Origin of the sequence: Pandoraea pnomenusa, assembly GCF_040391475.1 — a bacterium.
Lineage (GTDB): Bacteria > Pseudomonadota > Gammaproteobacteria > Burkholderiales > Burkholderiaceae > Pandoraea > Pandoraea pnomenusa_C.
The window spans coordinates 1-54,067 of record NZ_JBEBXS010000031.1; the positions used below are offsets into that span (position 1 = coordinate 1).

The 54,067-nt window shown below is 63.2% G+C and carries 54 protein-coding genes; 30 read left to right on the forward strand and 24 right to left on the reverse strand.

Annotation, left to right across the window (positions count from 1 at the left end; translation table 11 throughout):
• Positions 1-31: 31 nt before the first annotated feature.
• From ABWO90_RS22385 to ABWO90_RS22400, 4 genes are all read right to left on the reverse strand, one after another.
• Complete coding sequence (locus ABWO90_RS22385) at positions 32-595, reverse strand: hypothetical protein (RefSeq protein ID WP_353193428.1); 564 nt, start codon at positions 593-595, stop codon at positions 32-34.
• Positions 596-973: 378 nt separating this feature from the next.
• Positions 974-2,458 (reverse strand): caspase family protein, encoded by a 1,485-nt coding sequence (locus tag ABWO90_RS22390; protein WP_353193429.1) that lies wholly within the window; start codon positions 2,456-2,458, stop codon positions 974-976.
• A 34-nt stretch (positions 2,459-2,492) separates the two neighbouring features.
• The gene (locus tag ABWO90_RS22395) at positions 2,493-4,289 is read right to left on the reverse strand and encodes a SulP family inorganic anion transporter (protein WP_353193430.1); all 1,797 of its coding nucleotides are present in this window, start codon (positions 4,287-4,289) and stop codon (positions 2,493-2,495) included.
• Positions 4,286-4,660 carry a hypothetical protein gene (locus tag ABWO90_RS22400; protein WP_353193431.1) on the reverse strand — a complete coding sequence of 125 codons (375 nt, stop codon included), beginning with the start codon at positions 4,658-4,660 and terminating at the stop codon, positions 4,286-4,288. The genes ABWO90_RS22395 and ABWO90_RS22400 overlap by 4 nt, the downstream gene beginning before the upstream one ends.
• A gap of 295 nt (positions 4,661-4,955) precedes the next feature.
• Between ABWO90_RS22400 and ABWO90_RS22405 the strand changes: the two genes are divergently transcribed.
• The 9 genes from ABWO90_RS22405 (at position 4,956) to yddG (ending at position 13,277) form a co-directional block, all read left to right on the forward strand.
• Positions 4,956-5,774, forward strand: coding sequence for a hypothetical protein (locus tag ABWO90_RS22405; protein ID WP_353193432.1), 819 nt, complete (start codon positions 4,956-4,958; stop codon positions 5,772-5,774).
• Positions 5,775-5,776: 2 nt separating this feature from the next.
• A complete protein-coding gene (locus tag ABWO90_RS22410; RefSeq protein WP_353193433.1) occupies positions 5,777-7,345 on the forward strand; it encodes a hypothetical protein in 1,569 nt (522 codons plus the stop codon).
• Positions 7,320-8,252, forward strand: coding sequence for a glycerophosphodiester phosphodiesterase (locus ABWO90_RS22415; RefSeq protein ID WP_353193434.1), 933 nt, complete (start codon positions 7,320-7,322; stop codon positions 8,250-8,252). Before ABWO90_RS22410 ends, ABWO90_RS22415 begins: the two co-directional genes overlap by 26 nt.
• A 143-nt stretch (positions 8,253-8,395) precedes the next feature.
• On the forward strand, positions 8,396-8,830 hold the full coding sequence (locus tag ABWO90_RS22420; protein WP_353193435.1) for a T3SS (YopN, CesT) and YbjN peptide-binding chaperone 1: 435 nt from the start codon (positions 8,396-8,398) through the stop codon (positions 8,828-8,830).
• A gap of 62 nt (positions 8,831-8,892) precedes the next feature.
• Complete coding sequence (locus tag ABWO90_RS22425; protein WP_353193436.1) at positions 8,893-9,657, forward strand: RNA polymerase sigma factor; 765 nt, start codon at positions 8,893-8,895, stop codon at positions 9,655-9,657.
• On the forward strand, positions 9,654-10,301 hold the full coding sequence (locus ABWO90_RS22430) for a hypothetical protein (RefSeq protein WP_353193437.1): 648 nt from the start codon (positions 9,654-9,656) through the stop codon (positions 10,299-10,301). Before ABWO90_RS22425 ends, ABWO90_RS22430 begins: the two co-directional genes overlap by 4 nt.
• Positions 10,302-10,577: 276 nt before the next feature.
• Positions 10,578-11,354: a hypothetical protein gene (locus ABWO90_RS22435; protein WP_353193438.1), complete on the forward strand. Its 777-nt coding sequence runs from the start codon at positions 10,578-10,580 to the stop codon at positions 11,352-11,354.
• Between the two features lie 90 nt (positions 11,355-11,444).
• Positions 11,445-12,233 (forward strand): DUF4852 domain-containing protein, encoded by a 789-nt coding sequence (locus ABWO90_RS22440; RefSeq protein WP_353193439.1) that lies wholly within the window; start codon positions 11,445-11,447, stop codon positions 12,231-12,233.
• A gap of 138 nt (positions 12,234-12,371) precedes the next feature.
• Positions 12,372-13,277 carry an aromatic amino acid DMT transporter YddG gene (yddG, locus tag ABWO90_RS22445; RefSeq protein WP_353193440.1) on the forward strand — a complete coding sequence of 302 codons (906 nt, stop codon included), beginning with the start codon at positions 12,372-12,374 and terminating at the stop codon, positions 13,275-13,277.
• Between the two features lie 3 nt (positions 13,278-13,280).
• On the opposite strand, the gene ABWO90_RS22450 is transcribed toward yddG, so the two are convergent.
• Complete coding sequence (locus tag ABWO90_RS22450; RefSeq protein WP_353193441.1) at positions 13,281-13,733, reverse strand: Lrp/AsnC family transcriptional regulator; 453 nt, start codon at positions 13,731-13,733, stop codon at positions 13,281-13,283.
• A gap of 114 nt (positions 13,734-13,847) precedes the next feature.
• On the opposite strand from ABWO90_RS22450, the gene ABWO90_RS22455 reads away from it, so the two are divergent.
• Positions 13,848-14,465: a LysE family translocator gene (locus tag ABWO90_RS22455; protein ID WP_353193442.1), complete on the forward strand. Its 618-nt coding sequence runs from the start codon at positions 13,848-13,850 to the stop codon at positions 14,463-14,465.
• Between the two features lie 129 nt (positions 14,466-14,594).
• On the opposite strand, the gene ABWO90_RS22460 is transcribed toward ABWO90_RS22455, so the two are convergent.
• Both ABWO90_RS22460 and ABWO90_RS22465 read right to left on the reverse strand, forming a co-directional pair.
• Entirely contained in the window at positions 14,595-16,148 is a 1,554-nt protein-coding gene (locus ABWO90_RS22460; protein ID WP_502922680.1) for an amino acid permease, read from the reverse strand.
• A 246-nt stretch (positions 16,149-16,394) separates the two neighbouring features.
• Positions 16,395-17,066: a dihydrofolate reductase family protein gene (locus ABWO90_RS22465; RefSeq protein WP_353193443.1), complete on the reverse strand. Its 672-nt coding sequence runs from the start codon at positions 17,064-17,066 to the stop codon at positions 16,395-16,397.
• A gap of 221 nt (positions 17,067-17,287) precedes the next feature.
• Between ABWO90_RS22465 and ABWO90_RS22470 the strand changes: the two genes are divergently transcribed.
• Entirely contained in the window at positions 17,288-18,532 is a 1,245-nt protein-coding gene (locus ABWO90_RS22470; protein ID WP_353193444.1) for a DUF1835 domain-containing protein, read from the forward strand.
• Between the two features lie 116 nt (positions 18,533-18,648).
• On the opposite strand, the gene ABWO90_RS22475 is transcribed toward ABWO90_RS22470, so the two are convergent.
• Together ABWO90_RS22475 and ABWO90_RS22480 are read right to left on the reverse strand one after the other, a co-directional pair.
• Complete coding sequence (locus ABWO90_RS22475; RefSeq protein ID WP_353193445.1) at positions 18,649-18,999, reverse strand: VOC family protein; 351 nt, start codon at positions 18,997-18,999, stop codon at positions 18,649-18,651.
• Between the two features lie 127 nt (positions 19,000-19,126).
• The gene (locus tag ABWO90_RS22480; protein ID WP_353193446.1) at positions 19,127-19,618 is read right to left on the reverse strand and encodes a GNAT family N-acetyltransferase; all 492 of its coding nucleotides are present in this window, start codon (positions 19,616-19,618) and stop codon (positions 19,127-19,129) included.
• Between the two features lie 234 nt (positions 19,619-19,852).
• On the opposite strand from ABWO90_RS22480, the gene ABWO90_RS22485 reads away from it, so the two are divergent.
• Together ABWO90_RS22485 and ABWO90_RS22490 are read left to right on the forward strand one after the other, a co-directional pair.
• Positions 19,853-20,422 carry a YdeI/OmpD-associated family protein gene (locus tag ABWO90_RS22485; RefSeq protein ID WP_353193447.1) on the forward strand — a complete coding sequence of 190 codons (570 nt, stop codon included), beginning with the start codon at positions 19,853-19,855 and terminating at the stop codon, positions 20,420-20,422.
• A 129-nt stretch (positions 20,423-20,551) separates the two neighbouring features.
• Positions 20,552-21,463: a bifunctional GNAT family N-acetyltransferase/nucleoside diphosphate kinase regulator gene (locus tag ABWO90_RS22490; protein WP_353193448.1), complete on the forward strand. Its 912-nt coding sequence runs from the start codon at positions 20,552-20,554 to the stop codon at positions 21,461-21,463.
• Between the two features lie 32 nt (positions 21,464-21,495).
• Here the strand turns inward: ABWO90_RS22490 and ABWO90_RS22495 are convergent, their stop codons facing one another.
• Positions 21,496-22,056, reverse strand: a complete 561-nt coding sequence (locus ABWO90_RS22495) for a sugar O-acetyltransferase (protein ID WP_353193449.1) — start codon at positions 22,054-22,056, stop codon at positions 21,496-21,498.
• Positions 22,057-22,267: 211 nt separating this feature from the next.
• On the opposite strand from ABWO90_RS22495, the gene ABWO90_RS22500 reads away from it, so the two are divergent.
• The 5 genes from ABWO90_RS22500 to ABWO90_RS22520 all read left to right on the forward strand — a co-directional run bounded on the left by ABWO90_RS22500 (position 22,268) and on the right by ABWO90_RS22520 (position 26,598).
• A complete protein-coding gene (locus ABWO90_RS22500) occupies positions 22,268-23,158 on the forward strand; it encodes a LysR family transcriptional regulator (protein WP_353193450.1) in 891 nt (296 codons plus the stop codon).
• Between the two features lie 136 nt (positions 23,159-23,294).
• Positions 23,295-23,972, forward strand: a complete 678-nt coding sequence (locus ABWO90_RS22505; RefSeq protein WP_353193451.1) for an epoxyqueuosine reductase QueH — start codon at positions 23,295-23,297, stop codon at positions 23,970-23,972.
• 40 nt (positions 23,973-24,012) lie between these two features.
• On the forward strand, positions 24,013-24,996 hold the full coding sequence (locus ABWO90_RS22510; RefSeq protein ID WP_353193452.1) for a DUF1852 domain-containing protein: 984 nt from the start codon (positions 24,013-24,015) through the stop codon (positions 24,994-24,996).
• Between the two features lie 29 nt (positions 24,997-25,025).
• On the forward strand, positions 25,026-26,054 hold the full coding sequence (locus tag ABWO90_RS22515; RefSeq protein ID WP_353193479.1) for a methionine synthase: 1,029 nt from the start codon (positions 25,026-25,028) through the stop codon (positions 26,052-26,054).
• Between the two features lie 34 nt (positions 26,055-26,088).
• On the forward strand, positions 26,089-26,598 hold the full coding sequence (locus ABWO90_RS22520; protein ID WP_353193480.1) for a flavin reductase family protein: 510 nt from the start codon (positions 26,089-26,091) through the stop codon (positions 26,596-26,598).
• A gap of 55 nt (positions 26,599-26,653) precedes the next feature.
• Here the strand turns inward: ABWO90_RS22520 and ABWO90_RS22525 are convergent, their stop codons facing one another.
• The 4 genes from ABWO90_RS22525 to ABWO90_RS22540 all read right to left on the reverse strand — a co-directional run bounded on the left by ABWO90_RS22525 (position 26,654) and on the right by ABWO90_RS22540 (position 30,658).
• Positions 26,654-27,229: a TetR/AcrR family transcriptional regulator gene (locus ABWO90_RS22525; RefSeq protein ID WP_353193453.1), complete on the reverse strand. Its 576-nt coding sequence runs from the start codon at positions 27,227-27,229 to the stop codon at positions 26,654-26,656.
• 140 nt (positions 27,230-27,369) lie between these two features.
• On the reverse strand, positions 27,370-27,972 hold the full coding sequence (locus ABWO90_RS22530; RefSeq protein ID WP_353193454.1) for a VOC family protein: 603 nt from the start codon (positions 27,970-27,972) through the stop codon (positions 27,370-27,372).
• 19 nt (positions 27,973-27,991) lie between these two features.
• Positions 27,992-28,861 (reverse strand): fumarylacetoacetate hydrolase family protein, encoded by an 870-nt coding sequence (locus tag ABWO90_RS22535; protein WP_353193455.1) that lies wholly within the window; start codon positions 28,859-28,861, stop codon positions 27,992-27,994.
• Positions 28,862-28,882: 21 nt separating this feature from the next.
• Positions 28,883-30,658, reverse strand: coding sequence for an FAD-dependent monooxygenase (locus ABWO90_RS22540; protein WP_353193456.1), 1,776 nt, complete (start codon positions 30,656-30,658; stop codon positions 28,883-28,885).
• 217 nt (positions 30,659-30,875) lie between these two features.
• On the opposite strand from ABWO90_RS22540, the gene ABWO90_RS22545 reads away from it, so the two are divergent.
• Positions 30,876-32,048 (forward strand): porin, encoded by a 1,173-nt coding sequence (locus tag ABWO90_RS22545; protein WP_353193457.1) that lies wholly within the window; start codon positions 30,876-30,878, stop codon positions 32,046-32,048.
• Positions 32,049-32,097: 49 nt separating this feature from the next.
• Here the strand turns inward: ABWO90_RS22545 and ABWO90_RS22550 are convergent, their stop codons facing one another.
• On the reverse strand, positions 32,098-33,327 hold the full coding sequence (locus ABWO90_RS22550; protein WP_353193458.1) for an MFS transporter: 1,230 nt from the start codon (positions 33,325-33,327) through the stop codon (positions 32,098-32,100).
• Positions 33,328-33,402: 75 nt separating this feature from the next.
• Between ABWO90_RS22550 and ABWO90_RS22555 the strand changes: the two genes are divergently transcribed.
• Positions 33,403-33,774 carry an ArsR/SmtB family transcription factor gene (locus ABWO90_RS22555; RefSeq protein ID WP_353193459.1) on the forward strand — a complete coding sequence of 124 codons (372 nt, stop codon included), beginning with the start codon at positions 33,403-33,405 and terminating at the stop codon, positions 33,772-33,774.
• A gap of 371 nt (positions 33,775-34,145) precedes the next feature.
• Here ABWO90_RS22555 and ABWO90_RS22560 read toward each other — a convergent pair whose 3' ends face one another.
• Together ABWO90_RS22560 and ABWO90_RS22565 are read right to left on the reverse strand one after the other, a co-directional pair.
• Complete coding sequence (locus ABWO90_RS22560) at positions 34,146-34,667, reverse strand: hypothetical protein (RefSeq protein WP_353193460.1); 522 nt, start codon at positions 34,665-34,667, stop codon at positions 34,146-34,148.
• A gap of 131 nt (positions 34,668-34,798) precedes the next feature.
• On the reverse strand, positions 34,799-35,719 hold the full coding sequence (locus tag ABWO90_RS22565; protein WP_353193461.1) for a hypothetical protein: 921 nt from the start codon (positions 35,717-35,719) through the stop codon (positions 34,799-34,801).
• A 318-nt stretch (positions 35,720-36,037) separates the two neighbouring features.
• On the opposite strand from ABWO90_RS22565, the gene ABWO90_RS22570 reads away from it, so the two are divergent.
• The 3 genes from ABWO90_RS22570 to ABWO90_RS22580 all read left to right on the forward strand — a co-directional run bounded on the left by ABWO90_RS22570 (position 36,038) and on the right by ABWO90_RS22580 (position 39,090).
• Positions 36,038-36,793, forward strand: coding sequence for a hypothetical protein (locus tag ABWO90_RS22570; protein WP_353193462.1), 756 nt, complete (start codon positions 36,038-36,040; stop codon positions 36,791-36,793).
• A gap of 151 nt (positions 36,794-36,944) precedes the next feature.
• The gene (locus ABWO90_RS22575; RefSeq protein WP_353193463.1) at positions 36,945-38,537 is read left to right on the forward strand and encodes a DHA2 family efflux MFS transporter permease subunit; all 1,593 of its coding nucleotides are present in this window, start codon (positions 36,945-36,947) and stop codon (positions 38,535-38,537) included.
• A 4-nt stretch (positions 38,538-38,541) separates the two neighbouring features.
• Positions 38,542-39,090 (forward strand): MarR family winged helix-turn-helix transcriptional regulator, encoded by a 549-nt coding sequence (locus ABWO90_RS22580; protein ID WP_353193464.1) that lies wholly within the window; start codon positions 38,542-38,544, stop codon positions 39,088-39,090.
• A gap of 76 nt (positions 39,091-39,166) precedes the next feature.
• Here the strand turns inward: ABWO90_RS22580 and ABWO90_RS22585 are convergent, their stop codons facing one another.
• A complete protein-coding gene (locus ABWO90_RS22585; RefSeq protein ID WP_353193465.1) occupies positions 39,167-40,438 on the reverse strand; it encodes an amino acid deaminase in 1,272 nt (423 codons plus the stop codon).
• Between the two features lie 164 nt (positions 40,439-40,602).
• Between ABWO90_RS22585 and ABWO90_RS22590 the strand changes: the two genes are divergently transcribed.
• The 5 genes from ABWO90_RS22590 (at position 40,603) to ABWO90_RS22610 (ending at position 44,629) form a co-directional block, all read left to right on the forward strand.
• Positions 40,603-41,484, forward strand: a complete 882-nt coding sequence (locus ABWO90_RS22590) for a MurR/RpiR family transcriptional regulator (RefSeq protein WP_353193466.1) — start codon at positions 40,603-40,605, stop codon at positions 41,482-41,484.
• A 1-nt stretch (position 41,485) separates the two neighbouring features.
• Positions 41,486-42,976 carry an N-acyl-D-amino-acid deacylase family protein gene (locus tag ABWO90_RS22595; protein ID WP_353193467.1) on the forward strand — a complete coding sequence of 497 codons (1,491 nt, stop codon included), beginning with the start codon at positions 41,486-41,488 and terminating at the stop codon, positions 42,974-42,976.
• 49 nt (positions 42,977-43,025) lie between these two features.
• A complete protein-coding gene (locus tag ABWO90_RS22600) occupies positions 43,026-43,412 on the forward strand; it encodes a RidA family protein (RefSeq protein WP_353193481.1) in 387 nt (128 codons plus the stop codon).
• 208 nt (positions 43,413-43,620) lie between these two features.
• On the forward strand, positions 43,621-44,124 hold the full coding sequence (locus ABWO90_RS22605) for a hypothetical protein (protein WP_353193468.1): 504 nt from the start codon (positions 43,621-43,623) through the stop codon (positions 44,122-44,124).
• A 22-nt stretch (positions 44,125-44,146) separates the two neighbouring features.
• Positions 44,147-44,629: a hypothetical protein gene (locus tag ABWO90_RS22610; protein WP_353193469.1), complete on the forward strand. Its 483-nt coding sequence runs from the start codon at positions 44,147-44,149 to the stop codon at positions 44,627-44,629.
• Between the two features lie 119 nt (positions 44,630-44,748).
• Here the strand turns inward: ABWO90_RS22610 and queF are convergent, their stop codons facing one another.
• The 4 genes from queF to ABWO90_RS22630 all read right to left on the reverse strand — a co-directional run bounded on the left by queF (position 44,749) and on the right by ABWO90_RS22630 (position 48,824).
• Positions 44,749-45,576: an NADPH-dependent 7-cyano-7-deazaguanine reductase QueF gene (gene queF, locus ABWO90_RS22615; protein ID WP_353193470.1), complete on the reverse strand. Its 828-nt coding sequence runs from the start codon at positions 45,574-45,576 to the stop codon at positions 44,749-44,751.
• The gene (locus tag ABWO90_RS22620) at positions 45,563-46,492 is read right to left on the reverse strand and encodes a 5'-nucleotidase (RefSeq protein WP_353193471.1); all 930 of its coding nucleotides are present in this window, start codon (positions 46,490-46,492) and stop codon (positions 45,563-45,565) included. The genes queF and ABWO90_RS22620 overlap by 14 nt, the downstream gene beginning before the upstream one ends.
• Positions 46,493-46,554: 62 nt before the next feature.
• Positions 46,555-48,084 carry a threonine ammonia-lyase, biosynthetic gene (ilvA, locus tag ABWO90_RS22625; protein WP_353193472.1) on the reverse strand — a complete coding sequence of 510 codons (1,530 nt, stop codon included), beginning with the start codon at positions 48,082-48,084 and terminating at the stop codon, positions 46,555-46,557.
• A gap of 119 nt (positions 48,085-48,203) precedes the next feature.
• Complete coding sequence (locus ABWO90_RS22630; RefSeq protein ID WP_353193473.1) at positions 48,204-48,824, reverse strand: nucleotidyltransferase family protein; 621 nt, start codon at positions 48,822-48,824, stop codon at positions 48,204-48,206.
• 144 nt (positions 48,825-48,968) lie between these two features.
• Between ABWO90_RS22630 and ABWO90_RS22635 the strand changes: the two genes are divergently transcribed.
• Complete coding sequence (locus ABWO90_RS22635; protein WP_353193474.1) at positions 48,969-49,589, forward strand: YqaA family protein; 621 nt, start codon at positions 48,969-48,971, stop codon at positions 49,587-49,589.
• A gap of 177 nt (positions 49,590-49,766) precedes the next feature.
• Here ABWO90_RS22635 and ABWO90_RS22640 read toward each other — a convergent pair whose 3' ends face one another.
• Both ABWO90_RS22640 and ABWO90_RS22645 read right to left on the reverse strand, forming a co-directional pair.
• Complete coding sequence (locus tag ABWO90_RS22640; protein WP_353193475.1) at positions 49,767-51,989, reverse strand: xanthine dehydrogenase family protein molybdopterin-binding subunit; 2,223 nt, start codon at positions 51,987-51,989, stop codon at positions 49,767-49,769.
• A gap of 17 nt (positions 51,990-52,006) precedes the next feature.
• Positions 52,007-52,465: a (2Fe-2S)-binding protein gene (locus tag ABWO90_RS22645; RefSeq protein WP_353193476.1), complete on the reverse strand. Its 459-nt coding sequence runs from the start codon at positions 52,463-52,465 to the stop codon at positions 52,007-52,009.
• Between the two features lie 602 nt (positions 52,466-53,067).
• On the opposite strand from ABWO90_RS22645, the gene ABWO90_RS22650 reads away from it, so the two are divergent.
• The coding region (locus ABWO90_RS22650; protein ID WP_353193477.1) for a DUF3683 domain-containing protein at positions 53,068-54,067 on the forward strand (1,000 nt) is incomplete at its 3' end.

Genomic DNA, 54,067 nt, shown 5'->3' on the forward strand with positions numbered 1-54,067 from the left:
GCGCCTCATCTGACGGATTGCTGGTGACGGATTACGCGTCGGACGTCAGCACGTTGTACAGGGCCTGCGCACGCACTTCGCGCAGGCTCTTCGCCAGGTAATACTTTTTCGTGCCGTAGACAATGCGTACGTAGTAACCCTTCTTCGCACCGGAGCGCGCCGAAGCGTTCGCCATACCTGCGGCGAGATTCTGCATCGTGGCGCCGACGGCCGCGCCCGCCATGCCCACTGCGCCCGACCCGACGTAGACCGAATTGCTCGTGACGATCGGCGTATTCGCGAATGAGTTGCCGAGTTCGATCGACGAGACCTGTGCGGTGTCATACGATTTGTCGCCCACGATCAGCTTGCCGTTGATCAGTTTGACGACCTGCGTCTTGCGGTTCGATTTGAAGGCGTAGACGACCAGACCGACCATGCCTGCTGCGACGAGCAGGAAGAAGTGCATGCCCAGACCCATCATGAAGAAGATGAAGGCGGAAAGGCATCCCATGAAGATCGGGACCAACGGCGGATTGTCGCCAGGGATGGAAATGACGATGCCGCCGTCGACACGCTCGACGTTGACCGGATTTTCGGCTTGGATTTCTTTCATGATTTATCTGGCGTTGAATTGGTGGTTACCTGCTTGTGCGGCCGTGCCCCGGCACCGCCGTCCCCCGTCATGCAACCGATACCGCCCCGCCACGAGTGCATGCGTCGCGCCGATCGGTTGGCGGCCGATTATAGCGACGGCATAAGTCGGTTTAATTGCCGGATTGCGTGTCGAATCAAAATACAACAGCGCCCCCTATTGTTAATGACAGGGTGCGCCGTTGACTGTTTCGGATAGCGAATCGATCCGATGAATTTCGCCTGTCTTTCAGGTCAACTTTATGTTGCATCTGATAGAACATATTCGCTTTTCGGGTCGCCGCTTCATGCCGAAACTTAAAAAACGAACGGAATTTGGAATTCTTGGCTTCAGGGCGTTTCAACGGCCGTATTGCTGCTGCGTCTGTTGCTGTTGGCGGCGAAGCGAGTCGATCATGATCGATGCAGCGTCGGCCCAGTTTTGCATGCCGTTCGCGTCGCCCTGACCGCGTGTTGCACGCACCTGCGCCAGATCGAGACGTGCGCGCGTGTAGTCTTGGGATGCCGCGCGCGCCAGCCACTTCTCGCTCTCGGCATAGTCGCGTTGCGCGAGCTTGCCTTCGAAGTAGATCTCGCCGAGCAGTGTCTGCGCAATCGGATACCCGGTGTTCGCCGCGCGCTTGTAGAAGTTGACGGCGGCTTTGCCGTCGCGCGACACGCCGTAGCCATTCTCGTAGATCATGCCGAGTGTGGTGAGCGCTGCCGCGTCATTGCCGCGCGCCCGCAGTGCGGCAATGTCGTTGCGGTCGGCGCGCTGCGCCGCCTGCGTGATACGCGCTTCGGCGTCGTCCCAGGCGTTGGCGCGCTGTGTCTGCGGATTTTGCAGCGGGGCTGCCGGTTGCGCATTCGCATTCTCGCGAACCTTCGCCAACTGATCGGCCAGATACGGCGGCACGTGGGGCACGGAGGCAGCGCTGCCCGACGGGGCGACGGGGGCGCTTGCCGACGCGACGCCGCGTGTTGCCCCGCCGCGCGTTGCATCGGAGGTCTTGCCCGAAGGCACGTTGGAAGCGACGAGGAACTGTGCGCCAAGCGGCACGTCGCCGATCAGGCCGCTCGAAATCCACGGACGCTGCTGTCCGCCCGTGAGCTCTGCCACCTGCTGCTGCACGAGGTCGAGCGTATGCTTGATCGTGGCGCCGGGCGTCTTCATGTTCATCGCCAGGTAGTAGGCGAACGGACTGTTGTCCGCAGCGCTACCGAAGTTGCCGAAGTTGCGCATCGAATCGTAAGCGGGCGCCTGATCGGCCGTTGAAAAGGCGATCAACTCGCCCTGTCCCACTTTTTCGGGCTTGAGTCCCGGACCGGCATTGCCGCGCGAGGGTACGCGGCAGGCATCGATCACCGCGATGAACGACGTGGGGGCCGAGGGCATGACCTTGCTGCGCACATAGCCCAGCCGGAGGGCGCGCTCGAGAAGAATAGGGCGCGTCATGGCGCGAATGGGCACTCCGGCATGCACTGGCACGAGGAAGTTGTCGCCACCCGACTCGAAGCCATGACCTGCGAAATAGAAGAGCGACACCTGCGCCCCCTTCGACGCCTGCGCCAGCCAGGCCACCGCTGTCTTGAATTCTTCTTGCGACACATCGGTCGTCACGCGCGTTTCGAAGCCGAGCTGGCGCAGCGTATCGCCAATGAGCTTGACGTCGTTCGCCGGGGCGATGAGTCGGTCGGCACCGTCGTAGCTGCTGTTGCCCACGACGAGCGCGACCTTGCGTGCGGGCTGTGGCGCGGGGGCGGCCTGGCTCAGGGTCGGCGACAAGCACGGCGCACACAGCAGGACAAGGGTCAGGCCGCGAAGCAGCAAGGAGATCATGGACATGGTGACTTGAACACGTTCGGTGGGGACTGCGCCGTCAGGGCGTGAGCGGCTGCGGGGCGACAACCCCATCGGCCACTGCGGGCGTGCCAGGCCACGGCACGACGATCAGACGTGAGTGGCCGACGAAATGGGGCAGTGCCTGCGTCATCGGGTGCGCCGGCGCAAATGGATGCGCGGGATGCGATGTTGCGTCGCGCCCGGCCGGGACGCGGAATCGCACCTCGGCATGACGCGCGGCGCAGAACTGGGCGAATTGGGCGAGCGCGCGGCAGGCCGTGAGATCCGTGCGGACGACGCCCGCGAGGTCGAGTACGACGGGCAGCGGCGGCAACGCGCTCAGCGCAACCCCGGGGTGATCGCGCTCGCGTGCCGCGTTGGCGTCGTCCACCTGCGCGAGCAAGGGTTCGACGACGGCGCTGTCGACGTTGTAGGCGAGCAGGGCACCGCCCAGCGTGGCGACGAGGCCGTCGTCATGTTCGTCGCTCGGGGCCACCGTAATGGTCAGGCGACGCGGCGTGGGCCAGGCGATGAGGGCCCCGAACACCGCGCCCACACCAAAGCCGACCAGCGGCTGGCCCGAGGCGAGCGTGGCGACGAGTTCGAGCGTGAACAGCCACATCGCGGCGCCGAACAGCCGGCGTGGCCGCGCGTCGGAGAAGGCATGACGCGTAATGGTGCGCGCACCCTCGTCGATCATGTCGAGCGACATCACGATCACGACCACCGCGACCGCGAGCTTCGGTAACATGGCCACGAGCCCGACGCCGGCCGTGAGCGCGACGCAGACAAGCGCGGCGTGCATGACGGCTGTCCAGCGGGTTTGTGCGCCGCTGGTAATCGCCATGTTCGAGCGCGTGACCGAGCCGACGTTGGGCAGCAGTGCGAGCGCGCCGAGCAGTGCATTCACCGCGCCGAACGCGAGCAGGTCGCGGTCGACGGTGCCGCGTCGCAGTGTGAGCGACTCGATGGACGACACCGCAATCACGGTGTCGAGCGAGGACACGAAGCCGATCACGAGGCCGTAGCCGATCGTCAGGGCCAGCGCATGCGGGCTGATGCCGTGCAGCAGGTCGAGCCAGACGCCGGTGTCGACGGGACGCCACGCCGCAAAATCGAGACCGGCCACGCCGATCAGGCGACAGGCAGGCGAGGGCGCCGGCAGCGCGCGCAGCGCTAGATAGTACGTGCCGGTCGCGACCAGCATGGCAACGAACAGCGACAGACCGACGGGCAGCGTGAGCCTGCGTCCCGTGCGCGCCATGCGCTGTGCGAACGCACGCCATGCGAAATGGCTGGCGATGCCGAGTCCGGCGATTGCCAGCGTGACGACGCCCCAGTCGAGCGTACAGCGCACGAGGAAGTTGACCTGATCGGCCACGGCGAGCCCGGCTACGCCGAAGATCAGCCCGGAGAGCACCGGCGCGGGCACCTTGCGCACGAACGACCCGCCGTGACGCAGGCCGATGATCATCTGCATCAGCCCGGAGATCAGCACCGCCACCCCGGCCAGCGCGAGGATCGGTCGCATGCCCTGCGCCGCCATCGCCGGATCGGCAACCAGCGCCCCTACCAAATTCGATAGGAAGAGTGTCGACGCGACGCGCGGACCCGATATCATCGGCCGCGTACCGGCGCCCAGCGCGGCAAGGGCGATGCCGATCACAGCCGTCAGGATACCGAGCAAAATGCCGAACGCGGCTGCTTGCGGGCCAGGCAAAGGGGAGGTGGCTTGTGCGCCGAGGGCGATGTATTCGGTGGTGCAGCCGAGCGTAACGACAAGCGCGGCAAGTGCCTCCAGGCCCCAGCGCACGGGACGTTGCGGCGAGCTCATGCGCGGCATTGCGGGTTGGCGGCCACACGGGCAACGCCGTTGGCGCGGGAGGTGGCTTGCAGGGCGTCGTCGAGCGACAGCGCAGGGAAGTGCAACTGCCATGCGCCGTTTTCGTTGGGCCCGTAGGTGACCACGGCGCCGTATTGCGTCAGGAACTCGTTGAGGTTGGCGAGCGAAGCCTGGGGGCCGAACCAGGCCTGGACTTCACCGCAGATGCCGTCGCTGGCACCGCGACGGGCGGCTTCGCCGTGGCTGCCACTCAATGTCGCGGCCGCGTGGCCCAGACCGAGGGTGAGGCCGGCGAGCGCCAGCAGCAGGGCAAGCACGAAAGCGGTCTTGCTGTTGATCCAGTCGGCAATCGCATCGAACACGTTCGCTCTCCCCAGGCAGCGCGGCGGTGGCGCGCATGGCGTGAGAGCACGGTCGGCGCCTTGTTTTGAGTGCGCCGAGCATAGCAGAGAATGCGAGGCCGAAAAATACCGTTGCGTGTACAACACGGGCGTGGCGCCCAGTCCGTATCGTCATCGTTTCGGTAGTTTCGATGTGAGAGAATCGGGCGCCAGATTCAGACATCAAACAACAAGAATGACACGAATTGAACACGGGAAGCGCGGTGCGGGCTGGGGTGCCCGCACGGCAATGCGGCGCGCAGGACTGCTGAGCGTCATGGTCATGACTTTCGCGCTCGGCGGTTGTGCCGTGACGAAGAACAGTCAGGGCACCACGGTCTACGGCATCGATCAGGCGAGCCTTTTCGGCACGGTGGTCGACACCTTCAAGCTGGCCGACGGCTCGGAAGGCAATCTGCGCCGCAGCAATGGTCAGTACTCACTTAAGCTCGAGCGCTACATGCGCGTGCTGCCGTTGCAGAATGCAATCACCGCACGCGTGGTACGCAACGAAGTGGTCGGCGACCGCTCCGTTGTGGTGGTCGAAACGCAGGAGCGCAACTGCCCGTTCAAGTATGTGCTGTACGCCATTCAGGACAGCGATGTACTTGGGTGGACGTTCGGCAACTGCGCGGACCGTCCGCGTGCCGACCTGATCGACCAGGGACGCGCGCTCGTCTTCGACTTCCCGGGCAACGGCCGCCTCGTGCGCCACACCTATACCGACAGCCGTCTGCTGCAATCGGCCATCCCGGTGCCGCCGGGTGTCGACGTTCGTCGCAAGCCGTTCGCCGATGCGTCGCTCAAGGCCGTCGACGACCCGGCAGACGCCAACCGCTTCGTTCCTGCGCCGCCGCAGACGGCCGGAGCGGCGGCGAACAGCAATCCGCAACCCGGGCGTCATGCGCCCGCACGCCGTCAGGCGCGCAACACCGGGACGACCGCACCGGCCAACAATGCGCCGGCACCGAATACGCCCACGACCGTGGCGTCGTCCGGGCGGACCGTGCCGGGGTTGCCGAGTGCCCCCGGCGCCGGCGGGCTGACGTTTGGCGCCGAAGAAGTCAAACCCGTTCGAGTCGACCTCCGGAACTGATCGTGCGCAATACCCTGCTGAAACAGACGGCGTTTCTGATTGCCCTCACGCTGGTCTACCTGACCTTCGAACTCGGCTTCAACGGGCGCCTGCTCGACGTGGTGGGCGGCACCGCCACCATCGACGATGTGCATCACATCGAAGTCTACGGGCGCACGCTCTCGGGCATTGCGGCGGCGCTATTCGTGCTGCAATGGCTCATGGGCAAGCGCACCAGGCGCGGGAAGGATGGCGGCAAGAAGTCGCCAGGTCTGGGGACCATCGGCATTGCGTGCCTGGTGACGATCGTCGTGGTGTACTTCGCCATCAAGACCTTCGTCGATGTGCTGGTGACCACGCGCGACGCCGAGTTCCGTCGCATTGCAGCCAACACGATTCTGTTGCAACGCTCGCTTGTCGAGGGACGTCTGCAACTGGACGGGCTGACGGGCAGCGACATGGTGTTCGCCAGACCGCAGGGCAAGGCGTTTCTGGCGCTGTTCCCGGTGTTGGCCGTGTCGGTCGACCGGCTCGACGAGAAGACCCGCGCGGTCAAGGCGACGCTGGTGCGCGAAGCGGTGCGCCGCGAGATCGGCGGCGCGAAGGGCTACTACGACAACTACCGCGACGCGATGAAGCGGCTGCACGACGACTGGAGCAAGTACGCCGCGATCATCCCCGACAGCGATTCCGGCCTGCTCGCCGAGCAACAGCGCGCGTGGAACGACTATCGCGCCCGCTTGTCGCGCCGTGGCTGGCAGCCGGAGACGGTGCCGTTTTACGCACGCGGCAAGGTGAGCGCGAGCGTTCGCCGCGATCTGCCTGCGCTGCCCGGCAACTGGCATCCCAGCGACATCGTGTCGTTCTATCGTGCGGTTGCGGTGAAGTACCGTCAGGCGGCTGCGCGCAAGGTTCATAGCGTGGAAGTCGGCGGCGAGACGATTCCGCCGGGTCTCTCGTATGACGCCTTCGTGGCCCGTGCGGGCGTGCAGAAGGAGCTGCGCAAATCGCTAGGCCTGCCCGCGAGCGCCACGGTGCAACCGTCGTACGCCAGCACCGAAGCATTCGGCCAGTTGTTCGACGCCTTCTCCGACGAGCAGGCGCGCTTGCAGATGAGCAAATACGATGCGAAGCCCGCCGACTTCGAGAATGGCGGCAAGTACGCGCAGGAAGGCATCGACGCCACGCGGGCGGCCATCGTGCCCGCGGTTGCGCTGTTCTTCTCGCTGCTGGGAGCCATCGCACACTTCTCCAAGCTGCTGTTCCTGAGCGCCAAGTGTCTGATGCTCACGCGCACCGGCCCGGACGGCGAGTTGAGCCGCCGCGCCTCGCGCACGGCGCTCGCCGTGCTCTTCTGCGCGATGATCGGGGTGTGGTCGATCCTGTCGGTGGCGTCGAACGACATTACCCGCAGCGACTTGTTCGGCCAGATGATGTCGTGGGCGCGCACGGGGGCCTCGGGCGGTCGTGCGCTGACCAACATTGCGCATGTCGTCGTGGTGGGACAGGGCTATGGCTATCCGCTCAACGAAGCGATTCGCAAGGATATTCTGCAAGGGCTGAACTATGGCTATCACCCGGCTGCGCACTAACGCCGCCGCGCTTGCGCTGACGGTGCTGGCGGCGGTGACCCCGCCGTTGTCTGCCGCCTGTCTCGGCATGCAGATTCACGCGCATCGCGGCTCGGCCGCCGACCCCGAGAATTCCGGTAGCGCGCTGCGCAGCGGCTACGCTGGAAAATGGGACGGTGTGGAGACGGACATGCAGCAGTTGTCCGACGGTACCTGGGTGCTGCATCACGACTTGCGCACGGGCCGCTCGGTGCTCGCTGGCGCACCGCGTCCGGTGGCCCAGCTCACGAGTGCCGAGTGGCGTGCCGCACGCATGACGCTCAACGGCAGGCCGACTGCCGAGGCGCCGCCGTTTCTGTCCGATGCGCTTGCCATCGCAAGCCGCTATCCGGGCAAGACGCTCAACGCGGAAATCAAGGAAGTCGTCGGCAACTGCGCACCGATTCAGGGGCTGGTGGCGCAGATGCGCCAGGGCATCTCGCATGGCAACTGGTTCCTGACGTCCGGGCTGTTGCAGAACCTTCGCTGCGCGCGCACGGCCGATGCCCAGGGGTACATGGGGCTGATCGTGTTCGATGGCCGCAACGCCGAAGCGGCGGCGTCGAACCGATGGACGAAGATGATTGCGAAGCACGCCAAGGCCCCTGTGCTCGACCGGAACTGGATGAACCGGCTGGTCGCCGAGCTGGGTCTGCCAGCCGGCATTCACGTCGACGCGCGCACCATGGACGCCAACCCGGCTCTGCTGGCGGACGCCACGGCCTCACGGCTGGCTGTCTTCGCCTATGCGGTGCAGGGCGACGCCGCGCTGGCGGACGCCATCGGCCGGGCGCACGCGCGCACCGGGAAACTGCCGAGCGGTGCAGTGATCGATGGCGACGCCGACGCCTTTTGTCGTCGCGTAGCGAGCACGACCGGCCTGCACTGAGTCGGCTTGACGTAATACCTTTCCGGTTTCCCGCTTCTGCTGCGAATAGGGGATGTCGGCGCCTTGCCGCCAACCCGTCGGCCACTGCCGGCGGGTCTATCCCGATCGCATTCGGATCCGTCTCGGGTCCTTAGGAGCCAGCCATGCATCACGCCATTCCGACCTTGCTCGATTACTTCAAGCGCGAGGGCTATGTCGCCCATGTGGACGACGACGGCGACATCGTCTTCAAACGCGAGGGCATGAATTACGCCTTGTGTTTCGATCGCGAGGACCCGGAATTCTCCAAGTTGCTGCTGCCCAACGTGTGGTGTGTCGATACGCCGGAGGAGCGGGCGTTCGTGTTGCACGCCATGAACGAGATCAATCGTCGCTACAAAGCCATCAAGATCCACACCGTGGACGACCAGGTGTGGCTGGCCGTCGAGATGTGGCTCGTCGATCAGGCCGATTGGACGGTGCACCTGCCGCGCGCGGTACGGGCGTTGTCGCATGCGTTGTTCCGGTTTGCGGAGCAGATGCGGATCTCGGTAGAGGAGGCACGTGGGGCCAATGAGACACGGCGGCTGAATCACTGATTCCGGCGGGGACGGTACGGCGCGGATCACGTAGAATTCGCGCTGGACTACGCCCTGCCCGCATGAAAAGCGACGACATCGACAACGAAGAACTGACGCGCCTGCTGCGCAAGTTCGGTAAAGCCGGAGACCGCAGCCGCGAGGCGCTTGCGGCACACCGCAAATTCTACGATCACATTGCCCGTGTGCTCGACCGCCAGGCATTGCAGGCGACCAATTACAACGAAGACCTGGCCGTTGCCGCAGTGCAAGACGCCTGGCTGCGCATTCTGCGCAAGGCCGAGACCTACGATCCGGCGCGCGCTACGGTCAAGACATGGGTCAAGGACATCACGTACAAATGTGCGATCGATGTCCTGCGCAAGCATTACAAGCACAATCGCAATACCTCCCTGTCCAATGAGGATGCCGCGTCGGCTGAGGCCGACGGCGACGCCGCCGCCGCCCGCACCGGTGCGGGCCACTGGCTCGCGCCCGTTTCCGATCCCGATGAGACTGCCTGCGATCTGCCGTCTCCCGAAGACCGCGCCTACGGTTCGCAGTTGGAGCGCGTGATGCGCGCCTGTCTCAATACGTTGCCGACCGGCGACGGGCCGAACTACCGGCTGGCGATGGAGCTCACGCTGGAGGAAGAACTGAGCTACGCCGACATGACGGTGCGCTTGCAGGAACAGACACCGCCGGGGGTTCTCATCAATGCCGAACAGGTCCGCGGCTGGGTTCGGGCAGCCACGCAGCGCATGCGTCGATGTGTGTCGGCGAAACTCGGCTGGACGCGTCCGAAGCAGGGCGGTACGGCCACGGATCAAGAGGAGACGCGCGCATGATGCACGACGATCTGGAACGCTTCCGCGCGTTGGCTCTGCTGTATGTCTGCGGCAAGCTCGACGACACCGAGTCGGCATGGATGAAACAGCAATTGGTTGCGCATCCCGAATGGCAGGCGGCGCTCGACGAGGAGCAGCGCTTCGCGGACGCCACGCGCGAGGCCATCGATGCGAGCTACGCCGAGCGTCGTCCGCTGGTGGCATTCGACGAATTGCCTACGCTGGCGCCGGAACGCGGCGCGCCGTCGTTGGCGGAGCGCCTGCGTGCGTGGTGGACGCGTCCGATACCGCGCGGCTGGGCGTTCGCCTCCCTCGCGGCACTGGTGCTGGTGGCCGGTACACAGACGATGCGTCTGGCCGAAATGGCATCGACGTCCGACGACAATGGGGCAAGCGCGATGCGCGGCGCACCGGTGTCTCCGGCCCCGGGTGTGCCGATGCTCCAGGTGATCTTCCGGGACGGCACGACCGTTGCGCAACTGCGCAAGGCGATCGGCGATCTGCAGCTCGATATCGTGCGCGGTCCGGATGAGGACGGCGTGATCTGGCTCGCTGTGCCCACGGGGAACGCCGCGAAGGCCCTTACCGATCTCGAGGCGACGGGGCTGCTGTCATACGGCGAAGTGGTGGACGACCCGCACTGACCGGGTGGCGCTGTCGCGCATCGACACGCAGGACCAAGGGGGCTTCGGCCCCCTTTGTTTTTTTGTCCGTGCGTCTGTCGCGTAGCGCGGGGATTTCGCCCGCGAAAATATTTCTCAGATTCTCTTCCGGTTTTACCGGGTCGCTCCGAATAGGGGGTATCCGCCGCGATGCTCGATGAGCCCGGCGGGCAACGGCGCGGGCCCGTGAGACGGCCGTGCGCTTGACCCAACCCCTAGGCGTGCCGCAGATGCGACACCAAGCACTGGAGAGAAACGATGAACCAACGTGGCAAGATCCTGCGCGACACGAGCACCGGCCCCGGCCTTGTCAGCATTGCCGGTCGCCAATATCCGTTCACCCTGGAAGGCGTGTGGCAGTCGGAGCAGGCCCCTGCTGTGAACATGACGGTCGATGGGCTGATCGACGAAGCGGGCCAGTTGGTGCAGCTGCGTGCGGTCTCCGATAGTCAGCTCGCCCGCGAGGCGACCGACGAGGCGCTCTCCGCAGTCAAGCAGCGCGGCAATGCGCTCGTGGCCCGCTTCGGGGCGCGCACGCTCGGCGCGATGGGATTGCTGGCCGTGGCCTGGTTCTTCCTGAACACGATTACGGTGCAGGTGTCGTCGAACTACAAGGTCGGCATTTCGCTGTGGAAGCTGTTGGGCCTGATCAATGCGCCGGGCGGCATGATCAACGCGCTGGGCGGCAACGGAGGGAGCGCGGGCGTGTACGGCGTGGTCGCCGTGGTTGCACTTCTCGCGCCGCTGGCCCCCTACTTCGTGCGCGATCCGCGTGCGCATCTCGCAAATCTGTTGCCGCTCGTCTTCATGGTGGCGCTGATGGCCGGCATCTACATGAATATCAGCGACGGCATTTCGCAAGCGCAGGGTGCGGCAACGATGTTCGGCGGCAAGCAAGCGGCCGATTTCGCCAGCGAACTCGTTCGTGAAGCGCTCAAGGCCGTGTCGATCGGGCTGGGCGGTTATCTCGCCGTGCTGGTGAGCCTGTACCTCGCGGCAACCGGTGTGCTCGGCTGGACGGCGGCCAAGCGCTGAGTCGCACTGGCGACCGACATCGACTTCACGCGTCATTCCGACCCACGAACGCAATCGATTTCCGAATATTCCTCGATAAGGATGCCCATCATGCATACGCACACGCTCGCACTGCAACGTACCTTCAAACATCTTGTGCTGACGACGGCGCTCGCCGCAGCGGCGGTCGGTTTGTCCGCCTGTGGCGACAAGGCGCCGCAGGGCAAGCCCACCGCCGATACCGCACCCGCCACGCCGAATCTGGCCGACGCGACGTCGCCGCGGGCGGTGGCCCAGGCGCAGCAACAGGCCGCACAGGCGGCGCTGCCCAAGGGAGATCCGGCCACGCCCTCGTCGAGCTACGTCGAATACAACAGCGGCAATCAGTTGATGTTCGCGTACCTCGCGCTGGCAGACATGCCGGTCGACTACGATCAGATCGCCAATCGCATGTCGCGCGACTACGCAGGCGCGAACGACGAGTTCCGCAAGCGCGATCTGCTCGCAGCCCTCAAGCCCCGGATCGATCAGGCGGTCGCGCAGGCCAAGGCACAGCGCTACTTCCGCATTACTGTCAGCAATCCTGTCCAGAAGTACGACTTCGAGAAGAAGAGCTTCCCGCTCGATAGCTCGTTGTGGGAGAGCGGTTCGTTTCGCTATTTCTACGACAACGGCGAGTACCGTCTGAGTTTCAGCAATGGCGATGGCTTCCGCTATCTTGTGGTCGCCAATGAAGACGCCGCCCGCAACATCGAGTCCATGCGCGCGCGTGGCGCGGCGCCGACGCTGGTGGTCTATGGCTACACCCAATCCGCGGACATGTCGAACAAGGCCGTCAAGGCACAAATCGTGAAGGTGGCGCTGGTCGATCGTCAGGGCAACGTGTTGGCCGAGCAATAATCCGGCCGCTATCACTCAGGAAGCGCTATCCCGTATCAGCTCGCTATACTTCCCCCTCGGCCCGTTCACGGTCATGGCGACGATCTGTCGCCCTGGCGTTGAGCGGGCCACCTTCAACACGGATGCAGGACGGGGAGCATGGATAGCAAGCGACGGAACCGGGCGACGCTGATCGGATTGTTGGCGGTCGTGCTGTGGAGTTCGATCGTCGGACTCATTCGCGGTGTGAGCGAGAGCTTCGGACCGACGGGGGGAGCCGCAATGATGTACACGGTGGCCTCCGTGTTCCTGCTCGTCTCCGTCGGCTTCCCTAGTCTTAGGGCATTTCCGAAACGCTATCTGTATCTGGGTACGTTGCTGTTCGTGGCCTACGAGTTGTGCCTGTCGTTGTCGATCGGGTATGCCAATACGGCACGCCAGGCGATCGAGGTCGGGATGGTCAACTATCTTTGGCCGACGTTCACCATGATGGCGGCGATCGTCTTCAACCGGCAGCGCGCCAGCGCCTGGGTGATTCCGGGATTCCTGCTGTCGATGCTGGGCATCTGCTGGGTGCTTGGCGGCGACCGGGGTTTCGACGTGGCGGAGATGGCGGCCAACGTGCTCGACAACCCGCTGAGCTACGGATTGGCGTTTGCGGGGGCTGTGATCTGGGCGGCGTATTGCACGGTGACGACGCGCTATGCCGACGGCAAGAACGGCGTGACGTTTTTCTTCATGCTTGTCGCGGCGTCGTTGTGGGCGAAGTACGCATGGATGGGCGGCGAGCCCATGCAGGTGAGCACGTTGAGCATGGTCTACCTGCTGCTGGCGGCTTGCGCGATGGGCTTTGGCTATGCCGCGTGGAACGTGGGCATTCTGGGCGGCAATGTGACGCTGCTCGCGGGGGCCTCGTACTTTATTCCGGTGTTTTCGGCCGCGCTCTCGGCAGTGTTGCTGCGCGCGCCGTTGCCGTTCTCGTTCTGGCAAGGCGCGGCGATGGTGTGCGGCGGCTCGATACTCTGCTGGATCTCGACGCGCTCGCGAGGGCGGGCGCCACTATAGGCGTCAGAGGGGTAAGGGCCGATGCTGACAGACGCTCTTCATGACGAGCGTCGACGTCATCTTGAGCACGCCGGGAAGGGCGGAGAGCTTGCGGTCGTACAGGGTCTGGAAGGCCGCCAGATCTTTCGTGACGATATGGAGCATGTAGTCCGGTTCACCGAACAGGCGCTCCGCGCTGATGACTTCCGGCAAGTCCAGCACGGCGGCTTCGAATGCCAACAGCGTGGGATGCGTGCTTTCCCGGAGCGTGGCGAACACGATGGCCGAAAAGGTCAGTCCGACGGCCAGCGGCGCGATGGTCGTGCGGTAGCCGGAGATGACCCCGGCTTCTTCGAGCGCCCGAACCCGACGATGACACGGCGAGAGGCTCAAGCCGATGCGCTCTGCGACCTCCGTGATGGAAAGTCGTCCATTTTCCTGCATAACGGCAAGAATCTTTCGATCAATATCGTCCATGCGGGAGATTCTACTGCAATCGTCGGTTGTTCGAGGAAGAATAGGGAGCACCTTTTTCGGCTGTCCACGTAACATTGCCAGTCCGATTTCGCGGTATTCATGGATGGACTTGAGATGGCAACGAGTGTGTTGACAGCCTTCTGGCTCGTGTCGCTTTCGCTGGTGGTGGTGCCGGGCGCCGACTGGGCCTATGCCATTTCGGCGGGCATGCGACAACGAGCGATCGTCCCGGCGATTGCGGGGTTGCTGCTCGGGTACGTTGCGATCACGCTGGTCGTGGCGGGCGGGGTCGGCGCGCTCGTCGCGCGGGTGCCGATGCTGCTGACCGTGCTGACGTATGCCGGGGCTGCCTACCTGCTCTGGCTCGGCGCGAACGCCATCCTTCGTCCGTCGGCGCCGCAGGCCGGTGCGCAAGAAACGCAGTCGACTTCCGCCCGGTGGGTCGCCCAGGGCCTTGCTGTCAGCGGCCTGAACCCGAAGGCGTTGTTGCTCTTTCTCGCATTGCTTCCCCAGTTCACGAGCCCGAGCCACGCGCTGTCGATCGAAGGGCAAATTGCCGAGCTAGGCCTCGTGCACATGCTCAACTGTCTGGTGGTGTACTCGGTGGTCGCGCTCGGCGCCCGGTTGGTGCTGCGCGCCCGCCCGGCCTTCGCGCGAACGATGAGCCGCATCTCCGGCAGCGCGATGGTCATCGTGGCGCTGGTGCTCGTCGCCGAACAGGTGCGGCGCTGATTTTGCCGTTGGTTGTGCCCAGGCGCGACGGTGTTCCTGTGCCGATCCGTCTCCCGAAATGCAAAATGCCGCCCGACCGGGTGGCCGAGCGGCATTCGGGACACGCAATGTGCGCTGCGACGTTCCCGCTTAGCCGATCTCCGTCGCCGTGCCCGACACCGGTGCCGCATCGCGGCGCTGCGAGCGCACGTCCGGGAACTGCATGTCGCGGTACTTCACGAAGTGCGAGCCGCGCACGAGACGGTAACCGGCCCAGATCAACAGAAACAGCGGAATGCCGATGTACGTTGCGACCACGCCGCCCCAATCGATCCTGTCCTGCAAGAACGCCTCATAGTTCTGCCCCAACGTGATGATCAGACACAGCACGAAGGCGAAGATCGGCCCGAACGGGAAAAACGGCGACACATAGGGCAGGTTGGCGAGGTCGTGGCCCTGCTTCAGATAGCCGCGCCGGAACCGGTAGTGGCTGATCGCGATGCCCAGCCAGGCGATGAAGCCGGTCATGCCGGACGTGTTGAGCAGCCAGATGTACACGGCGTTCGGGCTGAACACGAACGTGAAGAAGCATAGCGCCGCGACGGTGGCCGTCGCGAGCAGGGCATACGTCGGCACGCCATTGGCCGAGACGCGACCGAAGACGCGCGGCGCCTTGCCGTCGCGAGCCAGGCTGAAGAGCATGCGCGTCGCCGCGTACATGCCGGAATTGCCCGCGGAGAGCACCGAGGTCAGCACCACCGCGTTCATGACCGACGCGGCCCCCAGCAACCCCGCCCGCTCGAAAATCAACGCGAACGGGCTGACGCTGATGTCCGAGACGTCGTTACGCAGCAAATGCGGGTCGGTATAGGGGATGAGCAGACCGATCACCAGAATCGCCGCCACGTAGAACAGCAGAATGCGCCAGAACACCTGGCGCACGGCGCGCGGCAGGTTGCGCGCGGGGTCTTCCGATTCGCCGGCAGCAATCCCGATGAGTTCGGTCCCCTGGAACGAGAATCCCACCACCATTGCCACGCCGATCAGCGCGGCAAATCCGCCGGCGAAAGGCGCATCGCCTACGGTCCAGTTGGCGACACCGCCGGTCTCGCCGCCGCGAATGATGCCCAGCAGCATCATCACGCCCATGACCACGAACGCGAGCACGGCGATCACCTTGACGAGTGCGAACCAGAATTCCGCTTCGCCGAACCCGCGTGCCGACAGGGCGTTGAGCCCGAAGGTGATGGCAAGGAACAGCGCGCTCCAGTACACGCCCGGTATGTCCGGGAACCAGTACGCCATGACCAGTTGCGCGGCCACCAGGTCCACCGCCACCGTCACCGCCCAGTTGTACCAGTAGTTCCAGCCCAGCGCGAAGCCGAAGCCCTGATCGACATAGCGCGCGCCGTAGGTCGAGAACGAGCCGGAGACCGGCATGGCGGCGGCAAGCTCACCGAGGCTCGTCATCAGGAAATACACCATGAGCCCGATCAGGACATAACCCAGCAGCGCGCCACCCGGGCCCGCCTGGGCGATGGTGGCGCCGGAGGCCACGAACAGGCCGGTGCCGATGGACCCGCCCACCGCGATCATCGTCAGATGACGCGCCGAAAGCGTGCGGCGCAATTCGCCCTGCGTCGAGGCGCCCGCTTGCACGTGCCCCCCGCTTTCGCGGTGCTGGTTATGTTCCGGTCGTGCCAAAGTCGTGTTCCTCGGGATCTTTGAAGTGCGCGGATTGTACTGGAATGAGCACCCGTCGATGTCGAATGCGCCCTCAGACGACGGATCGTGCGCAGACGTTGCATAGGCGGCGAGCGTCGCGAGAGCCGCGTCGGGTCGGCATTGATGCCGCCTTGGGCGTCAGCGAATGATGGCGATACGAGTGAGCGGTGGGCGCACGGGCTGCGGCAGTGCCCGCAGGTCAAGGGCACTGCAATCGGTGCGTTGTCAGCCAGCTGTCGTGCTCGCTTGCCCCTGTCGACGCAGCACGACATGCGTGGCTTTCTCCGTTGGCACCGACTGCACGCATTCGTAGCCGAGCGAGCGAAGATCGATACCTTCGAACAGTGCTTCGCCGCGGCCAAGCAGCACGGGCGAGATGGCGATGTGCAGTTCGTCGATGAGCCCTTCCCGAAGATATTGACGGATGGTCTCCGCCCCGCCGCCGATGCGCACGTCTTTTCCGGCGGCCGCGTCGCGTGCGCGTTCGAGGGCCTCGTGAATGCCACCGGTGACGAAGTGGAACGTGGTGCCGCCCTTCATCTCGATGGCGGGGCGGGCGTAGTGCGTGAGGACGAAGACGGGCACGTGATAGGGCGGCGTGTCGCCCCACCAGCCTTTCCAGTCGTCGTTCGGCCAGTCCCCGCGAATGGGACCGAACATGTTGCGCCCGAGAATCCACGCCCCCAGGTTCTGGAAGCCGCGTGCGGCAAAATCGTCATCCGCGCCGGTGGTGCCTTCGTCCTTGCCGAACAAGGATCGCTGGAACGTGCGGGTCGGGATCAGCCATTGGTGCAGGTCGGTCCCGCCGATGCCGAGCGGATGGTTGATGTCCTGCTCCGGACCGGCGCCATAGCCGTCAAGTGAAAGGGTAAAACCGTTTACGCGAACGCGTGTCATTGTCTGCCTCCGGGCGAGCCGTGCGAAATGCTCGTGAGATCTCGTCAATCATAGTCACAAAACAGCGATGCCACGATTGGAAATGTCGGCTAGAATTCGTGCACGGCGTGCAACCGCGCCCCCATTCCGCGGAAAGGGCTTGCTCCCAGGTTTCAGTGTTCTACCGCATATTCCATGCGACTCCCGGCCAATGAGCGGATACGGCCATCTCCGGAGATCGTATGCCTCAACGCCCCGACATTGCCGTGCAGAACGGCGAGCTCGACCTGAATCAGCTGCGCAAACGCGCCAAGCAACGGCTCAGGCAGATGCAGCACGCCACTTTCCCTGATGCGCAACGTGACTTGCTGCATCGCGCAGACGCCCCTGTCCTTGCCGACGCCCAGTGGCTGGTCGCCCGTGAACTTGGCTTCGCCAGTTGGCCGAAGCTTAAGGCGCATGCCGATGCCGTCGCGTTTGCCGCACAAAATCCCCGTTTTATCGCCGATGACGAAGCCAGCACGCAACACTGGCGCTGCGGCAACGACATCGCCCATGCCCTGCAGGTGGCCGGCTTTCGCGGTGAATTCCGGATGTTTGCCGACCCATTCTGCATGGGCCCCGTTCCCCGATTGCCCGAACAGGCTTTTATCGAGACGCGTTGTGAATTCATCAGCCGAACCTTCGATATCCCGATGCCGGCGGTGCGTCAGCGCGCACAGGTGGAGTACGGCGCGTTAGCCCGCATGTCGGAGGCCAAACGCGTCGTGATGTGGTGCGAAGCCGACGCCTACGATCAGTTGTTCCTGATTGCCGTACTCGCCAATATGTCGCACACGCCTGCGCTGCTGGAGCTTATCGACATCGACAGGGTGCCGGGCGTTGAGCGATTCGTCGGTATGGGGCAACTCTCGCCGAAAGTACTCGCATGGCTTTGGCCGAAGCGGCGGCGCATCGGCCAAAGCGCGATTGCGCTCGCCCGTGCCGCGTGGGATGCCTTTCGCGATGCGTCACCGCTTGAGCTGTCGGCGTTCTGCCGGGAGCCTCACGACGAACTTCCGCTCCTGGCGCCCGCGTTGGCCCGGCAATTGCAGGAGGTGCCCGCGTTGCGCGACGGGTTGTCGCTGACGGAGCGACTTGCGTTGACGGCCATTCGCGACGCGGAGCGCACGACCCTGGCAGATGTCTTCGCGGAACTGACGGCACGTCGCGATCCGTTGCCATTTCTCGGCGACGCCATGTTCCACACGATCGCGCGTTCGTTGATGAATGGCACGGCACCGCTTATCAAGGTCCACGACGCTGAAGGCGAACCGCAGACGCGCGTCGTCGGGCTGACGCCATTGGGCGAGCAAGTGCTGCGTGGCGAAGCCTACTGGCTGGATCACGCCAGCGAGACGCGCTGGGTCGGCGGCGTCCGCATTCAGCCACGAAGCGACCATTGGGCGCTCGATGAGGATCTGAAACCTGTGTTACGACGTTCTTGAAGCGCGCGTGACGATTAACGTGCGCGGAGGATTGCGCACGTTAATCGATGACTACGCGGCCGGTGATGCCCTCGAATGACGCCAACGCCGATCGGGCGTCCGGCCAGAGTGTGCGCTCAGTCGGCCTGCGAAAGCTGAAAAACGTTGCCTTCGGGATCCTCGCCGTCGCACATCAACTGGGGAAAGCCGTCGTAGCGCTTCAGGTCACGCATTCGCACGCCTTCGGTTAGCAGCTTCTCGCGCAGTTCCGTGATCCCCGAGGCCAGTGAGAAGACCATTTTCGCGTTCGACATATTGCCGTGGGCCGGTTGATCCCGATAGGCTTCGCCGACCCTGTGAAATGCAATCTCGGTGGGGCCCGCTTGAAGCACCGCCCATTCGTTTTCGATGGATTCGGTGACGGCGAAGCCGAAGTGGGTCTGGTAGAAAGCCTTCAACAACTCGACATCGCGAACGTACAGGATCAATCTCGAGAGAGAAATCGACATTTAGTGCTCCGAATTGGCATGAGGGCAGCGCTTTCGGATTGTCGTCGATTTTCATGAATTAATCACGCTTCGGGAGACGGCGGGATGGTTTGAACTGCGCGCACACCTAGCTCCCGATTGAACTGTCCTGACGCGGCTGTCCCGGTTGACGAACGTAGTAGATGTCCCACTCCGCTTCTTCCACCTGGAGGAAGCCGTGGCGTTGATAGAAGCGGTTTGCATCGCTCTCCCGCAGCGCACCAAGGCGAATGGGGATGTGCCGGGCGTCGGCGTCGTCAATCACGGTCCGCAGAACGGCCGCGCCGAGACCGGCGCGTTGGAATTCTGGCAGGATATAAAAGTGATCCAGCAACCAGTGGTCGTCGTGCGGGCGGATCAGAATGAAGCCTGCCGGCACGCCGTCGACATCGATAAATCGGCACAGCGACGGGTCAAACGTATTCAGGAAGCGCTCACGTGCGCGTTGAGGATCGAAGCGTCCGATGCGCTCGAGACTCTCGCGCATCGCGGCAATGCGGATTTCGACCAGCGTTTCCGCGTCAGAGAGGGCGGTGCGACGAAACGTGAAATTGACGGGGCGTGCACTGTGGGCTGTCATGTTCGGTGCAGAAGCGTTAGTCGAATTCGGAGTGTAGTGTGCGAAGCCGCCGATAACTGACTGAAACCGGCCGTCCCGGCGAGCAGGAACGCTGGCGTGAGTGCAGTGCGCATGGCCTCTTCCATGACTTCGAGACTTTGGGGAAGCAACGCCACCTCCTGACGGTCGTGAACATGTAGCCGCATGCTATACCACTCTACATGTTCGTCTTAATCCAACGAAACGGATGGCGCCATGACCGAACCTCGCCTGACTTTTTCTGACCCGACGGAATGGGAACACTGGTTGAAGCAAAACGGCACCAGTGGCGCCGGGATATGGCTGCGCCTTGCCCGAAAGGGCACCGTTCAGGTGTCCTTGACCTACGAACAGGCGTTGGAGGTTGCCCTGTGTCACGGCTGGATCGACGGTCAGAAGCAGGCGGAGAGTGATGAGTACTGGTTGCAGCGGTTCACCCCGCGCACGGAAAAGAGTCTCTGGTCCAAGCGTAATACCGAACGGGCGGAAGCGATGATCGCGGCGGGGCGAATGCGCCCTGCGGGCTTGCGCGAAATCGAGCGCGCCAAAGCGGATGGCCGATGGGCGGCCGCGTATGCATCGCCAGCCAATGCCGTCGTGCCCGACGACTTGCAGGCCGCACTGGATGCGAACCCCAAGGCCGCCGCGTTTTTTGCGACGCTCAATAGCCGAAATCGCTACGCAATCCTCTTTCGGATACAGAACGCCAAAAAGCCGACAACGCGAGCGCGCAAGATCGACGCGTTCATCGGCATGCTGAGTCGCGGCGAAACCATTCATCCGTGAGAAACGCGGTTCGGGCGCCGACGGACTTCCTCGTTCGCGCGGACTGCCTTAAAATGGCGGTTCTTTCGAAAGAACCGTCAAGGCCGTTGCCGCGAAAGGCTTTCATTCTTGCAACCCAGTGTGGCGAAGATGAGCAAGCCTTTCATTTCTCTGTGCCCGGAGATCACTCGGGCAAACGCGTTCCATTTGATCGATTGGCTGGAAGACGAGAGCGTGATCCGCTATTTGAGCGATTCGCGACATGCCTCCCGGTTCATCGAACAAGTCGTCAATCGGGTCCAGTTGCCGACCCTCACGCATCTCTTCAATCAGGGTGGCCGCTTTTTCATGGCCTACGACCGGCACGACGAGCCGGTAGGCTTCGTTCGCCTGGTGAAGACAGGTCCGGATTGCGAGATCGTTCTGGTCATCGGAAACCGCGATAACTGGGGCAGAAAGCTCGGCGCCAGTGCCTTGGGCGAGGGCATGAAGCTCGCCTTCTTCGACATGCGGGCCGAAAAACTCATCGCGAAGATTCATGCGGACAACACGCGCTCGGTCAAGGCCTTCCTGCGCTGTGGCTTCCTGCTCGACAGTGAAACCCCTGCGCTGAAGTCCTACGTGATGACGGCAGAGCGTTATCTTGAGTGCTTGCGCGAAGGTCGTGTGGGCGGACCGTCCGATATCTACATCACGGAGATCGATCAGGCCCGGCTCCGGAATCTTGTCGCGCTGGAGCAGGGGCCCGAGGTGGTCGAGCTGGAGCACGAGATCGAGCGCGCCATTGTCGTCGATGCGCGACAAGTGTCGCGCGATGTGGTCACGATGAACTCCCGTGCCGTGCTGCAGCTGGACGACGAGACGATGGAAGTCGACCTCGTCTATCCGCAGGACGCAGATGGCAGCGCAGGGAAGCTATCCGTTTTCTCCGGCGTCGGCTCGGCGATTCTCGGCTATCAGGAGGGTGACGCGATCGACTGGCGGATTCGGGATCGGACCCGTCAAATTCGCATCGAGAAAGTCCTTTACCAACCGGAAGCCGCCGGCGATTTTCATCTGTAAGGTCGCGGGGGCAGTGTGATCGCCCGTGACGTTCATTCGTCCGCAATCGAGCGGATGACCTTCGCCGGGTTGCCGCCGACCAGCGTGTTCGGCGGGACATCTTTGGTGACGACCGCGCCCGCCGCAACCACTGAATTCTCACCCACGTCCACGCCGCCGATGATCGTGACCCCGGCGGAGATCCAGACGTTATTTCCGATTGTGATGGGCTTGGCCACGACACCGCTGTGCCGCTGTGAGGGTGCGATGGGATGGCCGGACGTGATCAGGCTGACGTTCGGTCCGATCAGCACGTCGTCGCCGATATCGATCCCGCCGAGGTCGTAGAAAGTGCAATTCTGATTGATGAAGACATTGCGCCCGACGCTGATGTCGACCCCGCCCGTCGTGTAGAACGGGGGGATAAGCAGGACGCTGTCGTCCACCGGTTTGCCGATGAGCTCGCTGAATATCGCCCGGACGTCATTGGCGTCGTTGAACGTCAACTGGTTGAGTTTTGCGGTGATGATCATCGCTCGCTTGACGTTCGCTGACATCGCTGCGGATTCCGGTGTCTTTCTGAGAATCATCTTCGTGCGATCACGATTCGGCATTCGGTACTTGTCTCCTGATGACGGCTGACGGGGGCGGGCCATGCACCGTCAGTGTCTGTTTTCCCAAGCTGTGACTTTCCACAACGGCTGTCGAAGGAAAGTTCGGCCGGCGTCAAGCATATCAGCGCCGTCGTTGTGGACCACAGCGCGGCGCCAAATGATGAAGTAAAATGATGCTATCCACAAAAAACATGAATTTTTCTCATTTATCATGCTTGATCGTATTCATCTCTCCATCGTCCAGGAAGTGGAAAAACAGGGGTCGCTGACAGCAGCGGCAGGCGTTCTGCACGTGACGCAGTCGGCCTTGAGTCACAGCATGAAGAAGCTCGAGCAGCAGTTGGGCACCGACATCTGGCTGCGCGAAGGCCGGAGCCTGCGTTTGACGCAGGCTGGTCAATACCTGTTGGCCGTGGCCAATCGGGTGCTGCCACAGTTGAGCCTGGCCGAAGACCGTTTGCGGCAGTTCGCCCAGGGTGAGCGTGGCGCGTTGCGCATCGGCATGGAATGTCACCCCTGTTATCAATGGCTGCTGAAAGTCGTGTCGCCTTATTTGGCCGCGTGGCCGGACGTGGACGTCGACGTCAAGCAGAAATTCCAGTTCGGCGGCATCGGCGCGCTGTTCGGCTACGAGATCGATTTGCTGGTCACGCCCGATCCGCTGGACAAGCCGGGCCTCGTCTTCGAACCGGTGTTTGACTACGAGCAGGTCCTCGTCGTTGCCGGCAACCACAAGCTGGCCAAAGAGGCATACATCCAGCCGAAGCAACTGACCAATGAGGTACTGGTGGCCTATCCGGTGCCGATCGACCGCCTCGATATCTACAACATGTTCCTCTCGCCGGCCGGTATCACGCCCAAACGCCACAAGGCGATCGAGACCACCGACATCATGCTGCAAATGGTCGCCAGCGGCCGCGGCGTAGCCGCGCTGCCGCGCTGGCTGGTGCTGGAATATGCCGACAAGATGGACGTGGTGCCCGTTCGACTGGGCAAGAACGGCATTGCCAAACACATCTTTCTCGGCGCTCGCGAAGCCGATATGGATATCGATTATCTGCGCGCATTCATCGAACAGGCGAAACTGCCAGCCAAGGGGTGAGGCCTTGTGGCAAGCCGCTCCATGAGTGGCGCTCATGAACACATGAGAACTTATCGATATTCATGAGACCCGGTCGGACACCATAATTCGAGCCTTCCAGTCCAGCGAACGCGGACGTATTACATGGAGAGTTCTCATGGCGTCCGCCACCGAACGCAAGCCTTTGGCGTTACCAGGCGGCCATCAGAAGGTGCTGTTGCACTCGTGCTGCGCGCCATGCTCGGGTGAAGTGATGGAAGCGATGCAGGCCTCCGGCATCGACTTCACGATCTTCTTCTACAACCCGAATATCCATCCGCTCAAGGAATACGAACTGCGCAAGAACGAGAACATTCGTTTTGCGGAGCAGTTCGGGATTCCGTTCGTCGACGCCGATTACGACCGCGATAACTGGTTCGCACGTGCCAAGGGCATGGAGCACGAGCCGGAGCGTGGCGTGCGTTGCACGATGTGCTTCGACATGCGCTTCGAGCGCACCGCGTTGTATGCCCATGAGCATGGCTTCCCGGTCATCACCAGCTCGCTGGGGATCTCCCGCTGGAAGAACATGCAGCAGATCAACGACTGCGGCGTGCGGGCCGCGTCGCACTACCCCGACATGCTGTACTGGGAATACAACTGGCGCAAAGGCGGCGGCTCCGCGCGAATGATCGAGATCAGCAAACGCGAGAACTTCTACCAGCAGGAGTATTGCGGCTGCGTCTATTCGTTGCGCGACACGAACCGTCATCGCGTGGAAAGCGGGCGCGAGCGTATCGAGCTCGGCGTGAAGTTTTATGGGGACGACGACCCTGCGCAGAAGCACGACGAGTAAGCGCAGGTATTTGTCTCGGAAATAAGGCCATCAGATCAAAATGAGTAAAGATTTCACATTTGCCATCAAGCGAATTCGTTTCGACGAGGACTATGAACCGTCGGACAACACGCGCATTACGACCAACTTTGCCAACCTGGCCAGAGGGGAAAGTCGGCAGGAGAATCTGCGCAACACGTTTCGGATGATCGACAATCGCTTCAATGCCCTCGCGCATTGGGACAATCCGAAGGGTGATCGCTATTCCGTCAACCTCGAGATCGTCTCTGTCGAGATGAATATCGATGGGGAAAGCAGTGGCAATGCGCTTCCCCTCATTGAGATCCTGAAGACGACGATCCTCGATCGCAAGACCGGCGAGCGTACGGAAGGCATTGCGGGGAACAACTTTTCCTCCTATGTGCGGGATTACGACTTCAGCGTCTTGTTGCTCGAGCACAATAAGAACAAGCCGGAATTCAGCACGCCGGATAACTTCGGCGACCTGCACGGGAAGCTCTTCAAGTGCTTCGTGAACTCGAGCACCTACAAAAGTCATTTCAACAAACAACCCGTGATTTGTCTGAGCGTGTCGAGCACCCGGACCTACCATCGGACCGCGAATCGACATCCTGTGCTGGGCGTCGAGTACCTGCAGGATGACTACTCGCTGACGGACGAGTATTTCAGGAAGATGGGGTTGAAGGTCCGCTACTTCATGCCTGCGAACAGCGTCGCACCTCTGGCTTTCTATTTCTCCGGCGATCTGCTGGCGGATTACAGCAGCCTTGAGCTGATCGGCACCATCAGCACGATGGACACCTTCCAGAAGATCTATCGTCCCGAGATCTACAACGCCAATTCAGCGGCGGGGGAATCCTATCAGCCGAGCTTGAAGCACGAGGACTTTTCGCTCACTCGAATCGTTTACGACCGAGAAGAGCGTAGCCGGCTGGCGATTGAGCAAGGAAAGTTTGTCGAAGAGCAATTTATCAAGCCGTACCAAGCTGTTCTTGAGCAGTGGTCTGCCAACTACGCTCTTTGATTCATCAAAAAAATACAGGGTCATTGATCATGAAGAAATTGTTGCCCACGTCGACCGCCGGTAGCCTGCCCAAGCCCTCCTGGCTTGCGCAACCCGAGAAGCTCTGGTCGCCATGGAAATTGCAGGATGAGGAACTGGTCGAGGGCAAGCGCGATGCGTTGCGCCTGTCGTTGCAAGAACAGCAGCACGCCGGTATCGATATCGTCAGCGACGGTGAGCAAACGCGTCAGCATTTTGTGACGACGTTTATCGAACACCTCGACGGCGTGGATTTCGAGAACCGCCAGACCGTCCGTATTCGCGACCGCTATGACGCGAGCGTACCGACGGTGGTCGGTGCCGTGGCCCGAAAAAAGCCGGTTTTCGTCGAGGACGCCAAGTTTCTGCGTCAGCAGACCAAGCAGCCCATCAAATGGGCGCTGCCGGGGCCGATGACGATGATCGACACGCTTTACGACAACCACTACAAGAGCCGCGAAAAGCTCGCATGGGAATTTGCCAAGATTCTCAATCAAGAGGCCCGGGAGCTGGAGGCGGCAGGTGTCGATATCATTCAATTCGACGAGCCCGCGTTCAATGTCTTCTTCGACGAGGTCAACGAGTGGGGCGTCGCCACGCTGGAAAAGGCCATCGAAGGGCTCAAGTGTGAGACCGCCGTGCATATCTGCTACGGCTACGGCATCAAGGCGAATACCGACTGGAAGAAGACGCTCGGCTCGGAGTGGCGCCAGTACGAAGAGGCCTTCCCGAAGCTGCAAAAGTCCAGCATCAGCATGGTCTCGCTGGAATGTCACAACTCGCACGTGCCGATCGACCTGATCGAACTCATTCGGGGGAAAAAGGTGATGGTAGGGGCCATCGATGTGGCATCCGATACCATTGAAACCCCGGAGGAGGTCGCCAACACGCTGCGCAAGGCGCTGCAGTTTGTCGATGCCGACAAGCTCTATCCTTGCACCAACTGCGGCATGGCCCCGTTGTCGCGCAACGTCGCACGCGGCAAGCTCAAGGCGCTGAGCGCCGGCGCGGAAATCGTTCGAAATGAACTCTCGAAGTAGTTCTGCGCTGTTGTCGGACGCGGTACGCGGGGGAATGCCCCCCGCGTCGACACCGATCGAGCCATTGCGTTTTCGCGAAGCGCTCGGGCACTACGCGTCCGGTATCACGGTCATTACCTCACACGTCGACGGCGAGCCTATCGGGTTCACGTGCCAGTCGTTCTACAGCGTGTCGATGAATCCGCCCCTGGTGTCATTCAGCGTGATGTCCGGTTCGGCGAGCTATCCCAAAATTCGTCAGGCTGGCCGATTCGCGGTCAATATCCTGTCGGACGAGCAAGTCGGGATTTCCAACCAATTCGCCCGGCGCGGTGCGGACAAGTGGCATGGCGTTGAACGGCTGGATTCGCCCTTGGGCAATCCGATCATCGCAGGCAGCCTTCACTGGCTGGATTGCGAAATCCACGCCGAGCACGCGGCGGGGGATCACCTGATTGTGATTGGCGAGGTGAAGGCGTTGAACCTGCAAGACACTGCGGCGGCCCAGCCGTTGTTGTATTTCAAAGGGCAGTATCGCAACATCGCGACGCATGGCGCAGTTTGAGCGAACGTCACACCGGGAGCGGTTCCCGGATGTCCCGTGAATTGGGTTGCGTGATTCAGAGACGGACCGGCAGCCTGGCGATCGCGCGGGCATCGGTTGCCGACATGCCCATGGCGCGCAGCATCGATTCCGCAACGGCTTCCGCAAAGCCCGCAGGGGTTTTCTCCACGAGTTGCGTCTGAATCGCCATCGTCAATGCGCCGAGCCCCATCACTACGGCGACCTGAACGGACGGCACGTCGAAGCGCTGCGCACGAATGCCGCTCCGGATATCGGCCAGCACACCGCGACGCATGTCTTCGCTCCAGCCGGAGTGCAGGTTGGGCACCGAGCGCAGCAGCATCCATCCCCATTCCGGGTGTTCCTTGCAGCTTCGGATAAACATCCGGCTCGCAATGGCGATGCGTTGCGCCGGATCGTCGATGTCGGCAATGATCGGACGAATGCGGTCGTCGATCTCGTCGGCCACGTGAGCGCCGACGGCAAACAGGAGTTCGTTCTTCGTTCGGAAATGGTTGTAGAACGTGCCTTTGGCGACGTCGCCCGCCGCGATGAAGTCGTCCAGCGTAGGCTCGTCGGCGCCTCGCTCCTTCACCACTGCCAGTGCCAGATCGATGATGTGGGCGCGCATGCGTGCCCGCCGCTCCCGGCCGATCTCAGCGCGCCGCGCCAAATCCACTGTCGCTTTCGCCATGTCTGTCCCGCTCGCCCCGTTTGCCTGAGCGAGCGAGTTTACCGCATCGTCCACGCCGGAATACGCCTTTCGCGCGATTACATGCGGACCATGTCCCACGGGTTCGTCCCCGCAGGCAACGGCTTACGCTCGGTGAGGCGCTTGACCGGCTCCCCGGCTGCCAGACGCTCGATCCACGCCTGCGGCTCGAAGATCACGCCAATCGGATTCTCGTCATAGGCGCCCGACGCAAAGAACGCATCGCACTCCTCGTCGGTGAAGTTGTCCACCTGCAACTCCACCTTGTGGCCGTCCGGGTCCTTGTAGTAAAGCGACGTCGTGGGGCCGTGATTGATGCACCAGTAAGGCGCGATACCGGCGTCGCGAAGTCGCAGGTAGGTGCCGAACAGCTCGTCGAGATTGCGATAGGTAAATGAATAATGATCGACGACGTAAGACGGTGCGGCCGGCAGCGGTTGCATTCCCTGCGCGCGGATGAAGCCGACGCGATGGTGCTCGTCGTCATACCGCAGGAAACAAAGGTTCTCGTTCTCGAACGCGACCTTCGCGTTGAGCACGGCCAGATACCAGTCGCGCATCGCTCCGATCCGGTCCGTCAGGCAGATCACGTGGGCCAGTTTGAAAGGCGATAGTGCTCGCGCCTTGTCGCGCAGGTGTTGTTGGTGATTCTCGAGGGTCATGAGGGTCTCCTTGTCAGGCTCAGGCGGGTTCTTCGCACACCGTGTTTTCGATGGCGCCGATGCGATCGATCTCGACACGCACCACGTCTCCGGGGCGCAGCCATGCGGGCGGGTTTCGCAGTCCACCGACGCCGGCCGGCGAGCCGACACTCAGCACGTCGCCCACTTCCAGCGTGCACCGCTGGCTCAGATCGCTGACGAGTTGTGCGCAATCGAAAATCATCTCCGACGTCATGCCGTCCTGCCGCAAGTCGCCATTGACCCACGTGCGGATGCGCAGCGTGCCGGCGTCGCCCAGTTCGTCGGGCGTCACGATCCAAGGTCCGATCGGGCCATGCGTATCGAACGACTTGCCGATAGTGGCCGTGGCATTTCGCATCTGCCAGTCGCGAATGCTGACGTCGTTGCACACGAGATAGCCCGCGACGACGTCGAGTGCTTCCTCAGGTGAGATGCGGCGGCACTGTCGGCCGATCACCAGGCCGAGTTCGCCTTCGTAATCGAGCTGACCCGAATCGCGCGGCGCCCATATCGGATCGAACGGCCCGTTGACGCATGTCGTCTGCTTGTTGAACCAGATCGGTGCGGTGGGCTCCGCAATGCCCAGATGACGCACTTCCTCGATATGCGAGCGGAAATTGCCGCCCACGCCGAGAAACTTCCCGGGACGCCGCACCGGCGAGATCACGCGAACCGTCGCCGGGTCGATGTAGCTCGTGGCCGCCGCGACACGCTCGCGTGCAGCGCGCAAAGCGGGTTCTCCAATGCGGAACAGGTCGATGATTTCGGTCAGGCGAGTGGGCAGGGCCTCCGTGAGATCGACGATGCCGGACGCCGTCATCACACCCGCGCGACGCTCGTCGTCGCGCAGAAAATTCAACAGTTTCATGTTTGTGTTTTCCTCTTGTTTTCAGGCGGCCGGGCGGGACAGGACCTGGCGTACGGCGCGCAGCAACGCAGCGCCGGCGCCTTCGGCGTCGACGGTGGTCTGGCTGCGCCATGCGACAACCTTGTCCGGCCGGACCAGCACGCAGCCGCCGTCTTCGAATTGACGAAGGTCGTGCCAGTCGTCGTCGATGTCGCGCCAGTCGAGACCGACGCCGATGGCGACGACGTCGACAGGTACGCCGACGCACTGCGCAACCTGTGCTGCCGCTTCGCGCCACCGGGCGTGACCATGTCCGCAAAGCAACGTCAGGCGGCCGGGGCGGCAGAGATCCAGCGTCGATGCATGAGCGGCACCCTGTGCTACCCACGTGTGCGGCAACGACGCGCCCGGGCGTGTGCTGGGGAGGTAATGCAGTTCGGCATCAACCGCCGGCTCCTCGCTGCCGGATGGCGCGGATGACGCCTCCGGCGCCAGCGCCCCGTTGTCGTAGCGCGTGTTCAGCTCGGTGCCGTGCGCGCAGAAGTGGTACTGCTGCAGTGCGAGGGCTTCGCGCAATGTCGCTCGTCGTTGCGCGCCGTCGGCGGAGTCTTCATGCAGCGCCTGGTAACGACGCCATCCCTGCTCGGGGCTCTGTCCTTCCTCAAAACCGAGCGCACGCGCGACCTGAATGAAGTAATCGATGTTCTGCATGGAGCGCTGCACGACCTTTTGCGCGACCGGCAAGCGCTCGGCTTCGTAGGAGTCGAGCAACGCTTCGCCTGCGTCGGACCGAAGCACGGCTGCGAGTTTCCACGCGAGGTTGTAGGCGTCCTGCATGGAGGTGTTGGAGCCGAGGCCACCCGACGGCGGGTGCCGGTGCACGGCATCGCCTGCAATGAACACGCGGCCCGCGCGCATCCTGTCCGCGACGAGCGCGTTCATCTGCCACGGGTTCACGGACAGAATCTCGACGGCGAGATCGTCGTCGCCCACCAGCGCGCGAACGCGCGCCGACATGGCGTCGACGCTGAGATCCGGCGCGCCGTGTGCCGGGTCGTACATGAACGACATGACCCATTCGTTCCACGGCTTCACATTGACGAATCCGCCACTCCCTACCCAGAAGTCGACGCCGGGCCGATTGGTCCAGTACAGGAAGCCAGGTCGATGCGCGCAGTAACGCGTGAGGTCCGCCTTGAACCACACGTTGACGGCCGCGCCCCAGCCCGCCTGCCCGGTATGGGCGATGCCTACCGCCTCCGCGACCCGGCTTCGGGCGCCGTCCGCACCGACGAGATACTGACAGCGAACACGATAGCGCCGTGCGTCCGTGCGGTCTTCGATCAGCGCCGTGACGCCGTCGGCATCCTGCTGCACGTCGATGAGTTCGTGATTCCACCGAATGGCGGCGCCGCGCGCCATTGCCGCACTCGCCATGATCGGCTCCAGCAGGCTCTGCGCGATATTCACCGACCGACATGGACTGGCCTTGCGAAAGGCGTCCTGCCGCGTCTTCATGTAGGTCGGAATACGTGCGAACTCCACGCCCGCGAGCGTCTCCGTCCACACCACATGCTGCGCAAGCTCGGTCGGCATGCCCTGCGCGCCGACCTCCGCTTCGAGGCCGAGCTCGCGCAGGATCTCGATCGAGCGCTGATTCTGATAGTGCGCACGTGGCGTGTTGGCGGTCCACGCATAGCGGTTGATCGTCAAAGCCTCGATGCCGTATTGACGCAGCAACAGTGCCATCGTCAGCCCCGCCGGGCCCGCCCCGACGATCAGGACAGGCACTTCCAGCAATTCTTCAGTCATTTTCATGGTCGTCTCGGTGTCTCGTGTCGGGCCTTCGTCCGACGGCGTCGTTCGCCGACGTGATGGGTTTTGTGTCGTCATTAAATCGCAAAATGAACAAATAGGTCAAATTGGTGTTAACGATCATTTTTGAATTGTGTGGTGGTGCGCATCATGCAAGCGCTTGGGGGCGATGGACTTCCTCGCTTCACTCGCACACAAAAAATGACTTCTGGAGACAACCATGCATTTCGCTTTTCCAACGCGCGCCGTCGGGCGACGCACGCGTGCCGCTGACTCGCCGCCTCGGGTTTCGTGTCTGTGGCCAGCCGCAGCCGTGCTGGGGGCACTCGTCGGGGCCATTGCGCCGACACAGGCGGCAGCGCAATCGAGTGTCAACATCACGGGCCTGATCGACGGCGGCGTGTCGTATGTGAGCAATCAGGGCGGGCATGCCAATACACGGTTCGATGACGGTATCGGTCGACCGAACCTGCTCGTCTTCGTGGGGCGAGAAGATCTCGGCGACGGCATGGCGGCCGTTTTCCGTCTGGAAAATCAGTACATGCTGGGTACCGGCACGTTCATTCCGCAGCAGAGCCTGTTCACCCGTCAGGCGATGATGGGGCTTGATCTCGGCAAGGCAGGCAAGCTCACGCTCGGCAAGCAATACGACTTCATGGTCGATTCGCTGTTTTTCGGGGAGAACGACGGTGCGTCGATGTTCGGCGCAGGCTTGTACAGCTTCCGCGCGGGGCCGTTCACCAAGCTGGCGCTCCCGCAGAACCCGACGGGCGCGATGGACTGGGACCGCATCGGCGGCGATTCGGCGCTGCCGAACACGGTGAAGTACACGTCGCCGAACGTGGGCGGCTTCAGCGGTGGCGTGATGTACGGGTTTGGGGGCGTGGCAGGATCGATCGGCGCGAACAACTCGACGAGCGCCGGGCTGAATTACGCCAACGGTCCGTTCGGCGCGGGCGCGGCGTACACGAATGCGAAGTACGACGATGGCGGCATGCAGGTCAGTGTGCGCACGTGGGGCGTGGGGGCACACTACGCCGCCGGCGCGTTCCATACGAGCGTGCTGTTCACCACGGTGCACAACAGCGCCAATGGTGGCGGCATCTGGTCGGCACAGATCGCCGAGCGATACCAGATCACGCCGGCGTGGTCGGTCGCGGGGGCGTATGCGTACTTGCTCGGCAATGAATTTCTCGGGCGCAACCACGCCCACCAACTTTCGGCTGCGCTCAACTATGCATTCTCGAAGCGCACGTCGGTCTATCTGTCCGGCGCCTGGCAAGTCGCGAACCAGGGGGCGAATGCGCAGATCAACGGACTTGCCGGGCCGGACGCGGCATCGAGCACATCCAGTCAGGCAATCGTTCGCATCGGCATGATGACGTTCTTCTGAAGCGGCACCGGCGCGGCGAAGCCCGCGCCGAGGTTCGATGCATTCTGGCTCACGCGCCTGCCGTTGCGTCGTGCGACGACAGGTAGCGGAATACCGCGCTGCCCGATATCAATGCAATACCGGCGAGCGCCACGGAAAATCCTGTCGCACCTGTCGGCAGCCCGACGAAATCGATCGCATATCCCGTCATCACGGGCAGGAGTCCGGCGGGCAGGTAGCCCCCTATGTTCATGACTGCATTGGCCTCGGCCCTGTGAGTGTCCGGTACATGCAGACCGATGAGTGTCAGTCCTCCCAATTGCCCCAGGCCCTGACCCACGCCCGCGAGCAGGGCGGCGACTACGAGGAACGGAGCGGACGAGGCCTGTACCGCGAAGCACAGCGCACCCATCGAGAGTATCGTTGCGGTCGTCCCACCCGCCATGACACCCCGCACGGACCAGCGACGCACGGCGAATTGGACACCGGTGGCCGCAGCGAACATCGCACAGGCCATTCCGCCGGCAATCAGGGGGCTATGCACGTTCAGCAGACGCGAGAGTAACGACGGCCCGAGCGCCAACACGAACGACGTGGCGGTGATCCCCGGCCCGAAGACGCCGATCCCGCTTGCCACATGGGACCGGTTGGGTACCGGAACAGACGGCAAACGCAGCCGGACGCGCGACGCCCCCGCCTGCGCCGGGCGCTTCAACGGCAATCGGGCAGCGATGACGAACGCGCTCACGAGGACGACGAATTCGACGCCAAAGACGTAGGGGATCGGATGAGGAAGCGCGCTTGCCATCGCACCTGCGAGCAGCGGACCGACACCTGCGCCAAGCACCATCGCCACGGAAGCCAGCAGTGCGGCCTGCCTGCGTCGTTGTACGCCACCCAGATCGCCGACCGATGCCATGCCCGCCGACACGATGACACCCACGGCGACCCCGGCCAACAGCCGCGCAGCGCCGAGCATGACAACGGACGTCGCACTCGCGAACAGCGCACACGCGATCAGGGCCGCGAGGAGTCCGGGTAGCAGAACAGGTTTGCGTCCATACCGATCGGATAGCTGACCGGCCAGCAGGAGTGTGCCGAGCAAGCCGGCGATGTAAAGCGCGAAGATGACCGTGAGGGTTCCCGACGAAAAGCCAAGTGCGTGTTGCCAGACCACGTATAGCGGTGTCGGTGAGTTGGAGAGCATGAATACGGCGGTGACCGTCCATGCAGCGCGCCACATGTCAGGGCTGATGCGTTGCGCGGCGGGAGCGTGCGGGACGACTAGCGTGTCAGACACAAGGGTTCTCCTGTACGAGTTTTTTCGAACTATAGCTTAGTTCGAAAAAACTCGTACAGGTGGTATAGTCGCGTCATGAAACCCAAGAAGCTAAACGAGGCAGGCATCCCGGCGCCTGCCGACCTGCCCGATCCGCTGCCGGAACCGGCCGTTGCCGACTTGCGTCTCGAGACAATACTTGGCGCGCTGGCGGATCCGCTGCGTTTGACGATCGTTCGCAAGCTGATGCTGGAGTCGGAGGCATACGACCACCCGTGCGGCTGGTTCGGCTTTGACCGTCCGAAATCGTCGCTGACGCATCACTTCAAGGCGCTAAGAGAGGCGGGGGTGCTTCGTCAGCGGCAATATGGGCTGGAGCGGCGAAGCCGGGTGCGCACGGAAGATCTGGCGTCGCGGTTTCCGGGGTTGTTGCAACTGGTTGCTGCGTGGACGCCTGCGAGTGAATGAGGCGGGGCGGATCGGGCATGACTTGTCCGATATCGAGGAATCGCGCCGTTTGAATGTCAGCGCGAGCTCTGTAAGTCGTCATCAGTCTTCTTGATGAACAGGAGGGTGCCGTTCTCCATGATCGTCACACCACCTCGATTCTGAACAAGCGGTTTGAGGCACGCGCGAATTTCAATCAATGGCGTTGCATTCTCAGGTTCCCACGAGATGTGTGGTTGGGGCACGGTAATCCCTATTTATTGACGCGGTTGAAATACCTGAATCGAGACTTCGCGAGGTGGAGTCAACTTCGACGGCGGTTACGGACCCGAATCGGTTGCCGGCGACGACATTGCCAAAAAGGGTTCAGGGGGTGGCAGTGAAACGTCTGATCAGCGATTCCATGCAGGGCAGTACGTGCTTAGGTCGGGATTCTTCGCAAGCGGGTCGTTTCGCCACGGGACGCTCCTCTTGCCAAGATCAAATTCGATGACGTCTATTCCCGCTCCCACCCCGCAAAAGGCCTGAGTGCCGGAGCGTGCTGCGACGAACTTGATGCGCCCGTGGACGAGATTAAGATACGCGCCTTGTCCCGGCAGGGGATCGCTTTCGTCGCGATAAAGGAGGCGACCATCCTTTGTCTGTAGCACGCCATCCATATTGCAGCTCGCGCCTCGCTCCTGAATCGAACTCATATAGATCTCAGCCTCGCCAGATGCCGAGCGTTTGATGACCAGGCAGTCTGTGGCATTTTTGACCGGTACGAAGGGGCCGTCTTCCGTCAGTTTGTGTGTGGCTCGGCCGGGCGCGACGTAGACGCCTTCAAGTTTCTCCAACGGGGTCGATAAAGCCGGTCCGCTGATAAAGAGTGACAGCGAGACTGCCAGCAGTTTTTGCGTGTTCGGTTTGGCCATTTTCCATTCTTGAGAACTTTCTAGAGAGGGTCCGCCCGAACCCTCATTCCAGCGGCACCTCGCTTTGCCCGCCGAGTTGCTCCCGGCCGATGCCCGGCGTCCTGTCAAATGCGTCTGTGACGATTCGCACGTTACTGTTTGCAGCGCATCCAGTCATCGTCTTCCGCACAAGGCTTGGCTGTGCCCTTGCGCTGCAAAAGCGAAATGATGGTCACATATTTCATGGTGTTCCTTTGCTCGTCCGTCAGGTTCTGACCGCCCCAATATGTTTCTTTGGAGATTGCAAAACGAATTGACGTCTTCTGATTCATAAAGGCCGCCATAACCACGTAATTATTTTGACTGTATCGCAGCTGCCGGACGTGACCTTCATCGGCCTCCCTCTTGAAGTAATCATTCGCCTGATCCTCTGTGAGCGGGTATTCGACGTGAGCCCAGCGATCAGACAGGATGCCTCCCCAGACTTTTTCCGCTTCCTCCGGAGAGTTGGACTTTCTGAATTCTCGCAAACTGATCAGGCCGGGATTCTGTCGTTCGAACTCAGCGATTATTTGCGCGGTTCGATGTGTTGCCAACATCCAGTCGTTGATCACAGGATCGCAGAGTTCAAATCCGACGGAATTGATGCCAACGTGTTTGGAATTGCCGTCGATATTGGTCGTGAACGAACATCCTGCGTGGAACTTGATTTCACCGTCGTCATAGCTGGCGTCCGTGCGCGTCAGTAGCGGAAGATTCAAAACATGATCGCCGCCCGGGTGTTTCATTTTCTGAAGAAAGGGGTTGCGCGCCAAAAACTGGTCCACCGATTCCCCAACACCCACCACTAGCGGCACCGGCGGTTTGGTGTCATCGCCAAGGACGAATCCATTTGCCTCTACCCTGACTGTGGAAACCTGCGGCTTGCAGGCACCGCAACTTGCTATCAGGATCAAGCCCGCCCACACTTTTATGCTTCTCATCGTGGTCCGCCTCTTCTTGTTTTCTATCTGAATTCCCCAGGCGGCGCCCCACCGGCATTTGGCTTTGAATGGGCGCAGTTCCGGCCTCATCCCGTCCCGTCTTCCTCCGGCGAACGCCGTCAACGCTTTTTGTGGCTCGTCAGCTGCGCTCGCACGTCGGAATTCGCTGGTCTTCAGCGTCGATTAACGGTCATCGACTCGCCTTGCTGCGTTTTGGCGCGTGTCCCTGGTTCTGGCCAAAATTCGGTTTTTGAATTACTTTCTTGCATTGCTTCGGATTCCACAATGCGATTGTGCATCAGTTTTGGCTTTTCCCGGCAAGCGATCATTTTTGTGCGGCTGTAGTTGTCATACCGTGACTTTTGTGAGCAATTCTGAGAAAAAATGAAAACTAGAATAATTGCCCGGATGGGCGGCATCGCAATGGGTTTGGGGGGTGTTCTCGCGCTGGGGGCGTGCGGCACGATGGTCAGACCGGACGATCTCAAGCGACCGGAAGCCATCAGTTGTATCGACGTTCCCGCTGGCATCGAATCCCACACGACGCAGGGATTGCTCCGCTACAACTGGACAACAAAGCTCGCCCCGGGCGCCTATGTTTCCGAGGGCGAGGATGCGGATGGAACGTACTATCGCGGTCCCTACGAGGCGATAACGGCCGACGCCGACAGCTTCCCAAAACCGTCGCGCATGTATGACGGCGGTATCTGGGTGCCTCGCAAAGGCGATCAGGCGCCCGCGGTGTACACGTATTTCGCCTGGAAGGATCCGAAGACGACACCACCGAGCGGCGTGAGCTGCGCGAACGCGATTGCCGTAAGAGGTCAAGGCACCAGCGGTGTCAGGGAGGTGAGGTACGTCACCCGCGAGAATTCCGGGCAACCCGCCGTCGGTGGCGCAAGTACCGCCGAAGCCAACGCCGGCTTTGAGGCCGGACTGCAGATGGGAACGTCCGGCACGTTCACCGGCGGCCAGGTTAGCGGTGCAGGTGTCGCTGGCGGCGCCATCGGCGGCATCGTCGTCGCCGCTTTGATCCAGATGGATGTGGGCAAGATTTCAGTCGCCCCATACCTTTCGGACGAAAAGCTCTCCGTAACGCTTAAGCAGCTCGCGCAGAGTGCCAGGCCGATCAAGATCGAGCCCGCTGCACCGGCAGCCGAATGAGGCCGTCAACGGCACTAACCAAGACTTGAGCTGACACGATTCGACAGCTGTGACGTGGTCGCATTTGTCCATGACAAACGCGACCACGTCCAGTCGACCGACCCCGTCGTGCTAGAATGTTTGACTGATCAAACATTGATCCATCAAAAAAATGGCTCCCAGTCCCAGCACCCCGCACTCGGCGGGGCAGGTGTTGCCGTTCCGGCAGTCGCTCGTGGCGATGCTCGGCCTTTGTTTCTGCACGATGATGGTCGCGCTCGACCAGACCGTCGTCGGCACCGCATTGCCGACCATCGTCGCGGAACTCAAAGGGTTCGAGTTCTACGCCTGGGTCGCAACGTCGTATCTCCTCACCTCCGTCATCACCGTGCCGATCTTCGGACGCCTCGGTGATTACTATGGCCGCAAACGCTTCGTCATGGCGGCCATCATCGTTTTCACCGCCGCGTCCGTGCTGTGCGGCGCGGCGAACAGCATGCCGTTCCTCGTCGTGGCGCGCGCGTTGCAAGGCATCGGCGGCGGCATGCTCGTCGGCACCGCTTTCGCCTGCGTCCCCGAACTGTTCCCCGATCCGCACGTGCGCCTGCGCTGGCAAGTCATGCTCAGTTCCGCATTCGGTATCGCCAACGCCATCGGCCCGTCGCTCGGGGGCTTTCTGACGGAAGCGTATGGCTGGCGGTCGGTGTTCTACGTCAACCTGCCCGTCGGTCTGCTCGGTGTCTGGTTCGTCGGCCGACACCTGCCGCAAATGCGTGCCGATGAGCACGGCAAGGCGAGCCTTGACTGGCTCGGCGCGGTCCTCATTGCCGCCGCGCTCGGCAGCCTGCAAATGCTCGTCGAATGGCTGCCCGCCGACGGGATTTCACGCGGTGTGTTCGCGCTGCTCGTGGTGTTCGTCGCTTCGGCTTACGCGCTTTACGCCTGGGAGACGCGCGCGTCGCATCCGATCGTGCCGTTCGAGATGTTCCGCGACAAAAGCCTCGCGCCACTCTTCGTCCTGTCCGTGTTCGCGGGCTTCACGATGTTCGGCATCCTGTTCTACGCGCCGCTGATGCTGCAGGGCGGATTCGGCCTGTCACCGCGAGAGACCGGTCTGCTCGTCACGCCGCTCGTCGTATGCATTACGGTGGGCAGTATTGTGAACGGGCGCCTCATCACCCGGCTGCGCAATCCGAACGTCATGCTCTACCTCGGCTTCCTGCTGCTCGCGCTGGCGTGTGCAGGCATCATCACCACGCATCGTGGCACGTCGCACTGGGTGCTGGCGTTCTACATGTTCCTTGCCGGGCTCGGCCTCGGTTTCGTCATGCCGAACCTCACCGTCTTCGCGCAGGAAGTGGCCGGGCGCGCACATCTGGGGATCGCCACCGCACTCATGCAGTCGCTGCGCATGATCGGCGGAATGCTCGGCACCGCGATCGTCGGCACGCTCGTCAATCACAGCTACACCGCGCGCGTGAAGGATGTCCTCGCAGCCCACGACGGCACGCAATGGTCGGCGCAATTGACCGACCCGCAGATTCTCGTGAACGCGCAGGCGCAAAGCGACTTTCTCACCACGCTCGCGCACACGGGGCAGAACGGCGCGCTGTTCATCGAGTCCGCGCGCCTGGCGCTCGTCGCGGCGATCCATAACGGGCAGATGATGTCGCTCGCGGCGGCGCTCGCCGGGTTGTGGTTCGTACGCCGTGTGCCCCTCATTCGTCTGACGCGCGGCGCCAAGGCGCCGCCCGCCGGGGAGTGACGCCATGCCGACACCGCAAAGACGCAACGTCATCCAGCAACTCAGCCTGACGTACCGCTCGATGATGCTGGCCTTCGACGCACAGGTCGGACACCCGCTGCCCCGCTGGCGGATCATTCTCACGCTCGCCGAGAATGGCACCTGCTCGCAGAAGTACCTCGCGGAGCATTGCCGCCTCGATCCGGCGTCGCTCACGCGCCAGCTTCAGTCGATGGAAGCGCTGGGCTGGCTCTCCCGCGCAGCGGATCCGGATGACAACCGTCTCACGAACGTGACGTTGACGGCCGACGGCGCAGCCATTTACGACGAGGCCATGCCGCGCCGTCAGGCGTTCTTCGACGAAGCGCTCGAAGGCATGACCGCTGCCGAGATCGCCACGCTCGAGAGCGCGCTGGGGCATCTCGAGGCGCAGTTCAAGTCGGTGGTCACGCGCGCGAAATCGGGCGGCGCCAGTGGCTCGGCAAGCGAGGCCAAACGGCGCTCGTCGGGAGACGCGGCGTCGGTCGAACCGGCGTCGCCGCCGCGCAAGCGCTCGTCGCGCAGTACTGCCTGAGCCTACGTCGACGCGATACAAAAAAGCCGCCCATCGGGCGGCTTTTGTCTTCCTGCGCAGGCGCGTGCGTCCGACGTCAGAAGAAGGTCTGCACGATCTCCACGACGTTGTAGTCGCCGTCGACGACCGGCAGATGACGCCATTTGTCGAACGTCAGGCACGGATGCGAGATGTCGAACGCGATCATGTCGCCAACGCGGATGTCGTCGCCCGGCGCGATGCGCAGGTAGGCGTGCTGATCCATCATGCCGCTCACTTCCCAATGCTCGGGCGTGGCTTTCGGCGTCTTGCTTTCGCCCGGGCGGAACAGTTGTGCCGGTTCCGGCATGCCTGCATCGAACGCGGCATCGCGCTTGCCCAGCGCGATGATCGCGCGCTCCGGTTCCGGAATCGACTGCACGTACGCCCAGAGTTGCAGCGCCGGTTGCAGCTGGGAACGCATCTGTCTGGCGATGGGGTTGCGCGTCGCGATCTGCGCTTGCGCCGCCTTGTAAATGCCCACGTCGTGCGTGAGATAGCAGCCGGGACGCAACACCACGTCGAGCGGCGCGCCGACGTCCTTGTGCGCAAACTCGTCGGCCACCACGTCGTACCACGCCGACCCGGCACCCGAGAGCACCGCCGGCTGGCGCTCGATGCGGCCCGCCGCGATCAGCTCGCGGGTGACGCCCACAGCGCGTTGCAGGAACGCGCGAATGTCGGCTTCAGTGCTCAACACGCCTTCATAGACTTCCACACCCGCAAGTTTGACGGCGCCCTGATACTGCGCGATGGCGTCAAGCACGGCTTGTTGCTGTGCACTGTCGCGTACGCCCGTGCGCCCGCCCGTCACGCCGAGTTCGATCAGCACTTGAATCGACTGCCCGCGCGCGCGGAAAAACTCGCCCAGATGCGACACCGCTGCCGCAGAGTCAACCAGACAGAAAAATTCAAAGTCGGCATCCGTGAGCAGGTCGGCGATCATGGTCATGTTGCGCTTGCCGACCAACTGGTTCGCCATGAGCACGCGGCGCACGCCATGATGATAGGCGGCATAGGTCTGCTGGGCGGTCGCCAGCGTGATGCCCCACGCGCCGCCGTCGAGCTGGCGGCGGAACAGCTTCGGGGCCATCGTCGTCTTGCCATGCGGTGCGAGCTTCACCCCGTATTCGTGCACGAAGCGCTGCATCCACGCGAGGTTGTGACGGATCTTGTCCTCATAGAGCACAGCCGTGGGCAGGCTCAGGTCTTCGTTCAGCAGATTCCACCCGAGGCCGGTCGTGGCGCTGGGCGCCAGCGGCGCACGCATTGCCCCCAGACCCTTGTTGAGGGTATCGATCATGCCATGCTGATAGTTTGTATCACTCATTGAGAATCCTCCACGTGACATTGCGCCGACGACCGCCGGATGGCTCCTATAATAGCGTTTAATTACCAGCGTTTGACAGATTTGTTATAAAGTAACAAAAAATCGAAAAAAACCTACAATACGGCATCCCGGCGAACGGCCGTGGCGCCGCACGGACCAGAGACATGACGGAAACCTTCGATATCGTGACGCGCGTTGCCGAGCGCAGCGACGACCTGAGTCAGGCCGAGCGCAAAGTGGCGCAGGTGGTGCTGGAGGATGTAGCGGGTGCGGCAGCGGCGTCGATCAACGTGCTCGCCGAGCGTGCCGGCGTGAGCGAGGCGAGCGTGACGCGCTTCGCCAAGGCGATGGGCTGTCGCGACGTGCGTGATCTGAAGCTGCGTCTGGCGCAGGCCGCTGTGGTCGGTCAGCGCTTTTTCGGCGCGAATGCCGCCAACGGGCAGGACAGCTCGGGCGAAACGATCGACCGCATCGCCGACGACATCCAGACCACGCTGCAAGTGCATCGCGGTCTCATCAAGCCCGATGTGGTGCGCCGGGCGGCCGAGCGGCTGCTCTCCGCCCGCATGATTTACGCGTTCGGCATGGGCGGCGGCTCGTCGCTCATGGCGGACGAAGCCCGCTACCGGCTGGTGCGCCTGGGACGTCCGGTGGCGAGCTATCAGGACGCCGTGCTGGCCCGGATGGTGGCGGGTACGCTCGGTCGCGAAGATGTGGTGCTCGCGTTCTCGGTCAGCGGTCATACGCCGGAGCTGGTCTCTGCTTGCGAGATCGCGCGAGAGTACGGCGCTCAGGTGGTGGCCGTCACGGCCACCGGATCTCCGCTCGCGGCGCTGGCGGACGATGTCCTGCCGGTCCGCGCGCTGGAAACGGATTTCATTTTCAAACCGTCGTCGTCGCGCTACGCGATGCTGCTCGCAATGGACGTGCTGGCCACGGAACTGGCGTTGCTCGCCAAGCCGCAGAGCCAGGCGCTGCTGCGCAGGATCAAGTACGTGCTCGACACGCATCGGGGCGGCGGCGATCGCCAGCCCCTGGGAGACTGACATGACTGACTGCCTCGCGAATCGCACGGTCGATACCCTCATCACGGACGTGCGTCTGGCAGATGGCTCCGGCACGCCGATGACGGACGAGCGCTTCGACGTCGCCCTGCGCGACGGTCGCATCCACACGGTCGCCGCTGCGGGAAGCCTCGCGGGCTGGCAGGCCGCGCAACGCATCCAGGGCAACGGCCAGGTGCTGAGCCCGGGCTTTATCGACGTCCACACGCACGACGACACGAATGTCGTGCGCGGGCCGGAAATGACGCCGAAGCTCTCGCAGGGGGTGACGACAGTCATCGTCGGCAACTGCGGCATCAGCGCGTCGCCGGTGTCGCTCAAGGGCGATCCGCCGGACCCGATGAACCTGCTCGGCGAAACGGATGCGTTCCAGTACCCGACCTTCGCCGCCTACGTGCAAGCGCTTGAGAAGGCGCAACCGGCGATCAACGTGGCGGCGCTCATCGGCCACACGGCGCTGCGCAGCAACCACATGGACCGGCTCGACCGTGCCGCAACACCCACGGAAATCGATGGCATGCGCGCGCAGTTGCGCGAAGCGCTCGCGAACGGTGCGCTGGGACTGTCCACGGGGCTCGCCTACGCGAATGCGAACGCCGCACCGACCGAGGAGGTGCTCGCACTGGCCGAGCCGCTGGCCGAAGCCGGCGGCCTCTATGCCACGCACCTGCGCACCGAGTTTGCCGAGATTCTCGAAGCGCTCGACGAAGCCTTCCGCATCGGCCGGCACGCGCGCGTGCCGGTCGTCGTCTCGCATCTGAAATGTGCTGGCGTGGACAACTGGGGCCGCAGCACCGAGATCCTCGACGCGCTCGACAAGGCGCAACGTTTCCAGCCGGTCGGCTGCGACTGCTATCCGTACACGGCCAGTTCGTCGACGCTCGATCTCAAGCAGGTGACGGACGACTTCGACATTCTCGTGACGTGGTCGCAACCGCACCCCGATCAGGGCGGCAAGCTGCTCGCGACGATCGCTGCCGAGTGGGGCGTCGATCTGATGGAAGCCGCGAAGCGTCTGCAACCGGCGGGCGCCGTGTATCACTGCATGGAGGAAGACGACGTGCGGCGCATTCTTCGTCACCCGGCAACGGTCGTCGGCTCCGACGGCCTGCCGAACGATCCGCTGCCGCACCCGCGTCTGTGGGGCGCGTTCCCGCGCGTGCTGGGTCGCTACAGCCGCGAGCAGCAACTGTTCCCGCTGGCCGAGGCCGTCCACAAGATGACGGGGCTGTCCGCCGAGCGCTTCGGGCTGACCGAACGCGGTTTCGTGCGCGAGGGATATTGGGCCGATCTGGTGTTGTTCGATCCGGCCACCGTGGCCGATGCCGCAACGTTTACCGACCCCATGCAGCCCGCACACGGTATCGCGGCGGTATGGGTCAACGGTGTGTTGTCCTGGCAGGATCGCAAGCCGACGCAGAACGCGCGCGCCGGACGCTTCGTGCGTCGTGGCATGCCGCGGCCTGTGCTGTGAATCAATGTTGTTGAACGAATTCGATGAATCGAAAGGAGTGACGATGAGCATCAAACGATATGGCGTGGAAGGCGGGCAGGGCACGGGTGGCCAGCGCATGCCGTTCGCCCGGGCAACCGAAGCCGATGGCTTTCTGTTCGTCTCGGGACAGACCCCGATGAAAGACGGCGAAGTGATCGACGGGGGTATCGTTGCCCAGTCGCATCAGGCCATCCGGAACATGGTGGCGATTCTCACCGAAGCCGGTTACGGACCCGAGCATGTGATGCGCATTGGCGTGTGGCTCGACGATCCTCGCGACTTCGCCTCGTTCAACAAGGTGTTCAAGGAGTACTTCGGCGATCATCCGCCCGCGCGTGCCTGCGTCGTGTCGAGCATGGTGATCGACTGCAAGGTGGAAGTGGACTGCGTGGCGTACAAGAAGCCGGCTGCCTGAGGGCGCGGGCGACGCTTGCCGAACGCATGAAAGGCCGTCGATATCCTGGATATCGGCGGTTTTTTTTCGTCCCGAGGCCGGGTGCTGTGCACACTTGCCTTCACGGTAACTTCGGTGCCCGTTTCACAAAGGTTGCGGTTTGGCTTCGATGGCGCAGGGTGTTGGGCGCGCGCAGTCTGACGTCTCCCTAACGCAGAGGAGAACGACCGTGTTTCCACATTCCCTGACGGGTGCGGTATCTGCGCCCACCGAGCGACTCCCGGGTGCAGGGGCGAATGCCTCTGCGCATACCGACGCGTCGTTGCGCAACTATCTCGAGCCATCGGTGCGCCTCGAATTCCCGCCGACGCCGGACGACATCAGATTGCATAGCCAGACGATGAGTCATCTGGCCCAGGTCGGTTGGAGCGCGGGGGTGACCGGGCTGGCGATGATCGTGACAGGGCTGGTAGGGCTGGGGGCGAGCGCCTACATCTGCACGGAGTCAACGGCGCTGACCGACGACGGCAGGGCTGCACCGGAAAGCAAATGGCTGGGGTATGCGATTGCCGGCAGCGTCGCGGCGATCTCGACGATGTCCACGATGGTTGGCCTGCGCGAGGTCTGTCGTTGCGCGAAGAAGCGGCGAGAGGCGGATCGCGAAATATTGGCGATGAGTGTCACCGTGCGGACCACCTCGGCGCCCGTGGAGGATTCTCGTGACTTCGCATGAGCGGCCGCTCGGAGAAAGGCCGATGCCGTATGTCGGGCACGACATTGGCGCCGTTCTCGAGGTCATACGCAGCACCGCAGCGCAACTTGAAGCGATGAACCTGCCGCCGCCCGGCGCCTGGGACGCCGCACAGTGCGACGCCGCTTATCGTCGTGGTTACGATGCTTTCGATCGAGGCGACTATCTGCAGGCCGTCGAGTGCTTCGCACCGTTGCTGTCCGCCTGCCCGCACGTGGCGGGCTACGCCGAGGCGCTCGCGCTGTGCGCCCAGCACCTCGGCGAGCTTGAGGCGGCGCTTCCGCTATTCATGGCCGCCGCGCTGATCGATCAGACGTCGCCCGAGCCGATGTATCGCGTTGGGCGTTGTCTGTATTCGCTGGCGTCGTTCGATGCGGCCTGTCAGGCCATGCACGAGACGGTGCTGCGTTGTGGCACCCAAGGGAAGTATGCCGACGTGAAGAGCGCGGCACGCCATCTCATGGAGAAGGCCCGCCACAGCGTGTGAAAGCGCATTGCATGCCCACGGGGGATCGAAAGAAGCAAAAACGGCGACGGGGCCTTGCAACCCGTCGCCGTTTTTTCGTCAGACGCTGCGGACAATGCCCGGTCGCGCCGATAGCTTCATTACTGGCGCGCAGTACGCGCGTTGTCCGGCATCGGCAACGTGAAGTTGGTGCGGAACGGGTTGATGTCGAGGCCGCCGCGTCGCGTATAGCGTGCGTATACGGCCAGTTGGCTCGGTTTGCACTGACGCAGGATGTCCATGAAGATGCCCTCGACGCATTGCTCATGGAAGCCGGTGTGGCGCCGATAGGAAATCACGTACTTGAGCAGGCCTTCCTGGTCGATCGGCGGGCCGACGTAGCGAATCTGCAGGCTGCCCCAGTCGGGTTGCCCGGTCACCGGACAGTTCGACTTGAGCAGGTTCGACACGAGGGTTTCGTCCACATGCGGCTCGTCGAACGCAGCCTTGAGCAGCGTGGCGTCGGGCGCGTAGATGTCGGTTTCGATGTCGAGACGGTCGACGAGCAGGCCGTCGAGTTCGTCGAGTTCGAGCTTGCCGAAGCCGCCCGGCTCGACGAGGCGGACCTGCACCGGTGCGCCTGCGGCTTCCGACAGATCCTGCTGGATCAGGGCGCGTGCGGCGTCGGCATTGGCCAGTTTGGTCTGCGCAAACGAACCGAGATAAAGCTTGAACGACTTCGACTCGATGATGTTCGGCGAGTCGGCCGGGACCATCGCGACGAGCAGTGCGATCTGCGGCTTGCCCTTTTCATTGATCCACGAGAGTTCGTAGCCGTTCCAGATATCCGCGCCGAAGAACGGCAGGGACTCGGGCACGCCGATGGCCGCACGCGCAGGCGCGCGGGCGATCGGGAAGAGCAGGGACGGGGCGTATTGCTCGGTGTAGGCAACTTCCTTGCCGAGCGGAGATTGGTCAGGCGTTGTCATGATTTGCAATGCCACTGATGACGTGTCCGGTCGGGGTCACCCGTGCGGCGGACTCGCAGTGGCGTGTCTGATCGTCGAAGAAGAAATCGGGCTCGAACTCGCGCAGGAATGCGCCCTTGTCCAGCCCGCCCAGGAACATCGCCTCATCGATGTCGATTTTCCAGTCCATGAGCGTTCGAATCGCGCGCTCATGCGCCGGCGCAGAGCGTGCGGTCACCAGCGCCGTGCGAATTCTGACCGGCACTTCGTGGCCCGCGAGCGTTTGCAGGCGGTGCAGCGCGTGCAGCAGCGGCTTGAACGGGCCCGGCGGCAGCGGCGTGGCGGCGCGTTCGATTTCGTGTTGCTGGAACGCGTCGAGGCCGTTGCGCTGGAACACCTGTTCGGCTTCGTCGGAGAAGAGCACCGCGTCGCCGTCGAAGGCGATACGGATTTCGTCCGGATGCAGTTCCGCTTTCTTGGCGGAGTCGGGATAGACGCGCGCCGCCGGGAATCCGGCCGCCAGCGCACTGCGCACGTCACGCTCGTTAGCGGAGAGGAAAAGGTGCGCGCCCAGCGCGTTGAGATAACCGAAAGGATCGCGTCCGCGCGTGAACACGCCACGCTCGATCTTGAGCTCGACCTGGCGCGCCGAACGGAACACCCGCATGCCGCTCACGGGATCGTTGCGCGAGAGCACGACGACTTCCACGCGATGCTGGTCGACGCTGCTGCCGTTGAAGGCGAGCAGCTTCTGCACGAGGGGAAACGCCACGCCGATGCGAGCGGGCACGTCGAGGCGGTCGAGCTGATATTGCATGTAGGACTGGTCGTCGCCGCTCGCCACGCCGGCCTCGTACACGCGGTTCTCTTCTTCGAAGTCGAACAGCGCGCGCGAGGATATCGCGACAACGAGTTTGTTCTCGAGCGTGATCGGCATGGTGGCGGTGGTGTCCTGTCCTGATGCGTTGTGTACGTTGTGTGCGTCGTGAGGCTGGCGACTTACCCGAGGAACAGCTTGTAGACGGGGTTGTCGGTTTCGTCCCAGTAAGGATAGCCGAGCGTGGCGAGGAAGTCGCGGAACGCGGCCTTCTCGTCGTCCGGCACCTGAATGCCCACGAGGATGTTGCTGTAGTCCGCGCCCTGATTCCGATAGTGGAACAGGCTGATGTTCCAGTTCGGGCTCATGGCCGAGAGGAATTTCATGAGCGCGCCCGGGCGCTCGGGGAATTCGAAGCGGTACAGCACCTCGTGGCTCGCGAGCGCGGAGCGGCCGCCGACCATGTAGCGGATGTGCTGCTTGGACAGCTCATCGTTCGAGAGGTCGAGCGTGGGGAAGCCGTGACGCTCGAAGCCCGCCTTGATGCGCTCCCCTTCGTCGCGGTTGTGCATCTGGATACCCACGAAGATGTGGGCGCTCGACGCCTCGCTAATTCGGTAGTTGAACTCGGTCACATTGCGGCTGCCCACCACTTCGGTGAAGCGCTTGAAGCTGCCGCGCGCCTCGGGAATGGTGACGGCGAACACGGCTTCGCGCGCTTCACCGACTTCGGCACGCTCGGCGACGAAGCGCAGGCGGTCGAAGTTCATGTTGGCGCCGGAGGTGATCGCCACGAGCGTTTCGGCCTTGAGCTTCTCGCGCTCGGCATACAACTTGGCGCCCGCGACGGACAGCGCGCCGGACGGTTCGAGCACACTGCGGGTGTCCTGGAAGACGTCCTTGATGGCCGCGCAGAGCTGGTCGGTGTCCACGCGCACGACTTCATCGAGATAGGCTTCGCACAGACGGAAGGTCTCGGCACCGACGTATTTGACGGCCGTGCCGTCGGCGAAGAGGCCGACGTCACTGAGCAGCACACGCTCACCGGCGTGGATGGATTGCGCCATCGCGTCGGAGTCGACGGACTGCACGCCGATGATCTTGATCTCCGGGCGCACGGCCTTGACGTAGGCGGCCACCCCGGCGGCGAGACCGCCACCGCCGATGGGCACGAAGATGGCGTGCAGCGGGCCCTGGTGCTGGCGCAGGATTTCCATGGCGATGGTGCCCTGTCCGGCAATGACGTCGGGGTCGTCGAACGGCGGCACGAAGGTCAGCCCGCGCTCTTCCTGCAAGGTCATGGCGTGCGCGTAGGCGTCGCTGTAGGAGTCACCGGCGAGCACGACTTCGACGGCGCGTCCGCCGTGGGTCTTGACGGCGTCTATCTTGACCTGCGGCGTGGTCACCGGCATGACGATGACGGCCTTGCAGCCGAGGCGTGCGGCGGAGTAGGCCACGCCCTGGGCGTGGTTGCCGGCGGAAGCCGTGAGCACGCCGCGTTCGCGTTCGGCCTCGCTGAGGTTGGCCATCTTGTTGTACGCGCCCCGAATCTTGAAGGAGAACACCGTCTGGTTGTCTTCGCGCTTCAAGTAAATTCGATTGTGCAGCCGCATGGAGAGCGTGCGTGCCAATTCGAGTTCGCTTTCTTTGGCGACGTCGTAGACTTTTGCGGTCAGGATCTTCTTCAGATAGTCGGGAGCTGCGTCGGACATGATTTAAGGCTTCTTCAGGTTAGGCACATCAAGGAACAAAAGGACAATGATAGACCAGCACGTCCGCCGGGGCGGTCGCGCTTGGTCTCTCGGGAAAAACGGAAAGGGGAGTGCGCGCCCTAGCGTAGGTCGTCTGGGGTGTCGATGTCGCGCACGATTCCGGCGTCGTCGACATCGACGATCGTAATGTGCTCGCTAATCAACAGGTCGCGCGCGCCAATGTCGCCATCGAGGGCGGCCAGGCGCGAGGTATAGGCGGAACCGAACGCAACGGGGTGGCCGCGTTGTCCCTGATAACTCGGCGCAACGATGGCCTCGGGCGAGGTGAGCCCGTTGGCGATTGCGCGAATGGTATTCGGATGGAGGTAGGGCATGTCGGCCAGTGCGACGAGCCATCCATCGAGATGTTCGAGCCCGGGAGGCGGGTCTTCGTCGACGCCGGACTGGATGCCGGCGGCCAGCGTTGCCCCCATGCCGCGCTTGGTGGCGTGGCTCATGACGACTTCACACCCGGCTTGCAGCAGCACGTTCTCGAGCTCGGCCGAGTCCGGACGCACGACCGCGATCACGCGCGGCAATGCGGCCAGCAGCGCGTGGGCGCTGGCAAGGGCAACGGGTCGGTTCAGGGGATCTCCGGGCAGCGGCGCGAGCAGCTTGTTCCGGCGCCCCGCCGCATCGAAGCGGGTACCGAGTCCGCCTGCCAGTAGAATGGCCACGGGCGGCGTCGAGGGTCGGGTCATGGTCTCGCATTATGCGCCAGACTATTTGTTTCTGCCAAACTCGCGTGCGGTCACTCGCGCCGGATACGCCAACCGTCCAGTCGGTCATGATGGACGTCGTTGGGCGCATTGGGTTGGTTTTATTCTGATTTTCTCCGGAGTTGCATGGAGTCGTTCATCACCTGGCTGCTCGGCGTGCTGGCACTGCCCGGCGTCGGCCTGCCCGCCATTTTCCTGGTGTCGTTTCTCTCGGCCACGCTGCTGCCAATGGGCTCGGAGCCCGCGCTCTTCGGCTATGTGGCACTCAACCCGCACATGTTCTGGCCCGCGATCGTGGTGGCGAGCGTGGGCAATACCGCCGGTGGCATGCTGGACTGGTGGATGGGCTTCGCCGCCCGGCGCGCATTCGTCCGCCTGAAGGCCCGTCGACGCGCCCACGCGCGGGCAGTGGCGCTCGCAGGCGGTAATGGCGGTTCCGTGGTGGTGGAGGAACGGGCGGCACGTCCCGCGAAACCCCAGGACGGCAAAGCGCCGATGAACGAGCGCTATCACCGATGGATGCGCCGTTTCGGGCCGCCTTTGCTTCTGCTCTCGTGGCTGCCCGTGGTCGGCGACCCGCTGTGCACGCTCGCCGGATGGCTTCGTCTCTCGTGGCGCGCCTGCCTGTTCTATATCGCAGTCGGTAAAACCCTGCGCTACATCACGATCACCTATCTGATGCTGCGGGTGCCGGAGTCGTTCTGGCAGGGCATCTTCGCACCGTTCAAGCATTTGCTCGTGGGGTAGGCAGCTCCCCGGGGCGTTCTTCCGGAGGCCCCGCCTGGAGTCCCGGCCAAGGTCCGGGCCGGCCGGACCGCGGCCCCTTTCCGCCTCTCAGACATAAACCCAACTCGATTCAGAAAGGGGCCCCGATCCGGCCTTTCGTCATGCTTACTTCGGCCCCCCTTTCCCTCGCCCCGTTTGCTATGCCTTCGCCACTTCGAACGGCAACGAACGCTGGCGCTTTCCCGTCAACGTGAACAGCGCATTCGCATACGCCGGGGCCAACGCCGGCAAACCCGGCTCGCCCATGCCCGTCGGTGCATCGCCCGAACTCACGATGTGCACGCTGATCGCCGGCATGTCCGGCAATCGCGCCACCATGTACTGATGGAAATTGCTCTGCTCCACTTCTCCATCCTTCAACGTGATCGCCGCGCCCGGTAACGTCGTTCCCAATCCCATCAACGCCGCACCTTCGACCTGCGCCGCCACCGTCAACGGATTGACCGCGAAGTTGCAATGCACGCCCGCCGTCGCACTCACCAATCTCGGCGATCCGTTGCGCATTTCGGCAACGACGACGTACGCCACCACGGAGTCGAACGACTCGTGCACCGCCACGCCCCACGCCTGACCGTCCGGCAACTTGGTCTTCCCATAGCCGGAACGCTCGACCGCCAACGCCAGCGCCGCTTTGTGCCGCGGATGCTTGTCGCCCATCAACGCATAGCGATAGGCCACCGGGTCCTGGCCCGCATTCTTCGCCAGTTCGTCGATCAGCGTCTCCATCACGTATGCCGTGTGCGTATTGCCCACGGAACGCCACCACAAGACCGGCACATTGACCTTCGGGCTGTGCAACGTCAGGCGCAGCGGCACCGCGTACGGTGTGCCCGACACGCCCTCGACGCTCGTGCCGTCGATGCCGTTCTTGACCATCATCTTCTCGAACGGCGTACCCGCCAGAATGGACTGGCCCACGATGGTGTGATTCCACGCCAGCACATTGCCCTTGGCATCCGTCCCGATCTCGGCACGGTGCACATACATGGGACGGTAGTAGCCCCCATGGATGTCGTCTTCACGGCTCCAGATCACTTTGACCGGCTCGCGATGGCCCGCCTTGCGCCACGCTTTCGCCACTTGCGCGGCTTCGACACCATAGTCGGACGTCGGCACGGCACGGCGGCCAAATCCGCCACCCGCCATCAGCGTGTGCAGCTTGACCTGCTCAGGCTTGAGGTCGAGCGTGCGCGCGATGGCCGCCTGATCGACGGTCTGGAACTGGGTGCCGGTCCACACTTCCGCACCTTTGTCGGAGAGCTGCACGGTGCAGTTCAACGGCTCCATCGGCGCGTGCGCGAGGTACGGGAAGCTGTATTCGGCAACCAGCGTCTTGGGCGCGCCTTTGAGCTTGCTGATGTCGGCATCGATCGCGACGGTCCCCGGCGTCTTGGCCATTTCCTTGTACTTGGCCAACTGGGCCGTGGTGTCGACGTGTTCGACGCCACTGGTGTCCCACTCGGCCTTGAGCGCGTCACGGCCGGTCTTGGCCTGCCAGTAGCCGTCGGCGATGACGGCCACGGCCGTGCCGCCACGGTCGTCGGGAATCTCGAGCACGTCGCGCACGCCTTTGACGGCCTTCGCCGCCTTGGCGTCGAAGCTTTTCACTTTGGCACCGAACACGGGCGGGCGCGCAACGACAGCGACTTTGAGGTTCGGCAGCTTGAAGTCCATGCCGTACATGGGCGTGCCCATGGACTTGGCGCGCGCATCGAGACGGCCGGTCGGCTTGCCGAGCAGGCGGAATTCGGACGGAGCCTTGAGCGCAACGTCTGCCGGAACGGGCATGACCTGCGCCTTTGCCGCGAGACTGCCGTAGCTCGCGCGCTGACCATTCGGGCCGATGACGACACCGTTTTCGGTTTTCAACTGCGCGGCCGGCACTTTCCACTGCTGGGCCGCCGCAGCGATGAGCATGGCGCGCGCCGACGCACCAATGCGCCGGTATTGCAGCCACGAGTGCGCCACAGATCCGCTGCCGCCGGTCATCTGAATGCCGAACAACGGGTCTTTGTAGACGTCTGCCGCAGGGGCCAGCTCGCCGCGCACTTTGGCCCAGTCGCAATCGAGTTCTTCGGCGACAAGCATCGGCAGCGCGGTTTGTACGCCTTGTCCGAAATCCAGACGGTTGACCTGGATGGTGACGGTGTCGTCGGGCGCGATGCGCACGAAGGCGGACGGCACGACGGGCGTCGGCGCGGCACCCTGAGCGCCAGCGCTGCGCATGGCGCCGGGCAGCGACATTTCGAGCATGAGGCCGCCCGCCGCCAGCGCCGAGGTCTTGAGGAAGCCGCGACGGGTCAGGCCGGTGTAGTCGCCCACGGCAACGCCGGGGTATTGGGAGAAGCGAAGTTCACGCATGGGAGTGTCTCCTCGCCTCAGGCCAGCGACGCAGCAGCGTCCTTGATGGCCGCACGAATGCGGGCGTAGGTGCCGCAACGGCAGATGTTGCCGGACATGGCGGCATCGATCTGTTCGTCGTTGGGCGCCTTGTTGTCACGCAGCAGCGCTGTGGCGGACATGATCTGGCCGCTCTGGCAGTAGCCGCACTGGGGCACGTCGTGCTTGATCCAGGCGTTCTGCACGGCGCGTCCGACGGGATCGGCCCCGACGTTTTCGATGGTGGTGATCTTCTTGCCTTCGACCGCAGACACCGGGGTGACGCAACTGCGGATGGGAGAACCCTCCATGTGGACGGTGCAGGCACCGCACAACGCCATGCCGCATCCGAATTTGGTGCCGGTCATGTCGAGCGCGTCGCGCAGGGTCCAGAGCAGGGGAGTGGCGGGGTCGACGTCGACCTTCACCGGCTTGCCGTTCAGTTCAAACGAAGCCATTGAGACACCTCTTGTCGGGTGGATGGATCGGGGGATCGGCAAACGATACGCCCATTCTCTGGAAATTTCAGTGCAAGAATGCGTCGCAAGTCGTTGTATTTGAACGGATATAGCGCTCGGCACGGATCGTCGGAATGTGTTCTGCAACGTTGCCGGTGCGCGCTCCTGAACGCGCCGTGAACGTGCAGTCAACGCGGCGATGAGCGTGGCGAAGCGACGGGGCTTGGGGGAATCGCGCGTCGCCGGGGCAAATTCGGTGCGGCGCCGACGTGTTGCGGTGCAATGAAGTACAATTCGGCCTACATTCCCCTACCAACACTTTCCCAAGCCGGAAGAAAGATCTGGGCATGCGCTTTCACTGCCTCACCCCTCTGTGCTTCTGCCCGATGACCGGACACGATTCGTCATCGGCGCGAACGGTATTCCAGCACGGCAGTCGTCGATCTCGCTGACCCGCAGATCGTCTGTTGCCGGCCCGCGCGCACGTATGACACCTGTCGCGCCGCCGGCATTTCCAGCGCATACCCGATTTTGACTTTCGGCGCGTCCCGCGAGACGAACGCCGACGGCGGACGCACCGCCGCACTGACGAGCCCGACAAGATGAACGCACCCTTGCCTGCCTTCGAGCCGCACGACGCAAAGCATGCCGTAGCCGCCCAGCCCCCGCGCCTGCGCGAGATTCCCTATAACTACACGTCGTTCTCGGACCGCGAAATCGTCATGCGCCTGCTCGGCGCCGACGCCTGGGCGATCCTCGACGAACTCCGCGCCGAACGCCGTACCGGCCGCTCGGCCCGCATGCTTTACGAAGTACTCGGCGATATCTGGGTCGTTCGCCGCAATCCGTATCTGCAGGACGACCTGCTCGACAATCCGAAGCGGCGCAAGCTGCTGATCGACGCGCTCGATCACCGTCTGAACGAGATCGACAAGCGCCGTCGCGCCGACGTGGCCGAGCATGCGGACGAACACGGCCGCGAGCGCGCCGCGCGCGTGTCGCAACTGGAAACCGCCGCCCGTCGTGCCGTGGCCGACTTCGCTGCCGAATTCGACAAGATGTCGGAGCTGCGCCGTCGCGCGAAGAAGGTGCTGGGCCGCACGACCGCGCATGACAACATCAAGTTCGACGGCCTGTCGCGTGTCTCGCACGTGACCGATGCCACCGACTGGCGCGTGGAGTATCCGTTCGTCGTGCTGACGCCCGACTCCGAGGACGAAATGGCCGCGCTGGTCACCGCCTGTATCGAACTGGGGCTGACCATCATCCCGCGCGGCGGCGGCACGGGCTACACCGGCGGCGCCATCCCGCTGACCTGGAAGTCGGCGGTCATCAACACCGAAAAATTCGACACCCTGGGCAAGGTCGAGTCCTGTATCCTGCCGGGCCTGGCCGAGCCGGCCGCCGTCATCGACGCCGGCGCCGGGGTCGTTACCAAGCGCGTGGCCGAAGCCGCCGAACAGGCCGGCTTTGTGTTCGCCGTCGACCCGACCTCGGCCGAAGCCTCGTGCGTGGGCGGCAATATCGCCATGAACGCCGGCGGCAAAAAGGCCGTGCTGTGGGGCACCGCGCTCGACAACCTGGCCTGGTGGCGCATGGTCG

Excerpts from the sequence above, each read along its gene's own strand:
- ABWO90_RS22385 (WP_353193428.1), bottom strand. The coding sequence starts at position 595 with ATGAAAGAAATCCAAGCCGAAAATCCGGTCAACGTCGAGCGTGTCGAC.
- ABWO90_RS22390 (WP_353193429.1), bottom strand. The coding sequence starts at position 2,458 with ATGTCCATGATCTCCTTGCTGCTTCGCGGCCTGACCCTTGTCCTGCTG.
- ABWO90_RS22395 (WP_353193430.1), bottom strand. The coding sequence starts at position 4,289 with ATGAGCTCGCCGCAACGTCCCGTGCGCTGGGGCCTGGAGGCACTTGCC.
- ABWO90_RS22405 (WP_353193432.1), top strand. The coding sequence starts at position 4,956 with ATGGTCATGACTTTCGCGCTCGGCGGTTGTGCCGTGACGAAGAACAGT.
- ABWO90_RS22415 (WP_353193434.1), top strand. The coding sequence starts at position 7,320 with ATGGCTATCACCCGGCTGCGCACTAACGCCGCCGCGCTTGCGCTGACG.
- ABWO90_RS22420 (WP_353193435.1), top strand. The coding sequence starts at position 8,396 with ATGCATCACGCCATTCCGACCTTGCTCGATTACTTCAAGCGCGAGGGC.
- ABWO90_RS22425 (WP_353193436.1), top strand. The coding sequence starts at position 8,893 with ATGAAAAGCGACGACATCGACAACGAAGAACTGACGCGCCTGCTGCGC.
- ABWO90_RS22430 (WP_353193437.1), top strand. The coding sequence starts at position 9,654 with ATGATGCACGACGATCTGGAACGCTTCCGCGCGTTGGCTCTGCTGTAT.
- ABWO90_RS22435 (WP_353193438.1), top strand. The coding sequence starts at position 10,578 with ATGAACCAACGTGGCAAGATCCTGCGCGACACGAGCACCGGCCCCGGC.
- ABWO90_RS22440 (WP_353193439.1), top strand. The coding sequence starts at position 11,445 with ATGCATACGCACACGCTCGCACTGCAACGTACCTTCAAACATCTTGTG.
- yddG (WP_353193440.1), top strand. The coding sequence starts at position 12,372 with ATGGATAGCAAGCGACGGAACCGGGCGACGCTGATCGGATTGTTGGCG.
- ABWO90_RS22450 (WP_353193441.1), bottom strand. The coding sequence starts at position 13,733 with ATGGACGATATTGATCGAAAGATTCTTGCCGTTATGCAGGAAAATGGA.
- ABWO90_RS22455 (WP_353193442.1), top strand. The coding sequence starts at position 13,848 with ATGGCAACGAGTGTGTTGACAGCCTTCTGGCTCGTGTCGCTTTCGCTG.
- ABWO90_RS22465 (WP_353193443.1), bottom strand. The coding sequence starts at position 17,066 with ATGACACGCGTTCGCGTAAACGGTTTTACCCTTTCACTTGACGGCTAT.
- ABWO90_RS22470 (WP_353193444.1), top strand. The coding sequence starts at position 17,288 with ATGCCTCAACGCCCCGACATTGCCGTGCAGAACGGCGAGCTCGACCTG.
- ABWO90_RS22480 (WP_353193446.1), bottom strand. The coding sequence starts at position 19,618 with ATGACAGCCCACAGTGCACGCCCCGTCAATTTCACGTTTCGTCGCACC.
- ABWO90_RS22485 (WP_353193447.1), top strand. The coding sequence starts at position 19,853 with ATGACCGAACCTCGCCTGACTTTTTCTGACCCGACGGAATGGGAACAC.
- ABWO90_RS22490 (WP_353193448.1), top strand. The coding sequence starts at position 20,552 with ATGAGCAAGCCTTTCATTTCTCTGTGCCCGGAGATCACTCGGGCAAAC.
- ABWO90_RS22495 (WP_353193449.1), bottom strand. The coding sequence starts at position 22,056 with ATGCCGAATCGTGATCGCACGAAGATGATTCTCAGAAAGACACCGGAA.
- ABWO90_RS22500 (WP_353193450.1), top strand. The coding sequence starts at position 22,268 with ATGCTTGATCGTATTCATCTCTCCATCGTCCAGGAAGTGGAAAAACAG.
- ABWO90_RS22505 (WP_353193451.1), top strand. The coding sequence starts at position 23,295 with ATGGCGTCCGCCACCGAACGCAAGCCTTTGGCGTTACCAGGCGGCCAT.
- ABWO90_RS22510 (WP_353193452.1), top strand. The coding sequence starts at position 24,013 with ATGAGTAAAGATTTCACATTTGCCATCAAGCGAATTCGTTTCGACGAG.
- ABWO90_RS22515 (WP_353193479.1), top strand. The coding sequence starts at position 25,026 with ATGAAGAAATTGTTGCCCACGTCGACCGCCGGTAGCCTGCCCAAGCCC.
- ABWO90_RS22520 (WP_353193480.1), top strand. The coding sequence starts at position 26,089 with ATGCCCCCCGCGTCGACACCGATCGAGCCATTGCGTTTTCGCGAAGCG.
- ABWO90_RS22525 (WP_353193453.1), bottom strand. The coding sequence starts at position 27,229 with ATGCGCGCCCACATCATCGATCTGGCACTGGCAGTGGTGAAGGAGCGA.
- ABWO90_RS22530 (WP_353193454.1), bottom strand. The coding sequence starts at position 27,972 with ATGACCCTCGAGAATCACCAACAACACCTGCGCGACAAGGCGCGAGCA.
- ABWO90_RS22535 (WP_353193455.1), bottom strand. The coding sequence starts at position 28,861 with ATGAAACTGTTGAATTTTCTGCGCGACGACGAGCGTCGCGCGGGTGTG.
- ABWO90_RS22540 (WP_353193456.1), bottom strand. The coding sequence starts at position 30,658 with ATGAAAATGACTGAAGAATTGCTGGAAGTGCCTGTCCTGATCGTCGGG.
- ABWO90_RS22545 (WP_353193457.1), top strand. The coding sequence starts at position 30,876 with ATGCATTTCGCTTTTCCAACGCGCGCCGTCGGGCGACGCACGCGTGCC.
- ABWO90_RS22555 (WP_353193459.1), top strand. The coding sequence starts at position 33,403 with ATGAAACCCAAGAAGCTAAACGAGGCAGGCATCCCGGCGCCTGCCGAC.
- ABWO90_RS22560 (WP_353193460.1), bottom strand. The coding sequence starts at position 34,667 with ATGGCCAAACCGAACACGCAAAAACTGCTGGCAGTCTCGCTGTCACTC.
- ABWO90_RS22565 (WP_353193461.1), bottom strand. The coding sequence starts at position 35,719 with ATGAGGCCGGAACTGCGCCCATTCAAAGCCAAATGCCGGTGGGGCGCC.
- ABWO90_RS22570 (WP_353193462.1), top strand. The coding sequence starts at position 36,038 with ATGGGCGGCATCGCAATGGGTTTGGGGGGTGTTCTCGCGCTGGGGGCG.
- ABWO90_RS22575 (WP_353193463.1), top strand. The coding sequence starts at position 36,945 with ATGGCTCCCAGTCCCAGCACCCCGCACTCGGCGGGGCAGGTGTTGCCG.
- ABWO90_RS22580 (WP_353193464.1), top strand. The coding sequence starts at position 38,542 with ATGCCGACACCGCAAAGACGCAACGTCATCCAGCAACTCAGCCTGACG.
- ABWO90_RS22585 (WP_353193465.1), bottom strand. The coding sequence starts at position 40,438 with ATGAGTGATACAAACTATCAGCATGGCATGATCGATACCCTCAACAAG.
- ABWO90_RS22590 (WP_353193466.1), top strand. The coding sequence starts at position 40,603 with ATGACGGAAACCTTCGATATCGTGACGCGCGTTGCCGAGCGCAGCGAC.
- ABWO90_RS22595 (WP_353193467.1), top strand. The coding sequence starts at position 41,486 with ATGACTGACTGCCTCGCGAATCGCACGGTCGATACCCTCATCACGGAC.
- ABWO90_RS22610 (WP_353193469.1), top strand. The coding sequence starts at position 44,147 with ATGCCGTATGTCGGGCACGACATTGGCGCCGTTCTCGAGGTCATACGC.
- queF (WP_353193470.1), bottom strand. The coding sequence starts at position 45,576 with ATGACAACGCCTGACCAATCTCCGCTCGGCAAGGAAGTTGCCTACACC.
- ABWO90_RS22620 (WP_353193471.1), bottom strand. The coding sequence starts at position 46,492 with ATGCCGATCACGCTCGAGAACAAACTCGTTGTCGCGATATCCTCGCGC.
- ilvA (WP_353193472.1), bottom strand. The coding sequence starts at position 48,084 with ATGTCCGACGCAGCTCCCGACTATCTGAAGAAGATCCTGACCGCAAAA.
- ABWO90_RS22630 (WP_353193473.1), bottom strand. The coding sequence starts at position 48,824 with ATGACCCGACCCTCGACGCCGCCCGTGGCCATTCTACTGGCAGGCGGA.
- ABWO90_RS22635 (WP_353193474.1), top strand. The coding sequence starts at position 48,969 with ATGGAGTCGTTCATCACCTGGCTGCTCGGCGTGCTGGCACTGCCCGGC.
- ABWO90_RS22640 (WP_353193475.1), bottom strand. The coding sequence starts at position 51,989 with ATGCGTGAACTTCGCTTCTCCCAATACCCCGGCGTTGCCGTGGGCGAC.
- ABWO90_RS22645 (WP_353193476.1), bottom strand. The coding sequence starts at position 52,465 with ATGGCTTCGTTTGAACTGAACGGCAAGCCGGTGAAGGTCGACGTCGAC.